Source organism: Kluyvera sp. EC_51 (assembly GCF_019584505.1).
In the GTDB taxonomy this organism is placed as follows: domain Bacteria; phylum Pseudomonadota; class Gammaproteobacteria; order Enterobacterales; family Enterobacteriaceae; genus Kluyvera; species Kluyvera sichuanensis.
On sequence record NZ_VDAG01000036.1, the window covers coordinates 1 to 52705 of the forward strand.

Below are 52705 nucleotides of genomic sequence, written 5' to 3' on the forward strand. Positions count from 1 at the left end.
GTTACGCACGACGCCTTCGGTAGCTGAACAAGTGGGACATCTGATGGAAATGGAAGCCACGCAAGCACCTTAAAATCACCATCATACACTAAATCAGTAAGTTGGCAGCATTACCCACTTACAGGTTCGGAGATCCGACCTGCCTAATTGATGCTGCACTCAAAAGTTCAGGCTAATCCTTTAAATCATCTTTCACCAATCATTGACGAATGACTGCCTGATGAGTGTCAGTATTAAATTTTCTGTTACTACCGTGAGTAACAGTTCCTTTTGCAATATATCCTTTGCCCTGAGGCTAATAATCCATTTCGTTCTGGGTTCACTCTCGCGTAAGAAGCTGTAGGGGTGCCACCGCGATAATGCATCAGAATGAAGATTGTATGTATAAAAGAAGCCAATAAATCCAATGAATAACATCAAGTTATGGAATCAGCCTTGATAATCATCAACAAAAACAGCGAATGAGAGTCTGGCGCTCATCCTCATATTAACCGAAAACCATAAGATTTATAAGCCTTAAATAAGTTCTATCTCAATAAAGAAAAAGGTTTAGATTCAAAACAATTTAAGAAATCTAACAATTCACAGGCATTACTTTTCAAAATATAAGAAAATATTAATTTTCATCATCAGTAATCCTTAACATCAACTTCACAAAAATGGGTATCACCCCTAATCCTTATTCGCCATTATTTAATTAAAAATTAAAAATATTGAAGAATGCTTAAAGTATATCGAGCAACCTTAGCACCTAAGCTAAATCATTTTCTTTTTACCAGGCATAAAATCCATACATCAACCAAACTTTAGTGATTTGCACTATTGAACAATAAATTAACAAAACATCCCACAACGATAGCCCTTATCAGACAGTAAAAAACAATGTACCAACAACGCAAGATGAACAAAATCTTCTACTGTTAACCCTTCAAAACCCCGGGGATGCGGAGTACATTGTTCCGTGCTGACTTCCACGGCAGGGAGTGGCAATAACAGCTAAAAAGGTCAACGATTCATGTCCCCCATTGAAAAATCCAGCAAGTTAGACAACGTATGTTACGACATTCGTGGCCCAGTTCTTAAAGAGGCGAAGCGTCTTGAAGAAGAAGGCAATAAGGTCCTTAAACTTAACATCGGTAACCCGGCACCTTTCGGGTTTGACGCGCCGGATGAGATTCTGGTTGACGTGATCCGTAACCTGCCTACCGCTCAGGGCTACTGTGACTCCAAGGGGCTGTACTCCGCCCGTAAAGCCATCATGCAGCACTACCAGGCGCGCGGCATGCGCGACGTGACGGTAGAAGATATTTATATCGGCAACGGCGTATCTGAGCTTATCGTTCAGGCGATGCAGGCACTGCTGAACAGCGGTGATGAGATGCTGGTTCCCGCGCCAGATTATCCGCTGTGGACCGCGGCCGTTTCGCTCTCCAGCGGTAAAGCGGTGCACTACCTGTGCGACGAATCTGCCGACTGGTTCCCGGATTTAGACGATATCCGCGCTAAGATCACGCCACGCACCCGCGGGATTGTCATCATTAACCCCAACAACCCGACCGGCGCGGTCTATTCCAAAGACCTGCTGCTGGAGATTGTTGAGATCGCCCGCGAGCACAACCTGATCATCTTCGCCGATGAAATCTACGACAAGATCCTCTACGATGAAGCACAGCACCATTCGATCGCCGCGCTGGCGCCGGATCTGCTGACCATTACCTTTAACGGTCTGTCCAAAACCTATCGCGTTGCCGGTTTCCGTCAGGGCTGGATGGTGCTGAACGGGCCGAAGAAACACGCCAAAGGCTATATTGAAGGTCTGGAAATGCTGGCCTCCATGCGCCTGTGCGCTAACGTTCCGGCGCAGCACGCGATTCAGACCGCGCTGGGCGGCTATCAGAGCATCAGCGAATTCATCACACCTGGAGGTCGCCTGTACGAACAGCGTAACCGCGCGTGGGAGCTTATCAACGAGATCCCAGGCGTCTCCTGCGTGAAGCCGAAAGGCGCGCTGTACATGTTCCCGAAAATTGATGCTAAGCGCTTTAACATCCATGACGATCAGCGCATGGTGCTCGACTTCCTGCTGCAGGAGAAAGTGCTGCTGGTCCAGGGTACCGCCTTTAACTGGCCGTGGCCGGATCACGTGCGTATCGTGACTCTGCCGCGTGAAGATGACCTGGAGATGGCGATTACCCGTTTTGGTCGTTTCCTGTCGGGCTACCACCAGCTCTGATGCTGCTTATGGCCGCTGGTATTTGCATCCAGCGGCCATCTCTGCGCACAATGCCTTTACTGTTGTTAACGCGTAAGGGTCGTTATGAATCAGAGTCATTTTTTTGCCCACCTCTCCCGCCTCAAGTTAATCAACCGCTGGCCGCTGATGCGCAACGTGCGCACCGAAAACGTCTCTGAACACAGTCTGCAGGTCGCGATGGTCGCCCACGCGCTCGCCGCCATCAAAAATCGTAAGTTCAACGGTCAGGTTAACGCCGAGCGTATTGCGCTGCTGGCGATGTATCACGACGCCTCTGAAGTCTTAACCGGGGATTTACCTACGCCGGTGAAGTATTTCAACTCGCAGATTGCGCAGGAATATAAAGCGATCGAGAAAATCGCCCAGCAGAAGCTTATCGATATGGTGCCGGAAGAGCTGCACGATATTTTTGCGCCGCTGATCGACGAACATCAGAGCAGCGATGAAGAAAAAGCGATTGTGAAACAGGCTGACGCGCTGTGCGCATACCTGAAATGCCTGGAGGAACTGTCGGCGGGAAACAATGAATTCCTGCTGGCGAAGGGCCGTCTGGAGAAGACGCTGGCCTCACGCCGCAGCGAAGAGATGGACTATTTTATGGCGGTGTTTGTGCCAAGCTTCCATCTTTCGCTTGATGAAATAAGCCAGGATTCGCCGCTGTAGCTGTCTGTATTCCCGGCGTCGCATTCGCTCGGCCGGGCTACGTTCAATGTGTAGCCCGACCGAGCGCAGCGACGCCGGGGAAAATCAGAACGGGAACAAAATCGGCACCAGCACCACGCAGACAATCATCACCAGGACGGTAAACGGCACGCCGATTTTCACAAAGTCGCTAAAGCTGTACTTCCCAGGCCCCAGCACCAGCGTATTCACCGGTGAAGAGACCGGCGTCATAAACGCAGCGGACGCCGCCATAGCCACTATCATCGCAAACGGATAGGGAGACACCCCCATCGATTTCGCCGTCGCCAGCGCAATTGGTGCCATCAGCACCGCCGTTGCGGTGTTGGAGATAAACAGGCCAATTGCCGCGCACATCACGAACAGGCAGCCCAGCATCAGATAAGGTCCCTGCCCGCCGCCGATGTCCATCAGCCCTTTCACCACCAGATCGACCCCGCCGGTTTTTTGCAGCGCCAGCGCGAACGGCATCATGCCGACAATCAAAATAATGCTCGGCCAGTGAATAGACTTGTAGGCGCTCTGGGCGTCGATACAGCGGAATTTCCCCATCAGCAGGCAGGCAATAATCGCCGCAATCGGGTTTGGAATTTCATCGGTCAGCATCAGCGCAACCATCAGCACCAGGCAGAAGATGGCGTGGGGAGCCTGGCTGTGCGCCGGTGAGGCATCGCTCACTTCTACCGGCAGATTCAGCACCACGAAGTCGCGGCCGTTTTGCGCCAGTTGGCTAATCAGCTTCCAGTTGCCTACCACCAGCACGATATCGCCCAACTGCAGCGGTTCATCCACCACCGAGCCGTCCAGCGCCTCGCCGTCGCGCTTCATGCCAACCACGTTCAGGCCGTAGCGGGTACGAAAGCCCATTTCACGCACGCTTTTTCCGAGCAGTTCAGATTCAGGGATCAGCGACACCTCAGCCATCCCCACGTCCAGCGCCTGGTCGGAGAAATACTCACCGCGCAGTACCATCGGCTCCAGCATCTGCTCGCTGCAGAACTGGCGCAGGTCAATTTCCGCCGCCGACATATCAATCAGCAACACATCGCGGGCGCGGAATTCGGACACCCCGTTCACGTTCACAATCACCCGACGAAAACGACGCCAACGCTCAACGCCGATAATGTTCGCGCCGTAACGTTCGCGCAGCTTCATGTCGTCCAGACGCTGACCAATCATCGGCGAGCCGGGACGAATCGCCAGACGGCGGGCACGCCCGGTAAGATGATAATCGCGGATAAGGTCACGGAAAGTGCTGCGTTTGCGGCCATCGCGCGACGTATTGCCGTCGTCACCTTTCAGCATAAAACGCATCACTAGCATGTAGAAGATGCCGAGCACCAGCACCACAAGGCCAATCGGCGTCACGCTGAAGAAACTAAAACCTTCCAGGCCTTCGCGAATCAGCTCACTGTTAATCACCAGGTTTGGCGGCGTGGCGACCAGCGTCATCATGCCGCTAATAAGCCCGGCAAAACTGAGCGGCATCATCAGGCGAGAGGGAGAGATATTCATGCGCGCAGAGACGCTGAGCACCACCGGAATGAAGATAGCCACGACCCCGGTGGAGCTCATAAACGCCCCCAGCCCGGCCACCGTCAGCATCAGGAAAACCAGCATTTTGGTTTCACTGCTTCCCGCGGCCTGCACCAGCCAGGAGCCCATATTGGTTGCCACGCCGGTTCGCACCAGGCCATCGCCGATAATAAACAGCGCGGCAATCAGAATAACGTTAGGATCGCTAAAACCAGAAAACGCTTCGCTGAGCGTCAATGTACCGCTGAGAACAAAAGCGACAATAATGCCCAACGCGATCGCATCCATGCGGACTTTGCCGGTGGCAAAAAGGACAACCGCAATCGCTAACAGACAGAGCACCCAAATCAGTTCACCGTTCACAACATTTCCTTGTCATCAATTAAGCGGTTAGAGAATCAACTAAAAGGCGTTCACCATAGTGACAGAAAAAAGCCCCAACGGTGTGGGGCTAAATCATAAGATCAGGCATTCTGCGTGACGTTGACCGTGCCATCCGGCAATTTCTCAACGCGTAGCGCCGAGAGCGTGGAGAGCACAAAATCAACCTCAAGCAGCTCCGGCGTTTCCGGCGGCACGTTAACAGCAGCCACGTGACAGCCAGCCGCGAGGCCAGACTGCACGCCCGCGGGTGCATCTTCCACCACCAGACATGCCTGCGGTGGTAGCGCCAACTGTTCAGCCCCCAGCAGATAGGCATCCGGCTGCGGTTTACCGCGCTTCACCTGTTCGGCGGTCACAAAGGCGTTCGGCTGCGGAAGCCCGGCGGCGCGGTGGCGCGCATAGGCCACCGGAATCGACCCCGAAGTCACAATAGCCCACGGAATCGCGTTGGCTTCCAGATGTTCCAGCAGTTCAACGGCGCCCGGCAGCGCGCGGATACCGTTAAGATCCCCCGCTTCTATCTGCTCCAGCCGTAAGAACTCCGCCTGAATTTCCGCTTCCGATTTTCCGGGCATAAAGTGGCGCAGCGTGGTGATCGCCTGTTTGCCGTGGATGTAGTCCAGCACCGCTTCCGGGTCAACGCCGTAGCTGTCGGCCCACAGACGCCAGGAACGTTCAATCACCGCCAGCGAGTCCACCAGCGTGCCGTCTAAATCAAAGAGGAAACCTCGACACTGCACGGTAGCCTCCATCAGGCGTTGATGATTTGGTTAATTTCGTTGCTGCTCAGGTGATACTGGCGCGGGCAGCTATGCCAGACGTTCAGCATGCGCTGGTATTTATCCCACATTGGGGTTTGCGCGTTAAAGCCGTGGGTGCCGGCATCAAAGTGGGTATAGCGGCCTTCAATGTTGACCATAAAGCGAACGTAGCCGAGGAAGCGTGCTTCGGTAGCCGCATCAAAGCCGAGGAAGGTGACGCGGCGTTCGTCGATAGTGCTAGCGTCTTTCAGGTTGGTCCAGGAGACGTGCAGCGCGTGGTACATCTCCATGATGTCGATAACAATACGACAGGTCTCTTCTTTGAGTTCCCCAAATTCCCTATCCAGTTCACGCATCTGTAAACCATAACCACGTTCGATGATGGTCTGCAGGCGGCGGTAGCGCTCAGCGTTGTCGGGATCAAGCATGGTCATCATTTTGTATTGGTTAGACAAAATCAGACGTTGAGCATGGGTCATTTCCATTTTTCGACTCCTGTTGCGCTTTGCAGCATAAAAAAAGACACAATGATTGTGTCTTCTTTTATATGCGTTTTTCGCCCTCAATTACAAATCATCGAGGAAAGTTTTATCCAGTTGTTTGAAGGCGCGCTTAAGCGTGTCAGCCAACGCCTGGTAATCCGGCTTGCCTTCAACCGGCGCCAGCGCCTGCCCTGACTCCTGCAATTTACCGCGCACTTCATAAAACCACTGCAATATAGAAGGGGGCAACGGCGTCACCGAGCGTTTACCCAGCCACCATAGCCCCTGCATTGGCAGGCTCAGCGCAAACAGCGCGGTAGCAACCGCGGGACCAAGCTGGCCGCCAAGCGCGATTTGCCAGCACAGCGTAAAGATGGCCAGCGGCGGCATCAGACGGATGGCGTGGCGCGTTGCACGGATGACGCGGTTTTCAACAAACACCGGCGCGAGCCGTTTTTCCAGCGGCCACGTCTTTGCATAATACTGCCCCCGGCTAAACAAACTGAAGAAACTGACCGGGCGTTGCTCGGGTGTCGACATGGCTTACCTCAACTTCACATATAAAAATTAAAATATTTTTTAAAACAACAACTGACTATGACATCGTTCAAAAAATTTTGGCATAACACCTGCAATCGGGTATTCTGTGCCAGCCTGAGATAACCAGATTCTATCCGCTCCGGCATATCAAATTATCGCATATTCTGCCATCGGCGGAAAATTGTGCAAAATAGCTTAGAATCAATATGTATTTCTTAGATCATGCCTGAAAAGTGTCTCGGGCATGATGTTAATCATAAATGTCGGTGTCATCCTGCGCTACGCTTTATGACTCATTGACGTTTTTTTAGCCACGTATCATAAATAGGTACTTCCATGTCGAGTAAGTTAGTACTGGTTCTGAACTGCGGTAGCTCCTCCCTGAAATTTGCCATCATTGATGCAGTTAACGGTGAAGAATACCTCTCTGGTTTAGCCGAATGTTTCCATCTTCCAGAAGCACGTATCAAGTGGAAAATGGATGGCGGTAAACAAGAGGCCGCTTTAGGTGCAGGCGCCGCTCACAGTGAAGCGCTGAACTTCATCGTTAATACTATTCTGGCACAAAAACCAGAACTGTCCGCTCAGCTGACCGCTATCGGCCACCGTATCGTACACGGCGGCGAGAAGTACACTAGCTCCGTTGTGATCGACGATTCCGTAATTCAGGGCATCAAAGACTCTGCGTCCTTCGCACCGCTGCACAACCCGGCTCACCTGATCGGTATCGCTGAAGCGCTGAAATCCTTCCCTAACCTGAAAGACAAGAACGTTGCTGTGTTCGACACCGCGTTCCATCAGACCATGCCGGAAGAATCTTACCTTTATGCTCTGCCGTACAGCCTGTACAAAGAGCACGGCGTACGTCGCTACGGCGCACACGGCACCAGCCACTTCTATGTGACTCAGGAAGCCGCTAAAGTACTGAACAAGCCGGTTGAAGAACTGAACATCATCACTTGTCACCTGGGCAACGGTGGTTCTGTTTCTGCTATCCGTAACGGTAAATGTGTTGATACCTCCATGGGTCTGACCCCACTGGAAGGTCTGGTAATGGGTACTCGCTCTGGCGACATCGACCCAGCCATCATTTTCCACCTGCATGACACTCTGGGCATGAGCATCGACCAGATCAACAAGATGCTGACCAAAGAGTCTGGCCTGCTGGGTCTGACCGAAGTGACCAGCGACTGCCGTTATGTAGAAGATAACTACAAAGAAAAAGCTGACGCTAAACGTGCAATGGACGTTTACTGCCACCGTCTGGCGAAATACATCGGTTCTTACACTGCGCTGATGGAAGGTCGTCTGGACGCAGTTATCTTCACCGGTGGTATCGGTGAAAACGCGGCAATGGTTCGTGAACTGTCCCTGGGCAAACTGGGCGTTCTGGGCTTCGAAGTTGATCACGAACGTAACCTGGCAGCCCGTTTCGGCAAGTCTGGCTTCATCAACAAAGAAGGCACCCGTCCTGCCATCGTTATCCCGACCAACGAAGAACTGGTCATCGCACAAGACGCGAGCCGTCTGACTGCCTAATATCACACCGCCAGCCTAGCTGGCGGTGCTGTTTTGTATCCCGCCTGAAACTGGCGGTAACGAAAGAGGATAAACCGTGTCCCGTATTATTATGCTGATCCCTACCGGAACCAGCGTCGGCCTGACCAGCGTCAGCCTTGGCGTTATCCGTGCTATGGAACGCAAAGGCGTTCGTCTGAGCGTCTTTAAGCCAATCGCTCAGCCACGCACCGGTGGCGATGCGCCTGACCAGACCACCACTATCGTTCGCGCGAACTCATCTACCACGACGGCAGCTGAACCGCTGAAGATGAGCCACGTAGAAGCCCTGCTCTCCAGCAATCAGAAAGATGTGCTGATGGAAGAGATCATCGCTAACTACCACGCGAACACCAAAGATGCTGAAGTGGTTCTGGTTGAAGGCCTGGTCCCAACCCGTAAACACCAGTTTGCTCAGTCTCTGAACTACGAAATCGCGAAAACGCTGAACGCGGAAATCGTCTTCGTTATGTCTCAGGGCACCGACACCCCAGAACAGCTGAACGAGCGTATTGAACTGACTCGTAACAGCTTCGGCGGCGCGAAAAACACCAACATCACCGGCGTTATCGTTAACAAACTGAACGCACCGGTTGATGAACAGGGCCGTACTCGCCCAGATCTGTCCGAGATCTTCGACGACTCTTCCAAAGCGAAAGTTGTTAAAATCGATGCCGACCAGCTGAAAACCTCCAGCACCCTGCCTGTTCTCGGCGCGGTACCATGGAGCTTTGATCTGATCGCCACTCGTGCTATCGATATGGCGCGCCACCTGAATGCGACCGTGATCAACGAAGGCGACATCAACACTCGTCGCGTGAAATCCGTCACCTTCTGCGCACGCAGCATCCCGCACATGCTGGAGCACTTCCGTGCAGGTTCCCTGCTGGTCACTTCCGCAGACCGTCCTGACGTTCTGGTTGCAGCGTGCCTCGCCGCAATGAACGGCGTGGAAATCGGTGCCCTGCTGCTGACTGGCGGCTACGAAATGGACGCGCGCATCACTAAGCTGTGCGAACGTGCATTCGAAACCGGCCTGCCAGTATTCATGGTGAACACCAACACCTGGCAGACCTCTCTGAGCCTGCAGAGCTTCAACCTGGAAGTTCCGGTTGATGACCGCGAGCGCATCGAGAAAGTTCAGGAATACGTGGCGAACTTTATCAATCCAGAGTGGATCGATTCCCTGACCGCAACTTCCGAACACAGCCGTCGTCTGTCTCCACCAGCGTTCCGCTACCAGCTGACCGAGCTGGCGCGTAAAGCCGGCAAACGCGTTGTTCTGCCAGAAGGCGACGAACCACGTACCGTGAAAGCGGCTGCTATCTGTGCTGAACGCGGTATTGCAACCTGCGTACTGCTGGGTAACCCAGACGAAATCACCCGCGTTGCAGCGTCTCAGGGCGTTGAACTGGGCGCTGGCGTTGAAATCGTTGACCCAGAAGTGGTTCGCGAAAGCTACGTTGCTCGCCTGGTCGAACTGCGTAAGAACAAAGGCATGACCGAAACCGTTGCCCGCGAACAGCTGGAAGACAACGTGGTCCTCGGTACCCTGATGCTGGAACAGGACGACGTTGACGGCCTGGTTTCCGGTGCCGTTCACACCACTGCGAACACCATTCGTCCACCGCTGCAGCTTATTAAAACTGCTCCGGGCAGCTCTCTGGTGTCCTCCGTGTTCTTCATGCTGCTGCCAGAACAGGTTTATGTTTACGGCGACTGCGCGATCAACCCGGACCCAACTGCAGAGCAGCTGGCAGAAATCGCTATTCAGTCCGCTGAATCCGCGATTGCCTTCGGTATCGAACCACGCGTTGCGATGCTCTCCTACTCCACCGGTACCTCTGGTGCAGGTAGCGACGTAGAGAAAGTTCGTGAAGCGACTCGTCTGGCGCAGGAAAAACGTCCTGACCTGATGATCGACGGCCCGCTGCAGTACGATGCTGCGGTAATGGCTGACGTAGCGAAATCCAAAGCGCCGAACTCTCCGGTTGCAGGTCGCGCTACCGTGTTCATCTTCCCGGATCTGAACACCGGTAACACCACCTACAAAGCGGTACAGCGTTCTGCCGACCTGATCTCCATCGGGCCGATGCTGCAGGGTATGCGCAAGCCGGTGAACGACCTGTCTCGTGGCGCGCTGGTAGACGATATCGTCTACACCATCGCTTTGACCGCGATCCAGTCTTCACAGCAGCAGTAATCCTTAGGCCACCCGTTCGCGGGTGGTTTAAAGGCAAAAAAAATCCGGAGACGGGAAACCTCTCCGGATTTTTTGTATCTGGTGTTTAGCCGCGCTTATTCCGCTTCCTCTTCAACGTGGGCTTCGTTGTTGGCATTGCGGGTCATCCACAGCGCCAGCGCCTTCAGCGAGTCGTCGGTAAACTCATCGCAGCGCGCGGTGATCTCTTCCGGCGTCATCCAGCGAACTTCGCTCACCTCTTCTTCCTGTAGCGCGAATGGCCCGTGAGAAACGCAGCTGAACAGGCTTCCCCAGACGCGACAGTGCTTATCTTCAAAGTAGAACTGCCCGTGATCGGCAAACGGTACGCCAGCAATACCCAACTCTTCTTCCGCTTCGCGGCGAGCAGACTCCAGCAGCGGTTCATCAGCCTGAACAACACCCCCAGCGGTGGCATCCAGCTTACCCGGCTGATAGTCTTTCGTCTCCGTACGGCGCTGCACCAGAATGTTGCCCATACCGTCGTGGACGACGATATAGGTTGCCCGGTGCCGCAGACACTGCGCGCGCATCTGCTCACGGCTCGCTTGCGCGATGACCTCATTGTCTTCGTTGACAATATCGACCCATTCCGTGCTTGCCAAATGATTCTGCTCGACCATCCGTAAACCTTAAATTGAAAGCGCTCTTACGGCGCGTTTTATGATTGATGGGTAACTTACGGGTTAATGGCAACCTCTGCAATAACCTGTTGATCATTGAGTGCGAAAACCTGCAGCCTACCCTCGTCAAGCATCCCATAGCTTGCGGCAAAACCGCCTTTGGGAATGCTAACCGAACCGGGGTTAAATAAGAATATGTCGCCGCGTTTTTCTGCCACCGGCAGGTGGGTATGACCATACGCCAGTACATCTCCAGCCGACAGTGGCGGCAGATTATCAGGATGATAAAGATGGCCGTGGGTCAGAAATAGGCGCTGTGAATCGGTGAGCACCTGTTGCCAGGACGCAGTGATGGGAAACGAAAGCAGCATCTGGTCAACTTCGCTATCGCAGTTGCCACGCACCGCAATAATACGATCGGCAAGCGTGTTCAGTCGCTCTGCCACCTGCGCCGGGGCATAGCCTTCCGGTAGCGCATTGCGCGGCCCGTGGTTAAGCACATCACCCAGAATAATCAGCCAGCGCGCGCCGCTCTCGGCAAACCGTGCCAGCACGCGTTCGGTGGCTGGTAGCGAGCCGTGAATATCCGATGCAAACATCAGTTTCATGAGTCAATTCCCCACAATGATAACCTTGCCATCATAATGGATTTTCACACTTTTTTCAGCCTGTGCGTTTTGCCGAAAGAGCAACATAGCGCTGCACGGAAGCCCGCTGCCACTGGAACGTGGCGTAGTCGGCGAGACGTTCCGGAACATCGTCGCCGTTCAGCACCAGACGATTAATCATTAGCGCCAGGTCAGTATCGGCAATACACCACTCACCAAACAAATTAGGCCGATCGTCGGCCAGTAATGCACTGGCGGTGTCAAACAGTTTAGCCGCGCTTTTGCGTCCTGCTTCGGTCAAAGGTGCTTTTTTCTCTCCGGCGAAAATCACCGCCGTGGATCGCTCCTCACGAATGGGCATCAGGTCGCTGCGCAGCCACGCCTGAATCTGGCGCGCACGGGCGCGTTTTTGCAGGTCGTGAGGATACAAACGCTCCCACTCTGGCGGTGCAAAACGTTCATCAAGGTATTCGGTTATGGCGGAAGATTCGCTGAGTTCAAAGCCATCAACGTCCAGCAGCGGCACGCGACGGGTAGCAGAGTAACCGCGCCAGCCCGGCTGGAGGTGTTCGCCAAGGCCGAGATTGACGGTTTTGAGGGTAAACGGCAGCCCCTTTTCCTGCAGGGCAACGTAGACGGACATCACGTAGGGCGAGAAAAAATCGGAATCAGACCAAAGCGTTATCACAGGCTGGCTCATAGCGTCCTCAATCACGGGCAGGAGATGCACGAACGATGGACGCAGAACGCGTCCATCTAACATGCTGTCAACATAGCCTGTCTGGCGGGCGATGTCACTTGCCCGCAACATGAGGATTTTGCAATCAGCCAACCACCAGCGTTTTCGGTTCCAGATAGGCCTGCATCCCCCATTTGCCCATCTCACGGCCCAGACCGGACTGTTTCACGCCGCCAAACGGCGCCAGCGGCTCATGTTCAAGCGTATTGACCATCACTCGGCCGGATTCAATCCGCAGCGCCAGCGCCTCACCGCGTTCGCGTGAGCCGCTCAGCACCATAGCGTTAAGCCCGTAGTCAGTATCGTTAGCAATCGCCAGCGCTTCCGCCTCGTCGTGATAAGGGATAATCACCAGCACCGGTCCAAAGATCTCTTCGCGGGCGATACGCATCTGGTTGTTCACGTCGGTAAAAATGGTCGGCTTCACGTACCAGCCTTTTTGCTGACCCGCAATACGCCCCTCTCCGCCGACCAGAATTCGCGCTCCTTCCTGCTGGCCCAGTTGGATATAGCCCTGCACGCGCTGCCACTGTTTCTGGCTGACCATTGGGCCAATCACCGTCTGGCTGTCTCGTGGGTCGCCGGTGGTGAACCCGCTAACCGCCTCGATAAACGCCTGTTCGAACTCTGCCTGGCGAGAGGAGGGAACCAGAATTCGTGTCCCGGCGATGCACGCCTGTCCGCTATTCATAAACCCGGCTTCCAGCGCCAGATGTACCGCCGTTTTCACATCCGCATCATCGAGGATCACGGTCGGTGATTTGCCGCCCAGCTCCAGCGTGACGCGTTTAAGCGTGTGGGCGCCGCTTTCTACAATGTGTTTCCCCACCGCCGTCGAACCGGTAAAGGAGATTTTGGCGATGTCGGGATGGTGATTGATGGTGTCGCCCACCACCTCGCCCCGCCCGGTGACAATGTTAAACACGCCCGCCGGAATCTGCGCGGCGTGCAGCGCTTCGGTGACAATCTGCGTCTGCCAGGCGCTCATTTCGCTCGGTTTGATAACCGCAGTACAGCCAGAAGCCATCGCGGTCGCCAGCTTATTGCAGATAAAACCGGCATCGCTGTTCCACGGGGTAATCAGCCCGGCGACACCGACCGGCGCCATCACCACCTTGGCGCGGCCTACCCGCTCTTCAAAGCTAAATTGTGTCAGCGCATCGATGGCGCAGCGAATGGTCTGCGCCGGCCAGGCCGCCATCCAGTGTGCGCGTGCCGATGGCGCGCCGTATTCGGTGATAAGCGCTTCCAGCAGGTCCGCTTCTCGCGCCTGTACCGCGAGGTACATTCTTTCCAGCACAGCAATACGTTCTTCACGCGTGGTCTGCGACCAGGCCGGGAACGCGGCTTTCGCGGCGGCAATGGCGCGCAGGGTGTCCTCTTCATCCGCCAGCCGCACCTGGCCAATCACCGTTTCGGTTGCTGGGTTAAACAGGTCAAAAAGCTCGCTGCCGTGTGGGGTAACAAACTCGCCGTTGATATAAATCTGGTTGATGTGCAGCATGATTCGGTCCTTTCATCGTGGGATGTCGTGCAGTATAGGAGCCGCGCATCGTTACGATAAGAGGGTATAATATGGACGACCTGTCACGAAAATCGGAACAATCATGCACCGCAGCGGCCTTACCGAACTTGAAATCGTCCTTGCCGTCACCCGCCAGCAAAGCTTTCGCGCCGCCGCGCGCGAGTTGGGAATGTCGGCGACAGCCGTCAGCAACGCCGTCGCCGGGCTGGAGTCACGGCTTAACGTCCGGCTTTTTAACCGTACCACACGCAGCGTCGCGCTAACGGAACAGGGCCAGCGCTACGTGGCGCGTATCGCTCCGGCACTGGCGGAAATACAACGTGCCGCCGAGGAGATTGCCGCCGAGCCGGGAAATCCGACCGGGACGCTGCGCATCAACGCCCCGCGTGAATGCGTGTCGCTGCTGTTCCGGCTGTTTGATACCTATCTGCAGCGCTACCCGCAGATGCGCCTGGATATCACCACCGAGTCACGGCTTATCGACATCGTGTCAGAGGGATTTGACGCGGGTATTCGTCTCGCCGAGTCCGTCCCGCAGGATATGATTGCCGTCGCCCTGACGCCAGACGCGCGGATGCTCATTGTCGGCTCGCCAGACTACTTCGCACGCTACGGCACACCGCGTTCACCTGACGACCTCCAGCAGCATCAGAGCATCGGCATGCGCATGTCACATGGCGGCGTTTACCACTGGGAACTGGAGCACCATCAGCAAAAATTTACCGTTAATATTCCACCGCGGATCATTGTCAGCGAGATGCAGGCCATTCATCGCGCGGCGCTGGCTGGACTGGGGCTGGCCTTTATTTCGGAATGGTTTATTCAGGACGAACTCCGCAGCGGCAAACTGGTCAGCGTCCTGGATGAATGGTGCCCAACCTTTGGCGGCCTGCGCCTTTATTATCCGGGGCACCGGCACGTGCTCCCGGCATTGCGCGCGTTTGTTGAACTGGCGCACGAACTGAACGCGCGCCAGACCCTGCCGCGATAAAGATGCTTTAGTGTATGATGCACAGGAAAACAAAAATTACGGAGAACACCTGCAATGTCTCAGTCTGACGCCATCATTCGCATCAAAAATTTACGCCTGCGTACGTTTATCGGCATTAAGGAAGAGGAGATTGCCAACCGCCAGGACGTGGTTATCAATCTTGAAATTCGCTACCCGGCGGAAAAGTCACGCAGCAGCGAAGATATTAACGACGCGCTGAACTATCGCACCATTACCAAGAGCATTATTCGTCACGTGGAGAATAACCGCTTCTCTTTACTGGAAAAATTAACTCAGGATGTGCTCGATATCGCACGCGAACATCACTGGGTCACTTATGCTGAAGTGGAAGTCGATAAAGTTCACGCGCTGCGCTATGCCGATTCGGTATCCATTACCCTGAGCTGGCAACGCTAAGCGCTCCCTTCGGGAGGTGGCATGAAAATTCTGATTACCGGCGGCACCGGGCTGATTGGCCGCCATTTAATTCCGCGTTTACTGACGCTCGGGCACACGGTCTGCGTGGTGACTCGCTCCCCGGAAAAGGCCCGCCAGACGCTCGACCCGCGCGTCGAGCTGTGGCCCGGGCTACAGAACATGTCATCGCTCGACGGCATTGATGCCGTTATCAATCTTGCCGGTGAACCCATCGCCGACAAGCGCTGGACGGCACAACAAAAGCAGAAACTGTGCGACAGCCGCTGGGGCATCACCCAGCGAATCAGCGATTTGATTCAGACGAGCGCGACGCCCCCTTCGGTGCTGATTTCTGGTTCGGCCACCGGCTATTACGGTGACCTCGGCGAGGTCGTGGTGACGGAAGAGGAGCCACCGCATAACGAGTTTACCCATAAACTGTGCGCGCGCTGGGAGCAGATAGCCTGCACGGCGCAGGGCGAACACACCCGCGTCTGTCTGCTGCGCACCGGCGTGGTGCTGGCACCGAAAGGCGGCATCCTCGCTAAACTCCTGCCGCCTTTCAGACTCGGTCTCGGCGGCCCTATTGGCAACGGCCGACAGTACCTGGCGTGGATCCATATTGACGATATGGTCAACGGCATTCTCTGGCTGCTGGATAACGATTTACGCGGGCCTTTCAACATGGTTTCTCCCTACCCGGTGCACAACGAGCAGTTTTCCCATGCGCTGGGTCAGGCGCTCAATCGCCCGGCCATTCTTCGCGTTCCCGCCACCGTGATACGCCTGCTGATGGGCGAATCCTCAGTGCTGGTATTAGGCGGACAGCGCGCGTTCCCCAAACGGCTTGAAGCCGCTGGGTTCGCGTTTCGCTGGTACGATTTAGACGAAGCGTTGGGTGATATTCTCGCCCACTGATGCCCCACACGATGGTGATAGCGCCTGGCCATCACCATACTTTTCCTGCTTCTCCCACTTCTGGAATCCGCCACGCATTCCTGTTAACGGGAGCATCTCCCTCTGATACAAACGTGAAGCCGATTCCAACGCGTTATCTCCCGCTTTGTCATAACAGCCCAATGCATATTATTGCGCCAGCTTACTGTTGACATTGGTCAACAAAATATCGATACTCTGCGGGAAACATTGATGAAGGAACATCCAGATAAGCATATCAGGGCGGCCATTGATTACGCGCTACAACGTGGTTGGTTGTTTATCACCAGCGGTAGAAGCGCCCATTGTTTTGGTCGGTTGCAGTGCGGCACGGCTGAGCATCGGGATCATATGATGAGCATATGGTCGACACCTGCCGTACCGCTGCATCACGCACGGCAAATCATGCGCATGGTCGATCGCTGCCAGCCCAAACATTCGTAGAGCAAGGGAGAAACGGAATGCCATTATTTAACTTCACGCTGACGCTATCGGGCGTCAGTCGCAGCACGCCAAATCTTGAAGAGGCGTTCTATCATGCACATTGCGATGATGCACTGATCTGCTTTTACGGGACGGCGGTCTATCTCGATTTTGACCGGGAAAGCGACACACTGGAGCAGGCCATTCTTTCCGCCATTCGCGACATTGAATCCGCCCCCTCACTCAATGCGCGGGTCGAATCGGTCGACTCGACCCTGGTCGGGCTTAGCGATATCGCCGAACTCACCGGCGTCTCCCGCCAGGCGATTTCACTGCTTAAAGACGGCGCTCGCGGCGGCGGTCAGTTTCCCGCACCCATTCAACGCGTCAAGGGTAACTCCCCGCTTTGGCGGTGGCAGACGGTCGTGCAATGGCTGGTGACGGAGGGTCGCATCGCCGAGACTTCACCAATGGTTGCGCATGCCCGCACGTTGGATAGCCTGAACCTGGCACTCCAGCTTCGCGCCTCTCAGGAGAGCAAAATGGTATTGCACTATTTCCAGCGTCTGGAACACACGACCGCCTTCAGTGGCTAATTCCGTACTATTCCATCATCTCGAGTGCTAAAGTACAGCCTCAGATTTGGCTTAATGGCATAGGGAAATGGTAACCCTCACCACCCGGCGACTACGGCTTTCTCCCTTCAATGACAGCGACTGGCCCTTCTTCCTTCAACTGCGACAAAACCATGAGGTAATGCAGTTTATGGGGGAAATGCTGGAGGAAGCAGCGATACGTGCAATTTTTGCCCTACGCTGCAACTCCCCCTCGATCTTTGTTATCCGCGATGAAAACGGTATGCCGCTTGGCGATATAGGGCTGCAGATCAGCAGTAAAAATCCCCACGAAGCGGACGTTGGCTACGCGCTATTGCCAGAGGCGCAAGGCAAAGGGTTTGCCAGCGAGGCGCTCCGTGCAATATGCGATTATGGCTTTCAACAGCTTGGTCTATGGGCCATTAATGCCTGGGTACTAGGCGATAATCAAGGTTCGGCAAGGCTGCTGGAAAAGCACGGTTTTATCCGCACGCAGGTGCTGACAAAAGCTTATAGGCTGAACGGCAAGGATTACGATGACTGGGTCTATCGGCGGGAAAGCGCCCCCACGCACGCGTGAGGGCGAATGAAGCTTACTTTAAGGCGCCACTGAGGAACTGCTGCAGGCGTGGGCTCTTCGGATTGCCAAACACCTCTTCCGGGTTGCCCTCTTCCTCAATTTTGCCCTGATGCAGGAAAATCACGTGCGATGAAACATGGCGGGCAAAGCCCATTTCGTGGGTCACTACCACCATGGTTTTCCCCTCTTCCGCCAGCTTCTGCATAATGCGCAGCACCTCGCCCACCAGCTCAGGGTCAAGCGCTGAAGTGGGTTCATCAAACAGCAGCACTTCCGGCTCCATCGCCAGCGCACGGGCGATGGAAACGCGCTGCTGCTGGCCACCGGACAGGTGCACCGGGTATTTGCCCTGCTGGCGTTCATCAATACCGACTTTCGTCAGGTATTTCACCGCGCGATCGCGCGCTTCTTGCTTGCTCAGGCCGAGGACCTGAATCGGCGCTTCCATGACGTTTTCCAGCACCGTCATGTGACTCCACAGGTTGAAGTGCTGAAACACCATCGTCAGGCGCGTGCGCAGCAGGCGAAGCTGGTTTTTATCCGCCACCTTCAGCTGACCATCGTTATCGCGCACCAGACCGATGTTCTCACCGTTAACGATAATGGTGCCTTCGCTTGGCTTCTCAAGGAAGTTAATGCAGCGCAAAAAGGTACTCTTACCGGAACCGGACGATCCGATAATGCTGATCACATCTCCGGCGTTGGCCTGCAGCGACACACCCTTCAGCACTTCGTGCTCGCCATAGCGTTTGTGCAGGTCGATTACGTTTAGTTTTTTATCAGACATCATATTCTCAGTGCGTAGAAGACGGTTTCATGTGCTGTAGCCAGCGTTTTTCCGCTTTGCGGAACAGACTAATCAGTACATAAGAGATGGCCAGATAGAGTACCGCCGCAATACCAAAGGCGGTAAAAGGTTGATAGGTCGCCGAGTTAATATCACGCGCAATCTTCAACAAGTCAGGCACGGTAGCGGTAAACGCCAGCGCCGTCGAATGCAGCATCAGGATAACTTCATTGCTGTAAGCTGGCAGCGCAATGCGCAGCGCCGATGGCAGAATGATGCAGCGATAAAGCTTAAACGACGACAAACCATAGGCGCGCGCGGCTTCCACTTCTCCCGCCGGAACCGAGCGAATTGCCCCGGCAAAAATTTCGGTGGTGTAGGCGCAGGTATTTAACGTTAAGGCCAGCACCGTACAGTTCAGGCCGCTGCGGAAGAAGGCGTTTAACAGCTCCGTGCCTTTGACGATTTCCAGCGTATACATGCCGGAATAGAACACCAGTAGCTGCACGTAGAGCGGCGTACCGCGGAAAATATAGGTAAACAGCCAGACCGGGAATTTGATGTATTTATTGCTGGAGACGCGAGCAATAGCCAGAAACAGCGCCAACACGCCGCCCATCACCACCGACAGCACCAGCAGCCATAGGGTAATCGCCACGCCGGTAAAGCGATAGCCATCCGTCCACAGCAGCGATTTCCAATACTCCTGAATGATCTCAATCACAGGTCAGCCCTCTTCACGCCCACGGAGTAGCGGCGTTCGAGCAGCAGCAACACGCCATTGGAAACGGTAGTAAACAGCAGATAAATCAAGCCACAGACGATAGCGAAGTAGAACGGTTCCCAGGTGCTTTTACCGGCAAGTTGGGTCGCTTTAACCACATCTTCCAGACCCAACAGCGAGACCAGCGCGGTCGCTTTGAGGATAACCTGCCAGTTATTGCCAATGCCCGGCAGCGCATAGCGCATCATCGCGGGAAACAGAATACGACGGAAGGTTTGTGCCCCGGTGAAGCCAAAAGCCGTCGCGGCTTCAATATGACCTTTTGGCACCGCCATAAACGCGCCGCGGAAGGTTTCGGTGAAATAGGCCCCGTAGATAAAACCGAGGGTGATGATACCGGCGATCATCGGGTCAATATCAAACTGCGCCAGCCCGAGCGCGTCGGTCAGCACGTTAAGCGCCATCTGCAGCCCGTAGAAAATCAGCAGCATCAGCACCAAGTCTGGCACGCCACGAATCAGCGTGGTGTAGCCCTCAAAAATTAACGCCAGTACGCGATTTCGGGAGAGCTTCGCTCCCGCGCCAACCAGACCTATGAGCACGGCAAGAACCACTGAGCTGATAGCCAGCTCAAGGGTGACAAGAGCGCCCTGAAAAATTACCTGTGAAAACCCGTACAGCATGCTGCCAGTCCTGTCTTTACGCCCACCGTTTTGTGCGTGCAAAACGGTGGGTTACTCGTGATGATTACTCGCCGTAAACGTTAAAATCGAAGTACTTCTTCGCCAGCTTGTCGTAGGTGCCGTCGGCACGCATGTCAGCAAACGCTTTGTTCAGCGCGTTCAGCAGCTCGGTATCGTCTTTACGCAGACCCATACCGGTACCTACACCGAATAGCTTCACGTCTTTAATGGACGGGCCGCCGAACTGGTAGTCTTTACCGATAGGCTGTTTCAGGAAACCTTCACTCGCCGCCACTTCGTCCTGGAACGCGGCATCAATACGGCCAGCGGTCAGGTCAGAGTAGATATTGTCCTGTCCCTGGTAGGAGACAATTTCAATACCTTTCGGCGCCCAGTGTTCGTTACCGTACGTCTCCTGAGTGGTACCCTGCAGTACGCCCACGCGCTTGCCTTTCAGCGTGGCGAGGTCTGGCGTAATTGGAGAACCTTTTTTCACCACCAGACGGGAGTCAGCGGCATAGAGTTTGTCGGTAAAGGCGATTTCCTGCTGACGTTTTTCGGTGATCGACAGCGAGGACATGATGGCATCGATTTTCTTCGCTTTCAGCGAGGGGATCAGGGCGTCCAGCGGGTTTTCCACGAAGGTACATTGTGCCTGGATGCGCTTACACAGCTCTTTTGCCAGATCAATGTCGAAACCCACTAATTCACCCTGTGCATTCTTTGATTCGAACGGTGCATACGTTGGGTCAGTACCGATACGCACTTTTTGCGGGATTGCTGCAAATGCGCTTGATGCAGAAGCAAGCGCTAATACCAGAGAAAAAGACAACGCCAGTTTTTTCATATCATCCTCTACAAGCTGTGATTCTTGTGTGTTTTTTAGAAATAATCTGAGCAGTTATCGTGCCATCTTTCGCCCCTTCAAGGCAAAGCATTCTGCCCTTCAGGCTGGCTTTTTTCTCATTTAAAATGCTTAATTATGCAACCTCGCGCAACTTACGAACAAAAAACGCACCATCGTGGTGCAAGGGCAAATATATGCACCACGATGATACATGCGACCGGTTAGTCGCCGTAGACGTTGAAGTTAAAATACTTCTTCGCCATCTTGTCGTAGGTGCCGTCCGCGCGCAGTTCCGCTAACGCTTTATCGAACGCCGCTTTCAGCTCGACGTCATCTTTACGCAGCCCAACGCCGGTGCCGTCACCAAAGTACTTTTTGTCTTTAACTGACGGGCCAGCAAACTCAAAATCTTTACCGGCAGGCTGTTTCAGGAAGCCTTCGCTGGCGGCGACTTCATCCTGCAATGCCGCGTCCAGACGGCCTGCGGCCAGGTCTGCATAGATCAGATCCTGGTTTTGATAGGCCACCACGTCCACGCCTTTGCTGCGCCAGTTTTCATTGGCGTAAGCTTCCTGGGTAGAACCCTGAAGCACGCCGATGTGCTTGCCTTTCAGCCCGTCCAACGTCGGTTTAACCGAGGAGCCTTTAGCGGCAATCAGGCGGGAGTCTGCCGCGTACAGCTTGTTGGAGAAGGCAATCTCCTGCTGGCGCTTTTCGGTGATCGACAGCGAAGAGATAATCGCGTCAATTTTCTTCGCCTTCAGTGAAGGGATCAGCGCGTCAAAATCGCTGCCAACCCAGGTACACTTGATGCTGGCGCGTTTACACATCTCGTTGCCCAGATCGATATCAAAGCCAATAAAATCGCCTTTGGCATCTTTCGATGAGAACGGTGCGTAGGTGGTATCGGTACCGATGCGGATGCTCTGTGGCAGTGCGGCAAATACGCTGGAGGCGCTGCTGAGACCCAGCAGCAAAGAGAGAGCCAGAACCGTCTTTTTCATACGTTCCCCTATTAAACCGTGATGTCGTTAACTGCTAATAGTTATGTTGTGTTGTGTTTGCAAAACCTACTCTGCATCTTCCGTGCCATCTTTAACGCTGCGAAACCCCACAATGTTAAAAATGTTAACAAAAAGATAACGAGAGGTGATCATCAGGAAAGATATCAGCCACAGCGTATAAATCGAGCACAAAAGTGCAAACGGGATGATTAAATATCGAGGATTTGATCGGTGTTACACAATTGCCCTGAAACAGGGCAAAAGCGACATCATGCACAAGGGTGGCGCAGCGCTATGCGCCGGTCCAGCGGGTAAAGAGATCTTCAGGCAGGGTGATATCAAACAGATCGAGTACGCGGTTAACGGTCTGGTTAATCACGTCGTCCAGCGTTTGTGGGCGATGATAAAACGCTGGCACCGGCGGCATGATCACCGCGCCGATTTCCGCTGCCTGAGTCATCAGGCGAAGATGGCCTAAATGCAGCGGCGTTTCGCGCACGCACAGCACCAGCAGGCGGCGCTCTTTGAGCACCACGTCAGCGGCGCGGGTCAGCAGGCCATCGGTATAGCTGTTCACAATGCCGGAGAGCGTTTTTATCGAGCACGGCAGGATAACCATACCGGCAGTTTTGAACGAACCGGAAGAGATGCTAGCGGCAATATCGCGCGCATCGTGCACCACGTCCGCCAGCGCCTGAACCTCACGCACAGAGAAGTCCGTCTCCAGCGCCAGCGTCTGTCTTGCCGCCTGACTCATCACCAGATGCGTTTCGACGTCCGCCACGGTTTGCAGCACCTGCAACAGGCGCACGCCGTAAATAGCGCCGCTTGCGCCGGAAATACCAATGATGAGTCGTTTCACACGGACCGTCCTGTAGCCATAATGGGGCAAACTTTGCCGGATTACGGTGCCAGACGCAACCGCAACGCGTCGCTATCCGTCACCGAACTGCCGCGCGCCACCAGCCTAACCGGTAGCAGCAGGTTACGTTCACTTTCATCGTTCATCAGTAACTGGAAGGCATCGCGCCCCAGTTCACGTTTATCGACCGCTACCGTGGTCAGCGGCGGGTGGGCCCAGGCCGCAGCGTCGATGTCATCGAAACCGACGATGGCCACCTCTTCCGGCACGCGAATTCCCCGACGGGCACATTCGCGCATTGCCACCAGCGCGGCTACGTCGTTGTAGGCAAAAATCGCATCCGGCGGCTGTGGTAGCGCCAGCAATCGAGACATTCCTTCGACCAGCGCCTGCTCAATCTCTTTTATCGGCGGCACCTCAACGCAGTATTCTGGCGCAAGCGTCAGCCCGGCATCAAACAGCGCCTGCTGATAGCCCTCGACGCGCTGACGAATACTGTAGTGGCGCTGTGACGTTCCCAGAAACGCAATACGGGTTCTCCCCTGCTCCAGCAGATGACGCGTGGCAATGAAGCCGCCGTGAAAGTTATCCGGGTTAACGCAGGGAAAATCCGCTGCCCATAAATCGACCAGCGCCACCGGCAGCGCGGTCTGCCGAAGTTCGGCCAGCACTTCCGGCTCAAGGTAACCCGCGCACACCAGCGCATCCGGCTGGTGCAGTTGAATCAGTTCAGATACCGAATCCTGCGGGCCAATTGGCTGAAAGCTCATAGCGATGTCATTTTCCCGGCAGGCATCCGCCACGCCCAGCATCACCGTTGAGTAGAACGGCAGCGCGCTGGCGATATTGTGCTCCCGGTGGAGTAAAAACATCAGCCGCTTGATACGCCCGGTGCGCAAGCGGCTAAAGTCATAACCTTCCGCCTGGGCAATCGACAAGATACGTTGCCGCGTTTCATCGCTCAGCCCCGGCTGCCCTTTCAGAGCGCGGGAGACCGCCGCAATGGAAACGCCGCACGCCGTGGCAATATCTTTGATTCTAATTTTCTTCGCCATTCCGTTCGCTTCCGACTGTTAGCTATCACGCCCGACAGAGGATACCACGCGACTCTTTCGGCCCGTAGATTAAGTTTTATATTTACTAAACAAACTTACGAAAAAACGCCAATAACCACCAGAAATGACTTTTAAATCGACAATATCAGTTAAATTTGTGATACATATCTCTAATTAATATTTATTTATAGTAAAAATAAGATCGAATTCACCCTTTAAAACGTACGCTATATACCCAAGTTTCGCTCAGGATCTATGCTCAGCACCGTTAGTTATTTACTAAAAATCGTCAGAGATACGCCGTAATGACTTTTTGAATCATCACACCCTGTTCGAGGATTGGTTATGACCATTGCTGATAACCTGGATACTGATGTACAGACCGTTGATGCGGGAGAGACGCTCTCTACCCGCGAAAAGATAGGCTATGGATTAGGCGATGCCGGTGGGCATTGCATCTCAGATTTGATTAGCGGCTTTTTACTCTTTTTCTACACCGACGTTTTTGGGTTAAGCCCGGCCATCGTCGGCGCCATGTTCTTTACCCTGCGTATCTTTGATGCCGTTTCCGATCCCGTGATGGGGGTGATTGCCGACCGTACCCGCAGCCGCTGGGGGCGCTTTCGTCCGTGGCAGCTGTGGACTGCCGTACCGCTTGGCGTGATCGGTATCCTGACCTTTACCGTTCCGGACATGAGCGCGAACATGAAAATCGCGTGGGCGTTCGGCACCTACTTCCTGCTCTCCATCGGCTATACCGCCAACAACGTGCCTTACTGCGCGCTGATTAATTCCATCACTAACCGCCACGATCAGGTGATGTCCTGCCAGTCCTGGCGCTTCGTGTTAAGCGGCATTGCCGGTTTCCTCGTCTCCGTCGGCCTGCCGTGGATGGTGGAATTCTTTGGTCAGGGCAACCTGGCGAAGGGTTATCAGTATGGTGTCACCGTGCTGTGCACCATCGGCATGGTGCTGTTCCTGCTGTGCTTCTTCTGGGTGAAAGAGCGTGTGCCGCTATCGCTGGCGGGTAACTTCACCCTGCGCGAACACCTGGCTGGGCTGCGCAAAAATGACCAGTTGCTGATGATGCTGATCATGTCTTTCCTGCTGGTGAATATTCTCTGTATTCGCGGCGGCGGCTACATGTACTTCATCTCCTACGCGCTTGAGGGCGGTGCCGGGTACATGTCGATGTTCTTCGGTATCCTCACGATCTCCGGGATTGCCGGGGCGATCGTCGTCAACCCGCTCTCTCGCCGCGTTGATATGGTGCGACTCTACTACTGGACTAACCTGGTGCTGGTCGCGTTCGGGATTGGCATGTACTTCCTCCCGGTTGGCCCGCAGTACCAGGTGCTGTGGCTGGTCTGCATTGCGGTTAACAGCGTGATTCAGGGCTTCACCCTGCCGCTGCACTTCTCGATTATGGCCTTCGCCGACGACTACGGCGAATGGAAAACCGGCGTGCGATCTTCCGGGATGAACTTCGCCTTTAACCTCTTTTTCATCAAGCTCTCCTGGGCCTCTTCCGGCGGCATTATCAGCCTGATCCTGATTATGGTGGCCTATCAGCCGGGGCTTGGGAACCAGACGCCAGCATCTATCCATGGCATCACCCTGCTGCAAAGCCTGGTGCCAGCCGCATTCCACTTCGTGCTCGCCATGTGCCTGCTGAAGTGCCGTCTTAACGGCCCAATGATGAACCGTATTTCTACCGACCTTCACCAACGCCATTCACACATTTCCTGAGGTAAACATGATGCAGTCTGATGTGATTGAAGCCGATCTGAACCGAATCACCATTACCGACCCGTTTTTAGGGGAATATCAGCGCCTCATCCGCGACGTGGTTATCCCTTATCAATGGGAAGCGCTGAATGACAATCTTCCGGAGGCGGAACCGAGCCACGCGCTGGCAAACTACCGCATTGCCGCCGGTATTGAACAGGGTGATTTTTATGGCATGGTCTTTCAAGACAGCGACGTCACCAAATGGCTGGAAGCGGTTGCCTGGTCACTCAGCCAGAAACCTGACGCCCAACTGGAAAAGACCGCCGATGAGGTGATTGAACTGCTAGCGCAGGCGCAGTGTGAAGATGGTTATCTGAATACCTGGTATACCGTAAAAGAGCCGGGCTTACGTTGGACCAACGTGGCAGAGTGCCATGAGCTTTACTGCGCCGGGCACCTGTTCGAAGCGGCGGTGGCGTTTTACCGCGCCACCGGCAAGCGTCGCCTGCTCGATATCTCCTGCCGCTTTGCCGATCACATCGACACGGTTTTCGGCCCCAACCCCAATCAGCTGCGCGGTTATCCGGGGCATCCGGAAATTGAACTGGCGCTGATGCGTCTGTATGAAGTAACAAAAGAACCGCGCTATCAGGCACTGGCCCGCTTCTTCGTTGAAGAGCGCGGTCAGCAGCCGTACTACTACGATATTGAGTTTGAAAAACGCGGCGGCACTCGCCACTGGGTGGGCTGGGGCGATGCCTGGCCGGGCATGATTAAGGACAAATCGTACACCCATGCGCACAAGCCGCTATCCGAACAGCACGAAGCAGTAGGCCACGCCGTCCGCTCGGTCTATCTGATGACCGGGCTGGCGCATATCGCCCGCATGACCCACGACGAAGATAAGCGCCAGACCTGTCTGCGCATCTGGGACAACATGGTGCAGCGCCGCATGTATATCACCGGCGGCATCGGTTCACAGGGGATTGGCGAAGCGTTTACCAGCGACTACGACCTGCCGAACGACACCGCCTATGGTGAAAGCTGCGCCTCGATTGGCCTGATGATGTTCGCCCGCCGGATGCTGGAGATGGAAGGCGACGCCCATTACGCCGACGTGATGGAACGGGCGTTCTACAATACGGTGCTCGGCGGGATGGCGCTGGACGGTAAGCACTTCTTCTACGTCAACCCATTGGAGACGCACCCGAAAAGCATTCCCCATAATCATATCTACGATCACATTAAACCGGTTCGCCAGCGCTGGTTCGGCTGCGCCTGCTGCCCGCCGAATATTGCTCGCACGCTGGTCGCCATCGGTCACTACATTTTCACTCCGCGCCCGGATGCGCTGTTCATCAACTTCTACGCCGGTAGCGAAGCGCAGTTCACGGTGAACGAGCAGACGCTGGCGCTCAAAATCGAAGGCAACTACCCGTGGGATGAAGAGGTGAACATTCGTTTCGCGCATCCGCAAGCGGTTGAACACACCCTGGCGCTGCGTCTGCCGGAGTGGTGTGAAGCGCCGAAGGTGCTGGTCAACGGTCAGCCGGCGGTGGGTAACACGATCAACGGTTACCTGCATCTGCACCGTGAGTGGCAGGAAGGTGACGTGATTACGCTGCACCTGCCGATGACCATCCGCCGCGTCTACGCCAACCCGCTGGTACGCCATGCAGCCGGAAAAGTGGCCATTCAGCGCGGGCCGCTAGTCTACTGCCTGGAAGAGGCGGATAACGGCAGCGAACTGCATAACCTGTCGCTGCCAAAAGAGAGTGCCTTCCGTGAAATTCAGGGCGTGGGGGTATTGAAGGGTAAAATTCTGTTGCAGGCGGAAGGGTTACGCGTGCTGACCGCGCAGGAGGACAAGTCGCTCTACAGCTTTGATAATCGCCAGACGGCGGTAGAAAAGCAGACGTTAACCTTTATTCCGTGGTTTAGCTGGGCCAACCGTGGCGAAGGCGAAATGCGGATTTGGGTGGACGAGGCGTAAAACGCCTCGGCCGGGCTACGTGGGGTGCGTAGCCCGGCCGAGCGAAAGCGACGCCGGGAAAATACCGTCGTACTTACCCTTCGTTATGCATCTCTAAATTTTCCACTTCATTCTGCAGCTGTACCGCTTTCGCGTCGTCATTGCGCAGAGAGTCGAGGAAATCGAGATAGGTCTGGTCAACGTCTTTGGTCACGTACACGCCGTTGAATACCGAGCATTCAAACTGCTGAATATCCGGGTTCTCCGCGCGAACTGCATCAATCAGATCGTCCAGATCCTGGAAGATAAGACCGTCGGCGCCGATGATCTGGCGAATCTCATCCACTTCACGCCCGTGGGCAATCAGCTCGGTGGCGGTTGGCATATCGATACCGTAGACGTTCGGGAAACGAATTTCCGGTGCCGCAGAGGCCAGATAAACCTTCTTCGCCCCGGCTTCACGCGCCATCTCAATAATCTGCTCAGAAGTGGTACCGCGCACGATGGAGTCATCCACCAGCAGCACGTTCTTATCGCGGAATTCAGCGCGGTTAGCGTTGAGCTTGCGGCGAACGGATTTACGACGCAGCTGCTGGCCCGGCATGATAAAGGTACGGCCCACGTAGCGGTTTTTCACAAAGCCCTGACGGTATGGTTTACCGAGAATACGAGCAATTTCCAGCGCGATATCGCAGGAGGTTTCCGGAATTGGAATCACCACGTCGATATCCAGATCTTCCCATTCACGCGCAATCTTCTCTCCGAGCTTGGTACCCATGTTCACACGGGCGCTGTAGACGGAAATTTTGTCGATAAAGGAGTCTGGACGCGCGAAGTAGACGTATTCGAACAGGCACGGGTTGCTCACCGGGTTGTCAGCGCACTGACGGGTGAACAGCTGGCCGTTTTCGGTGATGTAGACCGCCTCGCCCGGCGCAACGTCGCGCAGGAATTCAAAGCCGAGGGTGTCCAGCGCCACGCTTTCGGAGGCCACCATATATTCGGTGCGACCGTCGCCGATATCACGCTTGCCCAGCACCAGCGGACGAATACCGTTCGGGTCGCGGAAGGCCACCATGCCGTGACCGATAATCATCGCGACGCAGGCATACGCACCGCGAATCTGGCGGTTGGTTGCGGCGATAGCAGCGAAGATATTGTCGGCTTCCAGCGGGTAATGACGGAAGTTATCCAGCTCGCTCGCGAAGATATTGAGCAGGATTTCAGAATCGGAGGTGGTGTTGATGTGGCGGCGTTTTTCTTCAAACAGCTTTTGACGTAACTCGTGCGCATTGGTCAGGTTACCGTTATGCGCCAGCGTAATGCCGTACGGGGAGTTAACGTAAAAAGGCTGGGCCTCAGAGGCGCTGGAGCTGCCCGCCGTTGGGTAACGCACGTGGCCAATACCCATGTTGCCCTGCATACGCTGCATGTGGCGGGCTTCAAAGACATCGCTCACCAGACCGTTCGCTTTACGCAAGCGGAAGCAGTTGTTGGCATCAATGGTGATGATGCCAGCGGCATCCTGTCCACGGTGCTGCAGCACCGTTAGCGCATCATAAATCGACTGGTTTACCGGCATGACACCGGCGATACCGACAATACCGCACATACGTCTTTTCCTCGTTAAGCAACGACCCAAAGCTTATACTTTGGGCAAGAAACTTGACGAGCTTTGAAGGTATTCAAAAAACCATCTGATAACCGGTGAGAAATAGGGAATAAACTGCGAATGCTGCCAGTCATCGCTTTTGGCCATCCCGGTAAAGGTGTCAAGGAAGAACAAGATAGCGGCGATAATCAGCACCCCACGTAATGCGCCGAAGCAGATCCCCAATACCCTGTCTGTACCCGACAGACCGGTCTTTTCCACCAGCTGGCCTATCACAAAGTTGACGATAGCGCCGACGATGAGCGTCGCGATGAACAGCGCCGCAATAGCAATCCCATTTCGAACCCGTTCGTCCTCAAAGCCCGTAAACCAGACTGACAGGTCAGTGTAGTAATGGCTGGCAACGTAGAAGGCACAGCCCCATGTTACCAACGATAATGCTTCACGAACAAAGCCGCGGATGAGGCTCACCAAGCAAGATAAGCCCAGCACCGCGATAATGGCGTAATCAATCCAGACCATATATGTCCCACGATTTTACGCCCTGTCATCCAGTTCGGGCGCATTCTAACAGAAAAAGAAAACGTTTGCGTAGGGATTTCCTTCCCCGGCGTAAATAAAAAATGGCGCTGAAAAAATATTCAACGCCATCGTTTTTTGGTCGTTTTCGGCGTTGTTCAACCCCCCTCACCCTAACCCTCTCCCCTAAGGGGAGAGGGGACCGTTGGGAGACGGCGACAAGTCCAGCACCAACTTTCTCCCTCGCCCCTCTGGGGAGAGGGCCGGGGTGAGGGGAAAAGACCCACGCCTTAGTTCGGCGTATATCCCATCACCACGCCGCTGAGCCCCGACAACCGATTCAGTTCACCAAGTGAACCTTTCAGCTTATCTTTCGAGGCATCCGGGCCGACCAGAATACGGGTGATTTTACCCTGAACGGGCGTCGAAGGCGACGTGTAGGCGTGATATCCTGCACCACGCAGACTCGCCACAATTTCGTTCACCTTATCCGCATTCTTCAATGCACCAAGCTGCACCACGTACGCTTTACCTACCGGTGCCGGTTTCTCTTCCGGCGCGGCTTTCGGCGGTGGCGTCGTTGCTGCGACCTGTTCAGCAACAGGCTGCGGTTTTGGTTTCGGTTTTTCTACTGGTTTTGGCTTCGGCAGTTCGGCGGCCGGCGGGATCTGTTCAAGATCGCCGTTGCCGTTAACGGCCAGACGGCTGGAGTCCAGCGACGGCGCAGCCGCGTCGCCTGCCCTCACCTCTTCTGCCGCCCCTTCAGGCGGCTGAGCAGGCAGCGCCTGCGTTGCCGTCGGCAGCATATCAGGTTCATCACGGTCCCCCGGTTTTGGCACCAGCGGAATCGCCGCAAACTCATCCTGATAATGCTTTTTTTGCCCGTCAAGCAGCCCTGGCAGCACAATGACCCCCAGCGCAACTAATACTATCGTCCCGACGAGACGGTTTTGAAACTTACTTGCCACCGGCACTCCCCGCGTCCAACGCTTCCATCACATGCGCTACCGTGTGGAACGAACCACACACCAGCACCGTATCTTCGGGCGCTGCGTCAGCTATGGCGGCATGCCACGCCTGCACGACGCTGGTAAAGACGGTCCCTGCGCGCAGATGCTCGCGCAGCTGTTCCGCCGTAGCACCGCGAGGTCCCTCGAGCGGCGCACAGTACCAGCTATCTACAACGTCCTCCAGACACGCCAGCGTACCGGCGATGTCCTTATCATGCAGCATACCAATAACCGCCAGCACTCGCCCAGTTTTCGGCAACGATTTGAGACGCCCGGCAAGATAGGCCGCGGCGTGCGGGTTATGTGCAACATCGAGAATCACGCGTGGCTCAAGCTGGATGGTCTGGAAACGGCCCGGCAGAATAGCGCTGGCAATGCCTTCACGGATCACCGCTTCACTCACCTCAAGCCCGCTGGCGCGCAGCGCGGCAAGCGCCGTAGCGGCGTTAGGCTGCGGCACGTTTGGCAACGGCAGGTTACGCAGTTCGCCCTGGGCGTCGCTGAAGGCCCAGCTATCGCCTTCGACGGTATAGCGCCAGTCAACATTACGCTGCAGCAGCAGTGCGCCCTTTTCATGGGCCACGTCGGCAATGGTATGCGGCATATCCGGCTCACCAACCACCGCAGGGCGGTTAGCGCGGAACACGCCCGCTTTCTCACGACCAATGCTTTCACGGTCCGGCCCCAGCCAGTCGGTATGGTCCAGCGCAATGCTGGTTACCACGGCGACGTTAGCATCAACGATGTTAGTGGCATCAAGACGACCGCCTAAGCCTACTTCCAGGATAACAACGTCAAGCTTTGCCTGCTTAAACAACCACAGCGCCGACAGCGTGCCGTATTCGAAATAGGTCAGTGAGGTATCACCACGCCCGGCTTCAATCGCCGCAAATGACGCGGTATGTGCGCTTTCGGCAAGCTCTGCGCCCTGCACGCGTACACGTTCGGTGTAGCGCACCAGATGTGGAGAGCTGTAAACCCCTACCTTATAGCCCGCCGCCATCAGGATAGTTTCCAGCGTGCGGCAGGTGGTGCCTTTGCCGTTGGTTCCGGCGACGGTAAAGACGAACGGCGCAGGCTGCAGCACGTCTAACTGACCGGCAACGCGGCTAACACGTTCAAGGCCGAGGTCGATGGTTTTTGAGTGGAGGTTTTCCAGATAAAAAAGCCACGTAGCCAGGGGCGACGTGGCCTGAGGAATAAGATTTTTGTCCATAGTGCCCGCAACATCCAACAACGGTGAATAAAAGCAAAAAGGGCAGAGCCACCCGGCCCTGCCCTTTGGATTATCAGGCCTCTGGTTCCTGATCCGGTACCGGTGGCACCACCACGCTTTCGCGCGGCGCGTCCGGGTTCGGTGCCGGGAGATTCATCAGCTTCGCCAGAATGCTAGCAAGCTTCAGACGCATTTCCGGGCGGCGCACGATCATGTCGATAGCGCCCTTCTCGATGAGGAACTCACTGCGCTGGAAGCCCGGTGGCAGTTTCTCACGAACGGTCTGTTCGATTACGCGCGGGCCAGCAAAGCCAATCAGCGCTTTTGGCTCAGCGATGTTCAGGTCGCCCAGCATCGCGAAGCTCGCGGAGACGCCACCCATGGTTGGGTCGGTCAGCACGGAGATATACGGTAAACCGCGTTCCTGCATTTTCGCCAGCGCCGCAGAGGTTTTCGCCATCTGCATCAGAGACATCAGCGCTTCCTGCATACGCGCCCCGCCGGAAGCGGAGAAGCAGATCAGCGGGCAGTTGTCTTCCAGCGCCTGTTCAACGGCACGGACAAAACGCGCACCGACAACAGAACCCATTGAGCCGCCCATAAAGGAGAACTCAAAGGCCGCACCGACAACCGGCATCCCGTGCAGGGTGCCTTTCATCACGATCAGCGCATCTTTTTCACCCGTCTCTTTCTGAGCGGATGCCAGACGATCTTTGTATTTTTTAGAGTCACGGAACTTCAGCACGTCTTTTGGCTCAAGTTCACTTCCCAGTTCAACCAGGGACCCTTCATCTAACAGGCTATGCAGGCGATTACGCGCTGACATACGCATGTGATGATCGCACTTCGGGCAAACCTCGAGGTTACGCTCCAGCTCAGCGCGATACAGAACCTGACCACAGCTATCGCATTTGGTCCACACCCCTTCCGGGATGCTCGCCTTGCGGGTAGGTGTGATATTGCTTTTAATTCGTTCAATCCAGCTCATTGATAACCTTTCTGCCTGAACCTGGTCGATGCCAGTTTTGCCATAAGGGGGCGCGCATAATGCCACTTTTGCCCCTCATAGACCATGAATGTTGCACATTAAAACATAACAGCCCGAAACTTGGCATAAAAAAGTGGTCGAACCGCGAAACATGTCGTAACAGGGCACGGCTGAATCGTGCCCCGCGTGCAGGGTTTATTTTGCCGCTTTTGCCGCCTTACGACGGTGGCGGATCACTTCAATCACGCCCGGCAATATCGACAGCACAATGATAGCGACAATCAGCAGCTTCAGGTTTTCCTGAACCACCGGCAGATCGCCAAACAGATAGCCCGCGTAGGTGAACAGCAGTACCCACAGCAGCCCGCCAGTCACGTTGTAGAGTGCAAAATGACGATAGGACATATGGCCCATTCCCGCCACAAATGGCGCAAATGTTCTGACGATAGGCACAAATCGCGCCAGAATAATGGTTTTTCCGCCGTGCTTATCGTAGAACGCATGGGTCTTATCGAGGTAGCTGCGACGGAAGATCTTCGAGTTTGGATTGCTAAACAGCTTCTCACCGAACAGCCGCCCAATGGTGTAGTTCACCGCATCCCCGACAATCGCCGCGATCACCATCAGCACCACCATCAGGTGGACGTTGAGATCGTTGGTTGGCAGCGCCGACAGCGCACCGGCAACAAACAGCAGCGAGTCGCCCGGCAGGAACGGCGTGACCACCAGCCCCGTTTCGCAGAACAAGATCAGGAACAGAATGGCGTAGACCCAGATGCCGTACTGCGCAACCAGCTCCGCCAGGTGCACATCAATGTGCAGGATGAAATCAATCAAAAAACGGATGAGATCCATATTGTCTTAGCCCTAAATGACTTCGTTAGTCCGCCAGGAAAAGCGGGCCCATCGGCGCGGCGGGCAGTGCAAAGTGAGCGGGATAATCTACCGCCACCAGGTACAGCCCTTCCGCTTTTGCCGTTGCGGCGGCAAGCGTCCTGTCTTTTGCCGCCAGCAGTTCTGCAATCCAGCTCTCCGGCTGGTTTCCTGCGCCAACTTCCATCAGGCTGCCAACAATGTTCCTTACCATGTGGTGCACAAAGGCGTTTGCTTTGATGTCCACCACAATATAGTTGCCATAGCGCGTGACGTTGATATGCATAACGTTACGCCACGGCGTACGCGACTGGCACTGCACCGCACGAAACGAGGTGAAGTCATTCTCGCCCAGCAGACTCTGCGCGGCGCGGTGCATCCGCTCCGCGTCCAGCGGCTGGTGATAATGGGTCACCCCCTGGCTCAACACCGCCGGACGCAGCCGGTGGTTGTAGATAACGTAACGGTAACGGCGCGCCGTCGCGCTAAAGCGCGCGTGAAAATCGTCGGGAACAGCTTTCACCCAACGTACCGCGATGTCACCAGGTAAATTCGCATTTACACCCAGCGTCCATGCGGCGTCTTTACGCAGCGCGCGGGTTTCAAAGTGCACCACCTGGCCCGTGCCGTGAACGCCAGCGTCGGTACGCCCGGCGCAGTACACGTTGATAGGCTCGTTTGCCACCTGCGAGAGCGCTTTTTCAAGCTTCTCCTGCACGCTGCGCACTTCGTTTTGCCGCTGCCAGCCGTAGTATTTGCTGCCGTCGTACTCAATGCCCAGCGCAATTCGATAGACCGGCAGCAGCTCTTTGTCAGACATTAGTACAGATACTCCTGCACCAGTTTCTCAGCGGTTTTGACCGCCATCAGCGCGCCGCCGAAGCGAACGTTGTCGGCGACGGACCAGAACTGAACCTGCTCCGGCATGCCGTAATCGTTACGGACGCAGCCGATGGAGAGATGCGCGCTGCCGGTGGCATCGCCAACCTGAGTCGGGAATTCCCCCTCTTCAGACAGCACGATGTCTTCGCCGCGGGAGAAAGCATCACGCGCTTCTTCCGCAGACAATGGACGCATGGCTTCAAAGCTCACCATCTGCGCATGGCCGTAGAACACCGGCGACTGCACGCAGCTAGCAGAAATCATCAGGCCTTCGTCCTGCAGGATTTTGCGAACCTGGTCGACGATACGACGCTCTTCACGCACGCTACCTTCACGATCCGGCAGCAGCGGCAGCATGTTGAACGCCAGCTGGCGGCCAAAGAAGTCATCTTCATCAATCGGAATACCGTTCAGCAGTTTGGCGCTCTGCCCTGCCAGCGCATCAACGGCTTTCTTGCCGTGCGCAGAGGCGGAGATCAGGCTGGTCACGTTGATACGTGACAGGCCACCGTCATCAATCAGCGGCTTCAGCGCAGCCAGCAGTTGGCTGGTCTGGCTATCAGCCACGGCAATCAGGTTACGGTTGCGGTAGTCCGCCATCACAAACGGGTTCACGTCCGGCACCACCAGCGGTACGTCCGGTTCCAGCGCAAATAGACCGCTGAGATCGATAACCAGACAGCCCGCGTTAGTGGCTTCTTCCGCATAGCTTGCCGAAGCTTCCTGACCAGCGGCAAAGAACGCCAGCTGGGCCTGAGTCCAGTCGAACTCTGCGGCGTCTTGTACCCTGACCGATTTACCGTTAAAACGCAGATGTTCGCCCGCGCTGTCGGTGCGCGCCAGCGCATAGATATCACCCACCGGGAACTGACGTTCAGCAAGGGTTTCAAGCAGGGCTTCGCCTACGGCGCCGGTTGCGCCCAGGATGGCAATATTCCAGCCTTCAGACATGGTGATTTACTCCAGAAAAAATGCGACTCTGCCGGAGTATCCAGCAGAGTGATTAAGAAGACATTAACAGTGTACGGCGTTAAACCCGAGTTTTTGCAGCAGCTCGGCCGCATCGGCATCATCACACTCAACGGTCAATGATGACCATTCGCGACGCTCGAGATAGTTCTTGCGCAGTTTGTCGAATTCGCCGGGGATACCCGCCACTTTTCGCAGCGGCGCGTCATCGCGGCGCACATCATACACTAAATGGACCAGTCTTTTCAGCGTAGGCTGATCGAGCGGGCCATGCAGGCTAATACGGCCAAATTCCGGCGCCGGCAGCAGCGTCGAGAGCGCCACTTCCTGTGGTTGGCCAATAAACTGGCTATAGGCTTCAAACACCTGGGTGGTGCCGCGCGCTTTACCTTCCAGCGTGTAGCCGGCGATGTGCGAGGTGCCCAGATCGACTTTATCGAGCAGCGCCAGGTTGAGATCCGGTTCGGGCTCCCAGACGTCCAGCACCACGCTCAGCGCCTGCCCCGCTTCCAGACATTTCAGCAGCGCGGCGTTATCCACCACCGGGCCACGACAGGCGTTGATTAGAATCGTCCCCGGTTTCAGGCGGCGAATCAGGGCCTCGTCGGCAAGATGCAGCGACTTATACTGCCCCTCTTTATATAACGGCGTGTGGAAGGTGATAACGTCAGCTTCGGCGACCAAGTCGTCGAGCGAGCGGAAATCGCCTTCGTCGCCGTTGTCCGCACGTGGCGGATCGCAAAGCAGCGTTTTAATACCCAGCGCTTCAAGACGCCTTTGCAGACGGCCGCCGACATTACCCACGCCGACGATGCCGACGGTGCGGTCAGCCAGCGCAAAACCGTCGCGCTCGGCCAGCATCAGCAGCGCTGAGAAGACATATTCCACTACCGCAATGGCATTACAGCCCGGCGCGGCAGAAAAACCAATGCCCGCCTGCGCCAGCCACGGCTGGTCGACGTGATCGGTGCCCGCGGTGGCGGTACCGACAAACTTAATCGCCTTGTCGCCAAGCAGCGCTTCATTCACCTTCGTTACCGAGCGCACCATCAGCGCATCGGCATCGGTCAACGCATCGGTCGGGATCGGGCGGCCAGGAACAGCCCTCACTTCGCCCAGACGACTAAAAAGCTCACGGGCGTAGGGCATATTTTCATCAACAAGGATTTTCACGGTTCAGTACCTGTCTGAGAACGAGAGTAAACCGGGGAAGTGTGCCATAATCTTGCCGCCAGGAATACTCGCGCCTGGCATCAGTACCGCTTTACAGAAAGGATGAATCATGACGCAACCCATCTCAGGTATGCCTGCGCGCCCTCCGGGGGCCGGTCCCACTCCGCTTTCCAGTGCCGGAGAGCAGCCGCTTAACCTTCAGCAACGCACCGTGCTGGAGCGTTTGATCACGCGCCTTATCACCATGACGTCGCAGCAAAATGCCGAAGTGTGGGCGGGCGTAAAACACGATCTGGGACTGAAAGGTGATACGCCGCTGCTGGCGCGTCATTTTCCGGCGGCGGAACAGAATCTGAACCAGCGCATCGGCACCGCCGAGCAGAACCTGAGCATGAGGCAGACGCTCTCACAGCTCACCGAACTGCTGGGCCAGGGCAATAATCGCCAGGCTGTCAGTGATTTTATCCGTCAACAGTATGGGCACACCGCCCTGAACCAGCTTACCCAGCCGCAGCTTAATAATGTGCTGCAGCTGCTCCAGCGCGGCCAGCTGTCAATTCCTCAGCCGCAGCAGCGCCCAGCGACCGACCGTCCGCTACTGCCGGCGGAGTACACCACGCTTAACCAACTGGTCAGCAAGCTGTCGGCGGCGACCGGCGAGTCGAGCAAGCAAATCTGGCAGTCGCTGATTGAGCTCGCCAGCGTGAAGCCCGACGCGCTCTACTCCGATAAAGCACCATCGTCGTCCAGTGACGCCAATAAACCGCTTTGGCAGTCGCTACAGGAATTTTCGCCGGTGAAGACCAGCGAGCTGATCCCCGCGAAATATTTCACCTCGCTGGTGACGTTATTGCAGGCGCGGCTGACACTGAGCACGCATCCGGCTCCTACGTTTAACGTGCTTCAGGCCGCACTTAAGCAGCCGTTGGGCGATCAGGAGCTTCAGGTGCTGCGGGATTATGGGCAACAAAACTGGAATATGACACCGCAGACGGTGCTCACCACCGTTCAGGTTCAGGAGTTGCTCAACCTCCTGTTCCTCAAGCGTATTGAGCGTGAGCGCGTAGCGCATGCCGAGGCGCTGGAGGCGCGGAACATTCAGCCGATTTACGCGCCGTTCGCACCGATGATTACCTCAATTAAGTCACTGTCGGCACGCCCTGGGCTGGCCTTTGTGGTGCTGATTGTGGTGGCGGTGCTACTTTGGGTGCTGCTGTAAACTCAGCACCTGGGCAATGGTCGTCATAACCGCATCGTCATCATTGGTGCCGGTAATAAACCGCGCGGCCTGCTTGGTTTCGTCAAACGCATTGCGCATGGCGAAGCTCCAGGTGGCGCGGGTCATCAGTTCGATATCATTCAACCCATCGCCAAAGACCATCGTTTCGTCTTTGTTGACGCCCAGCCTCTCCTGCAGGATTTCCACCGTATGGCCTTTGTGTACGCCCACGTCGGCGATATCAATCCACGCGTCTTCTGAGACCACGATATAAGCTTTATCAACGTAATCTGCGAGATGCGGCTTAATCTGCGGGCAGCGACCTTTGATGTCGAAGAGGGAAATTTTAACGAAGTCGTGCCCGACCTCATCGAACGCCGCAACCTGCACCACATTGGCGTAGGACATTTTCACTTTCTGCAGCATCTCTGGGGCAATAGTATTTTTGACATACGCGCCAAACGGCGTGCAGGCGATGATCACCGGCTCGCTGTTGACCTCCTCAAGCGTGTGGATGATTTCTCGCCCCAGCGCATTTTTGATCAGTGACTGATAGACATACTCTCCGTCATGTTTAATCCGCGTGGCGCTGTCGCCCAGGATCCAGAAATCACGCACCTGGTCACCAAACAACTCCTCAACGCGCTCGCACTGCTTGCCAGTGCACAGCGCAAAGGCGACGCCCTGCTGCTGCATCAATGCCTTAATCTGCGGGAACAACTCGCGGTTGTAATCACCATGGCGGTTTAAGAAAGTGCCGTCGAGGTCGGTAATAATCAGCTTAATCATCTTTATCTCCCGAAAAATGGTGCGCGTATGCCCCCAGCCCCCTCCCCAGTGGGGCGAGGGGACCGTTTTGTGCCGTGACCTTCGTTAAGCATTCTGCTCCGCTGCGGCCGACATATTGACTTTGTTGGCGGCAATCACGAACGGCAGGTAGATAAGCGTGGCGACGACCAGGCATAGTATGCCGACAAAGAGCGCCATCCAGTTCCCCCCCGTGCCGAAGAAGGCAATCAGTGGCCCAGGCGTGGTCCACGGCACCGCGTAGGCAATCGGCGGAATGATTTCCAGGGTAATAAAGAAGTAGCCAATCAGCGAGTTAACAAACGGCACCAGAATAAATGGAATCACCAGAATTGGGTTCAGTACGATAGGCAGACCAAACATCACCGGTTCGTTAATGTTAAACAAGCCAGGCACAAAGGCCATTTTGGCGAGGTCACGGTAGTCCTTGCGGCGAGAGGCAATAAAAATAGCCAGCAGTAGACCCAGCGTCATCCCGGAGCCGCCGCAGTTGGCGAAGGCGTCGTTAATACCGGTCCAGGTAATCGGATACGGCGCGCCCCAGGTGGAACCGTGGGAGGCCGCATAGGAGAGGTTCTCCAGATTCGCTTCTGAGAAGATGGTTTCACGAATCGCTGCCACGGTGTTCGGCCCATGAATGCCGAGGATCCACAGGAAGTTTGCCACCAGCCCCAGAATCAACACGGTCACGATGTTGGTGCCCATATCCTTCAGCGGCGCCTGAATCAGCGTGTAGATCAGGTCGTTCAGGCCGTTTGGCGAGATTTTTAACAGCAGGTAGTTCAGTACCGAGAAGAAGATCATCACGAAGAAGATCGGCAGCAGCACCTTGAAGGAGCGTGCTACAGCAGGCGGTACTGCGGCTGGCATATTGATGGTCACCTTCGGATTACGCGCCAGGCGACAGAATATTTCACTCGCCAGCAGCGCGACAATAACCGCCACAAACAACCCCTGCGGCCCCAGATATTTGGTGCTCAGGTAAGCCTGCCCGTCGATAATCGTATACGGCGTATAAACCACAAAGAACGCGCCAATAGCGGTCAGGCCACACAGCAGATCATCCTGCTGGTAGCTTATCGCCATATTACGCGCCACGAGGAAGGTAATGAGCACCGCCATAATATTGACCGAACCGTTCATCACCGGGGTAAATATTTGCTGCGCATCGGCCAGGTTCGGGAATATCGTCCCCAGATGCAGGATGCTGGCGATAAAACCGTCCGGCGAGAGGATGGCGAAGTTAATCAGAATAATCAGCGAACTGGCCATGACGATGGGAAAGGACAGAATAAAGGCGTCGCGAATGGCCGAAACGTGGATCTGCGAGTTTAATTTTATGGCTATCGGAACGAGGATTTTTTCCATCCCGCGTTCAAATGAATTCATTAACCCCATAATGGTCCCTTAATTTTATAAAAAAATGACTCATTCAATAATTGGAAAGATAATTAAAATACCGACTAGTTATCCAGACGCTCCCGTTTTTTTATTCTTTTCGATATTCCAATCGCGCAGTCAAATAATATATTTCGCATCCCATTTCCTTTCTCAGTAAAATATTTCATTCATTGACGTTCACTTTAATAATTGTTAATTTTCTTAACCTGCATTGCGATCACAGTTAACGGTGCTAAAGTTGTTCAATAATCGACTTGTTGTTGAATGTGTTGGCGCATCCTTACGAGAATGGATTCATAACCTTTTGTTTAAAAAGGATTTAAGGAGGTTCAAAAGTGGTTTACCAGAACGTCATCAATCTGCTTAAAAACAGATTAAACAGCTCAATCTACAATATCGGCGATCTTCTGCCATCGGAAAAAGAGTTGGCAGAGCATTATGATGTTTCGCGTAATACGTTACGCAAAGCGCTAAAAACGCTGGAAGAGGAAGGGATGATTGAACGGCGGCATGGTTCTGGCACCTATCTGCGTAATAAACATTTCCAGGCCTCCGTGACCCACCTCGATAGCTTTACCGAAATCGCCCGCAACGAGGGCAAAACCCCCACCAGCCAGATCCTGAAGTTTGAGCTACAGACCGCCTCTGAAGAGATTGCCAATAACCTGCGGGTGATGCTCGGCGAACCGGTGTACTACGCTAAACGTCTGCGTTTAATCGACAATATTGCCATGCAGATTGAGGAGACGTGGCTTTCCGCCAGTCGGTTCCCGGACCTGACGCTCGCCCATATGAAGAAGTCGAAATTTGCCTATATTGAGAATGAGTGCGGCGTGAAAATTCTTGGCTGCTATGAGTCTATTCAACCTATTCTGCCGTCACCGGACGTGGCCAACCTGCTGCACATCAGCGCATTAGACCCGATTATTCGGATGCAGACACAGGCCATTGATGAACAGTCTAACCCTATCGATTACTCGATTCTGTACACCAACATGTTTGAATTCCAGGTGAAATATTTCCTGCCGCGCAAAGCGGTTGCCGGCCCCCAGACGCGCGGAGCCGGGCAATAACGATTATTTACGGAATGACCAGAGGGTGACCACAATCCCCAGCACGGCAGAAATCGCTCCGCCCAGGAAGACGGACGGGTAGCCGAACGAGGTGGCCAGCATACCCGCCAGCGGCCCGGATATGCCCAGCGCAATATCCTGGAACGCGGCGTAGCCGCCCAGCGCCGTCCCGCGAACCTGCTGCGGCACGCGTTTTACCACTTCCACACCCAGCGCCGGGAAAATCAGCGAGCATCCGGCTCCGGTCAGCGCCGCGCCGGAAAGCGCCACCCATGCACTCGGCGCCTGCCACAGCAGCAATAGACCCACGGTTTCCACCAACAACGAGACCACGGCCACCTTCACGCCACCGAAGCGATCCGGCATCCAGCCAAACAGAATACGCACCAGCACGAAGGTGCCGCCAAAGGCCGTCAGCGTGAAGCCCGCCATCGACCAACCTTTGCTCATAAAGTAGAGCGATACGAAGGTGCCAATCACCGCGAAACCCACGCCCTGGAGCGCCAGCCCCATGCCCGGTTTCCAGATAAGGCCAATCACGCTAAACAGCGACGGACGTTCCCCGGCCATCGCGGCGACCTTACGTACCGAGCCGTTGAAGGCCCATGCCAGCAGCGGCAGCGCCATCGTGACCCCAGCCAGCACCGCAAAACCGTAGCGCGCATTGATAAACAGCCCCAGCGGCGCCCCTGCGGCCAGCGCGCCAAATATCGCCATGCCGTTCCAGGACATCACCTTGCCGGACTGCTTCGGCCCCACCAGTCCCATCCCCCAGGTCAGGGTACCGGTTAACAGCTGACTTTCACCAAAGCCGAGAATTAAGCGTCCGACGATAAGCAGGCCAAATTTAACCATCGCATCCACCGGCAGCAGCGCCGCACCAAGCCAGGCTGCCCCGGCAAACGCACAGGCGGCCATGCCCTGCAATGCTGAGCGCTTACCGCCATACTGATCCGCCAGACGCCCGGCATAGCCGCGCGTCAGAACGGTAGCAAAGAACTGAATACCGACGGCAATGCCCACCATGGTGTTGCCGTAGCCCAGCTCCTGGTGCACAAAGAGTGGGATGACCGGCAGCGGAATGCCGACAGTGAGATAGGTCAGAAACACCGCAAACGCGATGCGGAATAACGACCCGTTCGAAGAAGATGTTGGTTCAGTTTGAGTGACTGCTATCATGCTTTACTCCAGAATGCTGAGTAAGGCGAGGTACTGTGGCCACGCCCCCTCTACCTGTGAATCAGGATTAAGGTGCGTTGGTTGACGTTGAACGCTTACGCATTATCGTGATGATAATGTTGAGCCAGGAGTTTGCCTGTTATTTCAGGCGATTGTCAACGCATAAAAAAAGGAGCCTGGAGGCTCCCTTTTCTCACCAACTGTAAAAATTACAGCTTGCGCATGACCAGCGTGGCGTTAGTGCCACCGAAGCCGAAGCTGTTGGACATGACGGTAGTCAGTTCGCGGTCGGTTGGTTCCGTCACGATGTTCAGACCCGCAGCCTGCTCGTCCATCTCGTCGATGTTGATGCTTGGGGCGATAAAGCCGTGTTCCAGCATCAGCAGAGAGTAGATAGCTTCCTGCACGCCAGCGGCGCCCAGAGAGTGACCGGTCATCGCTTTAGTTGCAGAAATTGCTGGGCTGTTGTCGCCGAACACTTCCTGAATCGCACCCAGTTCTTTCACGTCGCCTACCGGAGTAGAGGTACCGTGGGAGTTCAGGTAGTCGATTGGGGTATCAACGCCGTGCATCGCCATCTTCATGCAGCGCACTGCGCCTTCACCGGATGGAGCAACCATATCTGCGCCATCGGACGTTGCGCCGTAACCAACGATTTCTGCATAAATATGCGCACCACGAGCCAGTGCGTGTTCCAGTTCTTCAACCACAACCATACCGCCGCCGCCTGCGATGATGAAACCATCACGGTGCGCGTCATAGGTACGGGAAGCTTTCTCTGGAGTTTCATTGTATTTAGTAGACAGTGCACCCATCGCGTCGAACTCACAGGCCATTTCCCAGCCCAGCTCTTCGCCGCCGCCGGCAAAGACGATGTCCTGTTTGCCCAGCTGAATCTGCTCTACTGCGTTACCGATACAGTGTGCGGAGGTAGCACATGCGGAGCTGATGGAGTAGTTCACACCGTGAATTTTGAACGGCGTAGCGAGGCACGCGGAAACCGCAGAACCCATCGCTTTGGTCACAACGTATGGACCCACCGCTTTCAGGCCACGCGGGCTACGCATTGCGTCAGCACCGAATACCTGCGCTTTAGAAGAACCACCGGAGCCGGCAATCAGGCCTACGCGCGGGTTGTTCTGATAATCTTCTGCTTTCAGGCCAGAGTCTTCAACCGCCTGCTGCATGGAGAGATAAGCATAGATAGAGGCATCGTTCATGAAACGGACCACTTTGCGGTCGATAAGACCGGTGGTGTCCAGTTTGACGTTACCCCATACGTGGCTACGCATACCAGAATCTTTGAACTCTTGAGAGAAAGTGATCCCCGAGCGTCCTTCACGCAGAGATGCCAGGACTTCCTGCTGGTTGCTACCGATGCTGGAAACGATACCCAGGCCAGTAATCACTGCACGTTTCATTCAATACCTCTGTAAGTCATCACTATTTTAAAGTTTCGAGTCGCAAGATAGCGTACACTTGTACGCCGAACAAGTCCGATCAGCAATTTTATGCAGAAATTTGCGCCTTCGAGCCCGCATCGTTAAGATCCGCAGACTCCTTGCCGCACGAGTAACTTACGTGAAACATAACGCCATACAATCTGCCAACCTCGAATTTAACAGTGAGGGTACACCTGTTTCCCGAGATTTTGACGATGTCTACTTCTCCAATGACAATGGTCTGGAAGAGACGCGCTACGTCTTTCTCGGCGGTAACCATCTGGAAGAACGCTTCCCTGCCCACCCCCGCCCGCTGTTTGTGGTGGCAGAAAGTGGGTTTGGTACCGGCCTCAATTTCCTGACGCTGTGGCAGGCGTTCGACGCCTTTTGCCGCCAGCATCCTGACGCTACGCTACAAAGATTACATTTCGTCAGTTTTGAAAAATTTCCGCTGAAGGCCGACGACCTGCGTCTGGCACACCAGCACTGGCCAGAACTCGCGACCTGGGCTGAACAGCTCCAGGCGCAGTGGCCGCTGCCGCTGGCAGGTTGTCATCGCCTGTTGCTCGACGGGGGGCGCGTCACGCTGGATTTATGGTTTGGTGATATCAACGAGCTCACCGACAAACTCGACGATAGCGTTAATCAGCAGGTCGATGCCTGGTTCCTTGATGGCTTCGCTCCCGCGAAAAATCCGGATATGTGGACCCCAACGCTGTTTGCCGCGATGGCGCGAACCGCCAGACCGGGCGGTACGCTTGCCACCTTCACCTCAGCAGGATTTGTTCGCCGTGGCCTGCAGGAAGCCGGGTTCACCATGCGCAAGACCAAGGGCTTTGGGCGTAAGCGCGACATGCTCTGCGGGACGATGGAGCAGGATTTAGCGCCACCATCAAAAACCCCGTGGTTTGCACGCAAAGGGACAGACAAGCGAGAAGTCGCCATCATTGGCGGGGGGATTGCCAGCGCTGCGCTTTCGTTCGCACTGCTTCGTCGCGGCTGGCAGGTGACCCTCTACTGCGCGGATGATAAACCCGCTCAAGGGGCTTCGGGCAACCGTCAGGGAGCGTTATACCCGTTGTTGAGTAAACAGGATGGCAGCATCAACCGCTTCTTCCCGGCAGCCTTTACCTTTGCTCGCCGTCTGTATGATGCACTGCCAATCCCTTTCTCGCACAGCTGGTGTGGCGTCACCCAGTTGGCATGGGATGAGAAGAGCCAGCAAAAGATAGCGCAACTGCTGTCATTAGATCTTCCATCGGCGCTGGCGACATCGGTGGAAGCTGATGAGGTTGAGCAGATAGCCGGCGTGGCAACGGACTGTGGGGGAATAACCTATCCGCAAGGCGGATGGCTGTGCCCTGCCGAATTGACAGCGGGAATTCTGACGCTGGCCGAGCAGCAAGGATTGCATACCGTCTACCGACATACCGTCTCGTCATTAACAGAACAGGAAGACGGCTGGCAGGTGGCCTTTGCGCATAACGAAACAGCGCATCATCAAACGGTGGTTTTAGCCAATGGGCACCGGATCAATACCTTTGTTCAAACGGAGGCGTTACCGGTCTATTCCGTCAGCGGGCAGGTCAGCCATATTGAGACCACGCCGTCACTTGAAGCCCTTAAGCAGGTATTATGCTACGACGGCTATCTCACGCCATACGCTCCGCAAACACAGCAACACTGTATCGGCGCCAGCTATCGTCGTGGTAGTGAAGAGATTGACTACCGCGATAGCGAGCAACAGCAGAATCGACAACGACTGATTGACTGCTTCCCACAGGCTGAGTGGGCGAAGACGATTGATGTGAGCGCAAAGAATGCGCGCTGCGGCGTGCGCTGCGCCTCACGCGATCATATGCCGATGATCGGCAATGCCCCGGACTACAACGCAACGTTAAGCGTCTATGCACAGCTTGCAAACAATAAAGAAGCAGCAATGCCAGCCCCTTACTATCGCGGTTTATTCCTCATCGGCGCTCTCGGGTCGCGAGGGCTATGCTCTGCCCCGCTTTGTGCAGAAATTCTGGCAGCACAAATGAGCGAAGAACCGATCCCAATGGATGCAGAAACATTGTCAGCGCTGAACCCAAACCGTCTTTGGGTCCGCAAGTTGCTGAAAGGCAAAGAAGTGAAGAAAAAGGCGTAGAGAGTAGAGATAAGGGAGGGCTAGTTCACAGCCCTCCCTGTACTATTGGCCTTTATTAAAGATAAGCTTCACGCCAATGGCCTGGTCCGCCGGGCCATGATCTTCATACACCATGCTGGCGTCTTTATCCCAGATCGCAATATAGCTCTCTCCTGGTTTTAGACGCTGGACCAGCGGGGCGGATAAATGTTCAGGTAGATGCTCAGCATAACCGCGACTTTCTTCATCGACATTGCCTGCCAGTATGTAGAACAGGAATGTCCATTCACTCTCAGCGATTTCTTTGCCGGCTGTCGTTGTGGTAGGCGATTCTTCTTTAGTAGCAAGAGACCGGGAGGATGCTTTCACCAGATTTTCAGTATGGAAAAAGACACCTTTTTTTAAATCGACTTTATAGGATACGCGGGAAAGATTTAAACCAGGGTTGGGAAAATCAGTGCCAATGATATTTGAGTGCTGCAAAAGGGACCGCTCGCCGACGGCAATAACGCCCGTTCGCGGTAGGCTTAATGTTTCGGGTGTATTCCAGTTTACCCCCCTCCACTGAATAATATTATTCTCTTTCAGTTCCTTGCGTCGGGTATCCACCTGAGTTCTGGAATAGGAAATCCCCTCATTACGGCTCACATTTATCGTGTGAGTGTCTTGTGAAACCAGACCAGTAGAGTAGGTCGAAGCCAAAGACCCATTATAGTAGCAATAGTCATTGCCATATTTTTTCACAGAAGGGGCTAACGTCGAAATTTCTATACAGCGATCAACCCAGAGAAATGGTTGGCTATTACCAAATTCATTGGCTAAATAAGATGCAGGAAGTAAACTATTATCACCATAGGCAACTAAATCATCGTAACGAAAGTAAACATTTTCAACTTTTCCAGATTCAGCATAGCCGATGAGCAAGGGGAAATTATAAGATTGTCCGCCAAATGAAATCTGATGGCCAGTTTGGTCGATAGCAACGACCTTTTCTAAAGAGGGGTACCCCCAGAACTTGGAGTCGATTATCTTTCGCCAGGAAAACATTTTTAAATCGATCACTTTCTCACTCAGAAAACGTTCTGGAAGTGTCGGTAACGTGCCATTTAAATCACGGCCAAAAGCAATGGGATGAGAACCATAGTTTAAAAAACGTAATAATGTTGAAGAAATATCAAGAGTGGTACCCGGACGCGCATTTTTTGAAGGCCTAATGCCGGCACCTGTGATCATAAATAGATTATGCCGTTCTTTTTTTTGCAGCGTCTGGTATGGGCGAACCATCGCAGGTGCAAGATGATCTGAAGACAAAACGATCATCGTATTCTCCAATATACCAGCCTTTTTCAATGACAGATACAACTTACCAATGAGCATATCAGTACAGTGCACTGCATTTAATAGTTTATCTTTGCCATCTGCATATTTCACATCCAGGCATGAATGAGCAAGATAGCCATCAGGTTGATGAGTACCAATATTAATTGAGAACATTCCCCAGGGCTTGGTCTGGTCGTTTAAGTTTTTAACTTGTGAAAACAACAACTCATATAGTTTATCATCAGATATACCCCAGTTATTAATAAATTTATCATCGGTAATATCTTTAGCAAATTCATCTTTCCCCTTCACAATAGGAAAACCATGGTTTTTATAGAACAGGCCTTTTCCTGCAAAAGCGCTGTCCGCACCACCAAAATATTCAAGGTGATACCCTTTAGATTTCAATATATCACCCAGGCAAACTGCATTCGGCATAAAATTGCTAATACTAAAGTGGTCATTAGCGAACGTCGTCAATAATGGTATACCACATTGACTAGAGACCATACCAGCCATAGTCCAGCTAGCACCAACCGTTTGGCCTATATTAGTAAATGATACACTTTCTTTTTCTATCTTATGCAATTCAGGGGTCAAGCCAGGGAAAATGGATTCATCCATATAGTTATATTCAAGGCTTTCAAGATAGAGATATATTATATTTTTTGGCTTTTCAACTGCAGAATCAACCTGAGGAGGAATAAAATACTCAATAAAATCATCAGAATACTGCGTATTAAACAGATACCACAATAAGTTAGATGATGCGGGATGAACCACGAAGGCACAAAATATCATTATCGCGCCTTTGACTATCTGAGAAACAGAATTTTTGAAGCATCGATATTTATGCAGGAAGGTTCGCAGATAGAAAACAAGTGCAACCGCAAAAATCAATTGTAGGAAAACAAACAAGACTATTAAGAAGTAGAAATCAGCATATCCCGCACCCTCGACACCAAATTTAAGATGGTACAATATTGAATCATCAAATCCAATGCCGGTGAACCAGTTTGCAACAAAATAACTACCGATAAATATACTGAATATCACTGTAGATACAGTGACCAGTAAAACAATGACACTTCCTACTATTCCTCTGCCGGTTCCCTTACAAAAAAAGAATATTGCTGACAAATAAAAAAAGAAAGATAAAAGAGAAAAAAGATCAAACCCCATATTCATAACGTAAAACCTTATAAATAGAAATAGGTATACAGCGATATACACGTATCTGAGATTAGCAGGAGTGAAATGGTCAAAGACCATATTTTATACTGCAGAAAGAGGTAAAGCGGGGATACTAAAAAATAACCCCTGCAGGAAAGACCTACAGGGGTAAATATTTTACACAACTAACTGATGTTGAACTTCCTGAACATGATGGCGAGCAAGAGCTAAGTTAGCTTTTGATTTATCCAAAACAAAATAAATAAACAGACCCGGGGTTTTATCGATAGGATGAATAATATGATACTGTTTTCCTAATGTGATCAGGATATCTTCAATTTGATCATTAGTCTTCAATGTTTCCATCGTTCTCAACTTAGCGCGAACCACCTCAGTATTACCTGCAGACGCTAACTCGAGATCAACACCAGAACCAGTTGTTTGCCCTAACATCATACCACTATTTGAATCAACAACTGACGCAGCAATTGCACCTGAAACTTCCATCAATGAGTTCAAAGACTCAGTAATATTACTCATTTATTAATCCCTTATAAGATATAAAAATCCAACCGACTTACTTGACAAGCATAGCAAGCAACTTCAGTACATCTTCCTTATCCCTGATATCTACAGCAATAACAGGAACAGAAATATTTATAGCATCCATGAAATTTAAGAATTCAGCAACACGAGACTCATAACAATCGCTATATTTACTAATACCTATGATGCATTTCTCCGTGAGCAATGCGTCCTTAAACCTGTTAACAAAAAACTCCATTTCTGACATATAAGCATTACTGGATATATCAAAAAGAATTATTATTCCATGACTACCTTTATGGATAAGATCCCATAAAAACTCAAACCGAGTTTGCCCTGGGACACCGTAAAGACGAACTCTTTTGCCATCTTCAAAACTAAACTCACCATAATCGATACCAATCGTGACCATATTTTTTGGTATCAGTTGACTCTTTTCCGACTCGGTATCCAGTGAAGAACGAAGCGCCTCAGTACTCACAACGGTAATTTCACTGACAGCTGCAATAGCCGTTGTTTTACCCGCACCGGTTGGTCCGACAAACAATATTTTAAATTCATCCATAAATAAAAGCACCGAATGTTATAAAGGCACCTTCTCGTCTATCCGCTTTCGGTATAACACGAAGGAAATTATAGTCATAAAAAAAACCAATGACCAGTAAAAAAAAACAAATAACATAATTAAATACGTTTTCAAAAGACGTAAAAATATAAAAGTGCAATATCATATTAAAAATCACTAATATTGATAAAACATATAGCACACGATCTTAAAAAATTTCAAAATGATAAAGCTCATCTTATTTTTTATTAAAAAAACAGAAGAGGATCTCAATCGCCTCTCAATTGCTTAATACCACCATTATAAGACCGAGACGGAACATTTACCTTTTGAATGCGTCCTTCAGATTTAGTATGAACGCCTGAGAGTCTTTGTTTTTGGTTATCCACATGCTGCGCTTCTGGTCTCTTTGTGTTGGATATGACGGGTATTGGCATTACGGGTGCCGTAACAGTCTGCCCAATATCAACATTAGCAATCCGTTGAACATAACTACTTTTCCCTCCAGCATCAGCCATAAAACCGCGGTGAAAGTTTCCACTGTAGTAACAGGAAAACGCTTTCAACCTTGCATCATTATAGTCTGAGGTCTTCAACGCCCTGGTAAAACATTCCTGATAGATAGACGCAGCGGCACGAAGATTCGCACAGGGTTCAAAAACTGAATGATAGTTCAAACCATATTTAGCCAAATTATATCGATTGACTTGCGCAAGGCCCATCGAAAAGTTCCAGCCATTATCAGCCAGGAATTTAGCCGTAACGACTGCTTCGTCCTTCGTTTTCGGCTGTCGTTGAAGACGCCCTCCAACCACTCCGATAGCGTAAGGATTAAAGGAGGATTCTACGCTGACGATACGGTGGATGACTTCAGTGGCGACATCAGGCCCACACTGATCGATAACTGGTGGGAGATCCATATCCACACCTCAATTCAATCCTTATCGGAATAATTTTCTTCTGAAGAACTTTCATCAGAAACTTCGGCAGGGTTAATATACTCAATAGTGTTCTTGAACATTATGCTACTGAGGATTTCAATTAATTCATCAAGCTTTGTGGCTACAAAGGAATTATCGGTACCTACACACTCATCACCCCATTGCTTTACAGTATAATTATTAACAAGGGAGATATAAAAAATATCCGACTCCGTTGCTTTTCTATCTTCAGGGTATTTCTTTAAGCCATCTTTAATAACACCGCATAGGTTGTAGCTTTTCATTAGAGTTCTTCTAAAACCTTCATGGCTATCTTCACCATCGGAGATAACAAATATATATTTTCTGGGGTTTTTACCATTAGCTAACAAAGGAATAGATCTTAATAACCCCGAAAGACTTTCCGTATACCCTTGTAGATACATAGAGTCAAATTCATCGAATACCGTTGAATCATCAGTAAGGTCAAGTAGATAATAGGCAGGTTTCTCTATTTCTTTAATTTTTTTATACATCGCGGTTTTATGGGAATAAGTATTGTCATAGGCATCAGCACAGGTTCAATAAAAAGGAATATCTGTTAATGGGTTTTGAAAGTTAACCAATGTCTTTACGTTGTCTTCGTTGAATAAATAATCTCCAGAAAGTGTTCCCTCGATATCCATCGTGTTTTCATTCATTATCCCGTATTTAATATATTCGTAGTAACTCACATCCAGGAAATTTTTTAGATTTTTCTCAAGTTCCACATGATTTCTATCATTATGTATAGATGATTTATCATCAGCATCACATATTAATTCACCTTTAGCATTTGCGTAACAATATCCTTTATCGATAAGCCAATTGTCAGCCGCAGGATTTTTTGTTGAATTGACATATCCATTAGCTTTAGCGATTATATTAATATAATAACTTCTAAGATCTTTGTCATTTCTGGTAATAAAATCATTTAACGTTATAGTCCGTCCAGTATTTGCACCAGTAGGTTTATTGTACCAAAATGACCAGTCAAGACTTTCATAACCATCCTTCATTTTACCGGCATAAGTACAACCAATTTCCTTACTCGATGCACTCGCATAGTTTGTTTTATCAAGACGGGTTGGAACACCGATTGAATAGGGGACAATACCTATTGTGCTACCATTATTTAATTCAAAAACTTGCTCACCTAAACGTCTAACGACGCTTTTAAGCAATTTTTCCCTTGTATATCCTGATTGTGCTGAGGCGTACGTCATTGAGGTCGAAAAATCAACGACGAAAACATAATCTGTAGCCCCTGTTTTAGGTACGGATGTCGTACGCCTGGCAGTTCCTGAGGTCTCATTGCCGCTGATGGTGACATTTTTATCAAACCCCATATTATTATCTGTCTTACTAAATTCAAATACTGGATGACTTATTTTATTTGCTGTTACTTGATAATCAACTGCAGCTAGCAGATTATCCTCATCATAAACAGTGGTCGCATTAACAGTAACATTATCAGCATTGATCGTTTCTTTCGGAAAATAATATGAAATATAATTATTGGCAAGTTGATTATTCGCAGCTTTAGCTTCAGGTGTTTCGTTACGATTATCAACTACAGCCAGAGCATAGACGCTATTATTAATTGCATCATTTAGCCTTGCGCGATCGGAGTTAAAGCGAGATCCATCAATTGCAATCGAATAAAATCCGAGTAATGAAGGAAACATTATCGCGGTTGAAATAGCAATCGTGCCTTTATTAATTTTTAAAAATGCTTTGCACAATGAGACAATATTTTTCATGATAATTACCCGAGATATAGCCGTAGATAGTATTACAACCGTGGTAGCCCCGCATCCCTAATATAAAGACTATCCAGGTCATTGTTAAACACCCCCATCGCCCGGTGAAAATAGCTGATAGCACCAGGAATACATAAAGTAACCTCATACACCGGATACCAGGATGCGGCCGCTCTAGACGATGTTGTAGGAGGACGCCCCCAAACCGATAACGCACTTAAGTTAGCGATAGGCAATAAGTTATCATCAATAGCGCGGTAATGACTCCAACTTATTGATAGTGTTTTATGTTCAGATAATGCCCGATGACTTTGTCATGCAGCTCCACCGATTTTGAGAACGACAGCGACTTCCGTCCCAGCCGTGCCA

51 protein-coding genes are annotated in these 52705 nt (G+C 53.1%); 15 read left to right on the plus strand and 36 right to left on the minus strand.

All coding sequences use genetic code 11. The annotated features are described in order from the left end of the window. A partial coding sequence (locus FHC49_RS24685; RefSeq protein WP_220422845.1) for an IS1 family transposase occupies nt 1–60 on the minus strand: 60 nt, incomplete at its 3' end. 955 nt (nt 61–1015) lie between these two features. On the opposite strand from FHC49_RS24685, the gene alaA reads away from it, so the two are divergent. Both alaA and yfbR read left to right on the plus strand, forming a co-directional pair. Further along, a complete protein-coding gene (gene alaA, locus FHC49_RS09930) occupies nt 1016–2233 on the plus strand; it encodes an alanine transaminase AlaA (RefSeq protein WP_220439667.1) in 1218 nt (405 codons plus the stop codon). Between the two features lie 84 nt (nt 2234–2317). Then, nucleotides 2318–2917: a 5'-deoxynucleotidase gene (gene yfbR, locus FHC49_RS09935; protein ID WP_035892488.1), complete on the plus strand. Its 600-nt coding sequence runs from the start codon at nt 2318–2320 to the stop codon at nt 2915–2917. A gap of 84 nt (nt 2918–3001) precedes the next feature. Here the strand turns inward: yfbR and FHC49_RS09940 are convergent, their stop codons facing one another. The 4 genes from FHC49_RS09940 to yfbV all read right to left on the minus strand — a co-directional run bounded on the left by FHC49_RS09940 (nt 3002) and on the right by yfbV (nt 6638). Then, a complete protein-coding gene (locus FHC49_RS09940; protein WP_185666806.1) occupies nt 3002–4834 on the minus strand; it encodes an SLC13 family permease in 1833 nt (610 codons plus the stop codon). A 101-nt stretch (nt 4835–4935) separates the two neighbouring features. Next, nucleotides 4936–5595: a sugar phosphatase gene (locus tag FHC49_RS09945; RefSeq protein WP_220439668.1), complete on the minus strand. Its 660-nt coding sequence runs from the start codon at nt 5593–5595 to the stop codon at nt 4936–4938. Between the two features lie 11 nt (nt 5596–5606). After that, a complete protein-coding gene (locus FHC49_RS09950; RefSeq protein ID WP_185666804.1) occupies nt 5607–6101 on the minus strand; it encodes a YfbU family protein in 495 nt (164 codons plus the stop codon). Between the two features lie 81 nt (nt 6102–6182). Continuing rightward, nucleotides 6183–6638, minus strand: coding sequence for a terminus macrodomain insulation protein YfbV (yfbV, locus tag FHC49_RS09955; protein ID WP_185666803.1), 456 nt, complete (start codon nt 6636–6638; stop codon nt 6183–6185). A gap of 336 nt (nt 6639–6974) precedes the next feature. Between yfbV and ackA the strand changes: the two genes are divergently transcribed. Next, a complete protein-coding gene (ackA, locus tag FHC49_RS09960; RefSeq protein WP_220439669.1) occupies nt 6975–8177 on the plus strand; it encodes an acetate kinase in 1203 nt (400 codons plus the stop codon). A 76-nt stretch (nt 8178–8253) separates the two neighbouring features. Further along, a complete protein-coding gene (gene pta, locus FHC49_RS09965; protein WP_185666802.1) occupies nt 8254–10398 on the plus strand; it encodes a phosphate acetyltransferase in 2145 nt (714 codons plus the stop codon). A gap of 95 nt (nt 10399–10493) precedes the next feature. Here pta and yfcD read toward each other — a convergent pair whose 3' ends face one another. The 4 genes from yfcD to FHC49_RS09985 form a co-directional block, all read right to left on the minus strand. Then, on the minus strand, nt 10494–11039 hold the full coding sequence (gene yfcD / locus FHC49_RS09970) for an NUDIX hydrolase YfcD (protein WP_185666801.1): 546 nt from the start codon (nt 11037–11039) through the stop codon (nt 10494–10496). 56 nt (nt 11040–11095) lie between these two features. Then, entirely contained in the window at nt 11096–11647 is a 552-nt protein-coding gene (yfcE, locus tag FHC49_RS09975) for a phosphodiesterase (protein WP_220439670.1), read from the minus strand. Nucleotides 11648–11702: 55 nt separating this feature from the next. Further along, complete coding sequence (gene yfcF / locus FHC49_RS09980) at nt 11703–12347, minus strand: glutathione transferase (RefSeq protein ID WP_220439671.1); 645 nt, start codon at nt 12345–12347, stop codon at nt 11703–11705. Nucleotides 12348–12471: 124 nt separating this feature from the next. Next, nucleotides 12472–13890 (minus strand): aldehyde dehydrogenase family protein, encoded by a 1419-nt coding sequence (locus FHC49_RS09985; protein WP_220439672.1) that lies wholly within the window; start codon nt 13888–13890, stop codon nt 12472–12474. A gap of 103 nt (nt 13891–13993) precedes the next feature. Between FHC49_RS09985 and FHC49_RS09990 the strand changes: the two genes are divergently transcribed. The 6 genes from FHC49_RS09990 (at nt 13994) to FHC49_RS10015 (ending at nt 17854) form a co-directional block, all read left to right on the plus strand. Beyond that, nucleotides 13994–14902: a LysR family transcriptional regulator gene (locus FHC49_RS09990; RefSeq protein WP_220439673.1), complete on the plus strand. Its 909-nt coding sequence runs from the start codon at nt 13994–13996 to the stop codon at nt 14900–14902. Nucleotides 14903–14956: 54 nt separating this feature from the next. After that, complete coding sequence (gene folX / locus FHC49_RS09995) at nt 14957–15319, plus strand: dihydroneopterin triphosphate 2'-epimerase (protein WP_185666796.1); 363 nt, start codon at nt 14957–14959, stop codon at nt 15317–15319. Between the two features lie 21 nt (nt 15320–15340). Beyond that, nucleotides 15341–16237: a TIGR01777 family oxidoreductase gene (locus tag FHC49_RS10000; RefSeq protein WP_220439674.1), complete on the plus strand. Its 897-nt coding sequence runs from the start codon at nt 15341–15343 to the stop codon at nt 16235–16237. A gap of 231 nt (nt 16238–16468) precedes the next feature. Next, nucleotides 16469–16699: a hypothetical protein gene (locus FHC49_RS10005; protein WP_185666794.1), complete on the plus strand. Its 231-nt coding sequence runs from the start codon at nt 16469–16471 to the stop codon at nt 16697–16699. A 17-nt stretch (nt 16700–16716) separates the two neighbouring features. After that, a complete protein-coding gene (locus tag FHC49_RS10010) occupies nt 16717–17274 on the plus strand; it encodes an AlpA family transcriptional regulator (RefSeq protein ID WP_185666793.1) in 558 nt (185 codons plus the stop codon). A gap of 67 nt (nt 17275–17341) precedes the next feature. Further along, nucleotides 17342–17854, plus strand: a complete 513-nt coding sequence (locus FHC49_RS10015; RefSeq protein WP_220439675.1) for a GNAT family N-acetyltransferase — start codon at nt 17342–17344, stop codon at nt 17852–17854. A 13-nt stretch (nt 17855–17867) separates the two neighbouring features. Here FHC49_RS10015 and hisP read toward each other — a convergent pair whose 3' ends face one another. The 7 genes from hisP to FHC49_RS10050 form a co-directional block, all read right to left on the minus strand. Beyond that, nucleotides 17868–18641 (minus strand): histidine ABC transporter ATP-binding protein HisP, encoded by a 774-nt coding sequence (gene hisP, locus FHC49_RS10020; protein WP_185666791.1) that lies wholly within the window; start codon nt 18639–18641, stop codon nt 17868–17870. Nucleotides 18642–18648: 7 nt separating this feature from the next. Further along, on the minus strand, nt 18649–19365 hold the full coding sequence (locus FHC49_RS10025; protein WP_220439676.1) for an ABC transporter permease: 717 nt from the start codon (nt 19363–19365) through the stop codon (nt 18649–18651). Further along, entirely contained in the window at nt 19362–20048 is a 687-nt protein-coding gene (locus tag FHC49_RS10030) for a histidine ABC transporter permease HisQ (RefSeq protein ID WP_185666789.1), read from the minus strand. The genes FHC49_RS10025 and FHC49_RS10030 overlap by 4 nt, the downstream gene beginning before the upstream one ends. 64 nt (nt 20049–20112) lie before the next feature. Then, entirely contained in the window at nt 20113–20895 is a 783-nt protein-coding gene (gene hisJ / locus FHC49_RS10035; RefSeq protein ID WP_035892515.1) for a histidine ABC transporter substrate-binding protein HisJ, read from the minus strand. A gap of 221 nt (nt 20896–21116) precedes the next feature. Then, nucleotides 21117–21899: a lysine/arginine/ornithine ABC transporter substrate-binding protein ArgT gene (argT, locus tag FHC49_RS10040; protein ID WP_220439677.1), complete on the minus strand. Its 783-nt coding sequence runs from the start codon at nt 21897–21899 to the stop codon at nt 21117–21119. A gap of 292 nt (nt 21900–22191) precedes the next feature. Beyond that, the gene (locus FHC49_RS10045; RefSeq protein WP_220439678.1) at nt 22192–22761 is read right to left on the minus strand and encodes a UbiX family flavin prenyltransferase; all 570 of its coding nucleotides are present in this window, start codon (nt 22759–22761) and stop codon (nt 22192–22194) included. Between the two features lie 41 nt (nt 22762–22802). Beyond that, a complete protein-coding gene (locus FHC49_RS10050; RefSeq protein WP_185666786.1) occupies nt 22803–23816 on the minus strand; it encodes a LacI family DNA-binding transcriptional regulator in 1014 nt (337 codons plus the stop codon). A gap of 345 nt (nt 23817–24161) precedes the next feature. Between FHC49_RS10050 and FHC49_RS10055 the strand changes: the two genes are divergently transcribed. Continuing rightward, the gene (locus FHC49_RS10055; protein ID WP_220439679.1) at nt 24162–25565 is read left to right on the plus strand and encodes an MFS transporter; all 1404 of its coding nucleotides are present in this window, start codon (nt 24162–24164) and stop codon (nt 25563–25565) included. Nucleotides 25566–25572: 7 nt separating this feature from the next. After that, nucleotides 25573–27540, plus strand: coding sequence for a glycoside hydrolase family 127 protein (locus tag FHC49_RS10060; protein ID WP_220439680.1), 1968 nt, complete (start codon nt 25573–25575; stop codon nt 27538–27540). A 73-nt stretch (nt 27541–27613) separates the two neighbouring features. Here the strand turns inward: FHC49_RS10060 and purF are convergent, their stop codons facing one another. From purF to pdxB, 9 genes are all read right to left on the minus strand, one after another. Beyond that, nucleotides 27614–29131, minus strand: a complete 1518-nt coding sequence (purF, locus tag FHC49_RS10065) for an amidophosphoribosyltransferase (protein WP_185666783.1) — start codon at nt 29129–29131, stop codon at nt 27614–27616. 33 nt (nt 29132–29164) lie between these two features. Beyond that, on the minus strand, nt 29165–29653 hold the full coding sequence (gene cvpA / locus FHC49_RS10070) for a colicin V production protein (protein WP_185666782.1): 489 nt from the start codon (nt 29651–29653) through the stop codon (nt 29165–29167). A gap of 287 nt (nt 29654–29940) precedes the next feature. Then, entirely contained in the window at nt 29941–30618 is a 678-nt protein-coding gene (dedD, locus tag FHC49_RS10075) for a cell division protein DedD (RefSeq protein ID WP_185666781.1), read from the minus strand. Next, a complete protein-coding gene (gene folC, locus FHC49_RS10080) occupies nt 30608–31876 on the minus strand; it encodes a bifunctional tetrahydrofolate synthase/dihydrofolate synthase (RefSeq protein ID WP_220439681.1) in 1269 nt (422 codons plus the stop codon). Before folC ends, dedD begins: the two co-directional genes overlap by 11 nt. Nucleotides 31877–31949: 73 nt before the next feature. Continuing rightward, nucleotides 31950–32864: an acetyl-CoA carboxylase, carboxyltransferase subunit beta gene (gene accD / locus FHC49_RS10085; RefSeq protein ID WP_035892521.1), complete on the minus strand. Its 915-nt coding sequence runs from the start codon at nt 32862–32864 to the stop codon at nt 31950–31952. Between the two features lie 195 nt (nt 32865–33059). Beyond that, entirely contained in the window at nt 33060–33719 is a 660-nt protein-coding gene (locus FHC49_RS10090) for a DedA family protein (RefSeq protein WP_220439682.1), read from the minus strand. A 25-nt stretch (nt 33720–33744) separates the two neighbouring features. Next, complete coding sequence (gene truA / locus FHC49_RS10095) at nt 33745–34557, minus strand: tRNA pseudouridine(38-40) synthase TruA (protein ID WP_185666777.1); 813 nt, start codon at nt 34555–34557, stop codon at nt 33745–33747. After that, a complete protein-coding gene (locus FHC49_RS10100; RefSeq protein WP_035892524.1) occupies nt 34557–35570 on the minus strand; it encodes an aspartate-semialdehyde dehydrogenase in 1014 nt (337 codons plus the stop codon). Before FHC49_RS10100 ends, truA begins: the two co-directional genes overlap by 1 nt. Nucleotides 35571–35633: 63 nt before the next feature. Continuing rightward, nucleotides 35634–36761 (minus strand): 4-phosphoerythronate dehydrogenase PdxB, encoded by a 1128-nt coding sequence (gene pdxB, locus FHC49_RS10105; protein WP_220439683.1) that lies wholly within the window; start codon nt 36759–36761, stop codon nt 35634–35636. Nucleotides 36762–36870: 109 nt separating this feature from the next. Between pdxB and FHC49_RS10110 the strand changes: the two genes are divergently transcribed. Beyond that, the gene (locus FHC49_RS10110) at nt 36871–37980 is read left to right on the plus strand and encodes a flagella biosynthesis regulator (protein ID WP_185666775.1); all 1110 of its coding nucleotides are present in this window, start codon (nt 36871–36873) and stop codon (nt 37978–37980) included. On the opposite strand, the gene FHC49_RS10115 is transcribed toward FHC49_RS10110, so the two are convergent. Together FHC49_RS10115 and FHC49_RS10120 are read right to left on the minus strand one after the other, a co-directional pair. Beyond that, a complete protein-coding gene (locus FHC49_RS10115; protein ID WP_220439684.1) occupies nt 37960–38769 on the minus strand; it encodes an HAD family hydrolase in 810 nt (269 codons plus the stop codon). The two genes, FHC49_RS10110 and FHC49_RS10115, sit on opposite strands and share 21 nt — an antisense overlap. Nucleotides 38770–38853: 84 nt before the next feature. Then, complete coding sequence (locus FHC49_RS10120; RefSeq protein WP_185666773.1) at nt 38854–40185, minus strand: PTS sugar transporter subunit IIC; 1332 nt, start codon at nt 40183–40185, stop codon at nt 38854–38856. A gap of 338 nt (nt 40186–40523) precedes the next feature. On the opposite strand from FHC49_RS10120, the gene FHC49_RS10125 reads away from it, so the two are divergent. Continuing rightward, a complete protein-coding gene (locus FHC49_RS10125) occupies nt 40524–41261 on the plus strand; it encodes a GntR family transcriptional regulator (RefSeq protein WP_185666772.1) in 738 nt (245 codons plus the stop codon). Nucleotides 41262–41264: 3 nt separating this feature from the next. Here FHC49_RS10125 and FHC49_RS10130 read toward each other — a convergent pair whose 3' ends face one another. After that, a complete protein-coding gene (locus tag FHC49_RS10130) occupies nt 41265–42440 on the minus strand; it encodes an MFS transporter (RefSeq protein WP_220439685.1) in 1176 nt (391 codons plus the stop codon). 209 nt (nt 42441–42649) lie between these two features. Further along, complete coding sequence (fabB, locus tag FHC49_RS10135) at nt 42650–43861, minus strand: beta-ketoacyl-ACP synthase I (protein ID WP_185666770.1); 1212 nt, start codon at nt 43859–43861, stop codon at nt 42650–42652. Between the two features lie 160 nt (nt 43862–44021). Between fabB and mnmC the strand changes: the two genes are divergently transcribed. Then, nucleotides 44022–46031, plus strand: a complete 2010-nt coding sequence (gene mnmC, locus FHC49_RS10140) for a bifunctional tRNA (5-methylaminomethyl-2-thiouridine)(34)-methyltransferase MnmD/FAD-dependent 5-carboxymethylaminomethyl-2-thiouridine(34) oxidoreductase MnmC (RefSeq protein ID WP_220439686.1) — start codon at nt 44022–44024, stop codon at nt 46029–46031. A gap of 42 nt (nt 46032–46073) precedes the next feature. Here mnmC and FHC49_RS10145 read toward each other — a convergent pair whose 3' ends face one another. From FHC49_RS10145 to FHC49_RS10175, 7 genes are all read right to left on the minus strand, one after another. Beyond that, nucleotides 46074–48518, minus strand: coding sequence for a sulfatase-like hydrolase/transferase (locus FHC49_RS10145; protein WP_220439687.1), 2445 nt, complete (start codon nt 48516–48518; stop codon nt 46074–46076). 162 nt (nt 48519–48680) lie between these two features. Continuing rightward, nucleotides 48681–49043 carry a hypothetical protein gene (locus FHC49_RS10150; protein WP_185666767.1) on the minus strand — a complete coding sequence of 121 codons (363 nt, stop codon included), beginning with the start codon at nt 49041–49043 and terminating at the stop codon, nt 48681–48683. Between the two features lie 37 nt (nt 49044–49080). After that, nucleotides 49081–49614: an ATP/GTP-binding protein gene (locus FHC49_RS10155; protein WP_220439688.1), complete on the minus strand. Its 534-nt coding sequence runs from the start codon at nt 49612–49614 to the stop codon at nt 49081–49083. 269 nt (nt 49615–49883) lie between these two features. Beyond that, complete coding sequence (locus tag FHC49_RS10160; protein ID WP_185666765.1) at nt 49884–50534, minus strand: lytic transglycosylase domain-containing protein; 651 nt, start codon at nt 50532–50534, stop codon at nt 49884–49886. 14 nt (nt 50535–50548) lie between these two features. Beyond that, the gene (locus tag FHC49_RS10165) at nt 50549–51070 is read right to left on the minus strand and encodes a hypothetical protein (protein ID WP_220439689.1); all 522 of its coding nucleotides are present in this window, start codon (nt 51068–51070) and stop codon (nt 50549–50551) included. A gap of 45 nt (nt 51071–51115) precedes the next feature. Then, the gene (locus FHC49_RS10170; RefSeq protein ID WP_220439690.1) at nt 51116–52336 is read right to left on the minus strand and encodes a TadE/TadG family type IV pilus assembly protein; all 1221 of its coding nucleotides are present in this window, start codon (nt 52334–52336) and stop codon (nt 51116–51118) included. 271 nt (nt 52337–52607) lie between these two features. Then, the coding region (locus FHC49_RS10175; protein ID WP_000851394.1) for an IS1 family transposase at nt 52608–52705 on the minus strand (98 nt) is incomplete at its 5' end.

Bases quoted from the DNA above. Each gene is read 5' to 3' on its own strand.
- FHC49_RS10100 (WP_035892524.1), bottom strand. From the start codon at position 35,570: ATGTCTGAAGGCTGGAATATTGCCATCCTGGGCGCAACCGGCGCCGTA.
- yfcF (WP_220439671.1), bottom strand. From the start codon at position 12,347: ATGAGCCAGCCTGTGATAACGCTTTGGTCTGATTCCGATTTTTTCTCG.
- FHC49_RS10000 (WP_220439674.1), top strand. From the start codon at position 15,341: ATGAAAATTCTGATTACCGGCGGCACCGGGCTGATTGGCCGCCATTTA.
- FHC49_RS10115 (WP_220439684.1), bottom strand. From the start codon at position 38,769: ATGATTAAGCTGATTATTACCGACCTCGACGGCACTTTCTTAAACCGC.
- FHC49_RS10130 (WP_220439685.1), bottom strand. From the start codon at position 42,440: ATGATAGCAGTCACTCAAACTGAACCAACATCTTCTTCGAACGGGTCG.
- FHC49_RS10005 (WP_185666794.1), top strand. From the start codon at position 16,469: ATGAAGGAACATCCAGATAAGCATATCAGGGCGGCCATTGATTACGCG.
- accD (WP_035892521.1), bottom strand. From the start codon at position 32,864: ATGAGCTGGATTGAACGAATTAAAAGCAATATCACACCTACCCGCAAG.
- yfcD (WP_185666801.1), bottom strand. From the start codon at position 11,039: ATGGTCGAGCAGAATCATTTGGCAAGCACGGAATGGGTCGATATTGTC.
- folX (WP_185666796.1), top strand. From the start codon at position 14,957: ATGTCTCAGTCTGACGCCATCATTCGCATCAAAAATTTACGCCTGCGT.
- purF (WP_185666783.1), bottom strand. From the start codon at position 29,131: ATGTGCGGTATTGTCGGTATCGCCGGTGTCATGCCGGTAAACCAGTCG.
- alaA (WP_220439667.1), top strand. From the start codon at position 1,016: ATGTCCCCCATTGAAAAATCCAGCAAGTTAGACAACGTATGTTACGAC.
- hisJ (WP_035892515.1), bottom strand. From the start codon at position 20,895: ATGAAAAAACTGGCGTTGTCTTTTTCTCTGGTATTAGCGCTTGCTTCT.
- FHC49_RS10015 (WP_220439675.1), top strand. From the start codon at position 17,342: ATGGTAACCCTCACCACCCGGCGACTACGGCTTTCTCCCTTCAATGAC.
- fabB (WP_185666770.1), bottom strand. From the start codon at position 43,861: ATGAAACGTGCAGTGATTACTGGCCTGGGTATCGTTTCCAGCATCGGT.
- FHC49_RS10050 (WP_185666786.1), bottom strand. From the start codon at position 23,816: ATGGCGAAGAAAATTAGAATCAAAGATATTGCCACGGCGTGCGGCGTT.
- argT (WP_220439677.1), bottom strand. From the start codon at position 21,899: ATGAAAAAGACGGTTCTGGCTCTCTCTTTGCTGCTGGGTCTCAGCAGC.
- yfbR (WP_035892488.1), top strand. From the start codon at position 2,318: ATGAATCAGAGTCATTTTTTTGCCCACCTCTCCCGCCTCAAGTTAATC.
- FHC49_RS10155 (WP_220439688.1), bottom strand. From the start codon at position 49,614: ATGGATGAATTTAAAATATTGTTTGTCGGACCAACCGGTGCGGGTAAA.
- hisP (WP_185666791.1), bottom strand. From the start codon at position 18,641: ATGTCTGATAAAAAACTAAACGTAATCGACCTGCACAAACGCTATGGC.
- FHC49_RS10030 (WP_185666789.1), bottom strand. From the start codon at position 20,048: ATGCTGTACGGGTTTTCACAGGTAATTTTTCAGGGCGCTCTTGTCACC.
- FHC49_RS10165 (WP_220439689.1), bottom strand. From the start codon at position 51,070: ATGTATAAAAAAATTAAAGAAATAGAGAAACCTGCCTATTATCTACTT.
- FHC49_RS10060 (WP_220439680.1), top strand. From the start codon at position 25,573: ATGATGCAGTCTGATGTGATTGAAGCCGATCTGAACCGAATCACCATT.
- ackA (WP_220439669.1), top strand. From the start codon at position 6,975: ATGTCGAGTAAGTTAGTACTGGTTCTGAACTGCGGTAGCTCCTCCCTG.
- FHC49_RS09990 (WP_220439673.1), top strand. From the start codon at position 13,994: ATGCACCGCAGCGGCCTTACCGAACTTGAAATCGTCCTTGCCGTCACC.
- FHC49_RS10010 (WP_185666793.1), top strand. From the start codon at position 16,717: ATGCCATTATTTAACTTCACGCTGACGCTATCGGGCGTCAGTCGCAGC.
- FHC49_RS10055 (WP_220439679.1), top strand. From the start codon at position 24,162: ATGACCATTGCTGATAACCTGGATACTGATGTACAGACCGTTGATGCG.
- folC (WP_220439681.1), bottom strand. From the start codon at position 31,876: ATGGACAAAAATCTTATTCCTCAGGCCACGTCGCCCCTGGCTACGTGG.
- FHC49_RS10090 (WP_220439682.1), bottom strand. From the start codon at position 33,719: ATGGATCTCATCCGTTTTTTGATTGATTTCATCCTGCACATTGATGTG.
- FHC49_RS09985 (WP_220439672.1), bottom strand. From the start codon at position 13,890: ATGCTGCACATCAACCAGATTTATATCAACGGCGAGTTTGTTACCCCA.
- cvpA (WP_185666782.1), bottom strand. From the start codon at position 29,653: ATGGTCTGGATTGATTACGCCATTATCGCGGTGCTGGGCTTATCTTGC.
- FHC49_RS10150 (WP_185666767.1), bottom strand. From the start codon at position 49,043: ATGAGTAATATTACTGAGTCTTTGAACTCATTGATGGAAGTTTCAGGT.
- FHC49_RS10170 (WP_220439690.1), bottom strand. From the start codon at position 52,336: ATGAAAAATATTGTCTCATTGTGCAAAGCATTTTTAAAAATTAATAAA.
- yfbV (WP_185666803.1), bottom strand. From the start codon at position 6,638: ATGTCGACACCCGAGCAACGCCCGGTCAGTTTCTTCAGTTTGTTTAGC.
- truA (WP_185666777.1), bottom strand. From the start codon at position 34,557: ATGTCTGACAAAGAGCTGCTGCCGGTCTATCGAATTGCGCTGGGCATT.
- FHC49_RS09950 (WP_185666804.1), bottom strand. From the start codon at position 6,101: ATGGAAATGACCCATGCTCAACGTCTGATTTTGTCTAACCAATACAAA.
- FHC49_RS10110 (WP_185666775.1), top strand. From the start codon at position 36,871: ATGACGCAACCCATCTCAGGTATGCCTGCGCGCCCTCCGGGGGCCGGT.
- FHC49_RS10120 (WP_185666773.1), bottom strand. From the start codon at position 40,185: ATGGGGTTAATGAATTCATTTGAACGCGGGATGGAAAAAATCCTCGTT.
- FHC49_RS10145 (WP_220439687.1), bottom strand. From the start codon at position 48,518: ATGAATATGGGGTTTGATCTTTTTTCTCTTTTATCTTTCTTTTTTTAT.
- yfcE (WP_220439670.1), bottom strand. From the start codon at position 11,647: ATGAAACTGATGTTTGCATCGGATATTCACGGCTCGCTACCAGCCACC.
- FHC49_RS10160 (WP_185666765.1), bottom strand. From the start codon at position 50,534: ATGGATCTCCCACCAGTTATCGATCAGTGTGGGCCTGATGTCGCCACT.